At 51.6% G+C, this 57,671-nt stretch carries 44 protein-coding genes and 1 tRNA gene (1 of these 45 cut by a window edge); 32 read left to right on the top strand and 13 right to left on the bottom strand.

From position 1 onward, the window contains the following. Positions 1-279: 279 nt before the first annotated feature. Together HA43_RS03740 and HA43_RS03735 are read left to right on the top strand one after the other, a co-directional pair. Positions 280-1,755 carry a SulP family inorganic anion transporter gene (locus HA43_RS03740; RefSeq protein WP_094111013.1) on the top strand — a complete coding sequence of 492 codons (1,476 nt, stop codon included), beginning with the start codon at positions 280-282 and terminating at the stop codon, positions 1,753-1,755. 221 nt (positions 1,756-1,976) lie between these two features. Continuing rightward, complete coding sequence (locus HA43_RS03735; RefSeq protein WP_094111012.1) at positions 1,977-3,395, top strand: GGDEF domain-containing protein; 1,419 nt, start codon at positions 1,977-1,979, stop codon at positions 3,393-3,395. A gap of 7 nt (positions 3,396-3,402) precedes the next feature. On the opposite strand, the gene ddlA is transcribed toward HA43_RS03735, so the two are convergent. Then, positions 3,403-4,497 (bottom strand): D-alanine--D-alanine ligase, encoded by a 1,095-nt coding sequence (gene ddlA / locus HA43_RS03730; protein WP_094111011.1) that lies wholly within the window; start codon positions 4,495-4,497, stop codon positions 3,403-3,405. Positions 4,498-4,910: 413 nt separating this feature from the next. Here ddlA and HA43_RS03725 point away from each other — a divergent pair, with 413 nt between their 5' ends. The 26 genes from HA43_RS03725 to HA43_RS03610 all read left to right on the top strand — a co-directional run bounded on the left by HA43_RS03725 (position 4,911) and on the right by HA43_RS03610 (position 35,829). Then, on the top strand, positions 4,911-5,615 hold the full coding sequence (locus HA43_RS03725; RefSeq protein ID WP_039380478.1) for an MgtC/SapB family protein: 705 nt from the start codon (positions 4,911-4,913) through the stop codon (positions 5,613-5,615). A gap of 332 nt (positions 5,616-5,947) precedes the next feature. Continuing rightward, on the top strand, positions 5,948-6,445 hold the full coding sequence (gene tssB / locus HA43_RS03720; RefSeq protein WP_094111010.1) for a type VI secretion system contractile sheath small subunit: 498 nt from the start codon (positions 5,948-5,950) through the stop codon (positions 6,443-6,445). A 32-nt stretch (positions 6,446-6,477) separates the two neighbouring features. After that, the gene (tssC, locus tag HA43_RS03715; protein WP_094111009.1) at positions 6,478-8,025 is read left to right on the top strand and encodes a type VI secretion system contractile sheath large subunit; all 1,548 of its coding nucleotides are present in this window, start codon (positions 6,478-6,480) and stop codon (positions 8,023-8,025) included. A gap of 14 nt (positions 8,026-8,039) precedes the next feature. After that, entirely contained in the window at positions 8,040-9,377 is a 1,338-nt protein-coding gene (gene tssK / locus HA43_RS03710) for a type VI secretion system baseplate subunit TssK (protein WP_094111008.1), read from the top strand. Then, complete coding sequence (gene tssL, locus HA43_RS03705) at positions 9,374-10,024, top strand: type VI secretion system protein TssL, short form (protein WP_094111007.1); 651 nt, start codon at positions 9,374-9,376, stop codon at positions 10,022-10,024. Before tssK ends, tssL begins: the two co-directional genes overlap by 4 nt. After that, the gene (locus tag HA43_RS03700) at positions 10,024-11,724 is read left to right on the top strand and encodes an OmpA family protein (protein WP_190289155.1); all 1,701 of its coding nucleotides are present in this window, start codon (positions 10,024-10,026) and stop codon (positions 11,722-11,724) included. The genes tssL and HA43_RS03700 overlap by 1 nt, the downstream gene beginning before the upstream one ends. Then, entirely contained in the window at positions 11,690-12,181 is a 492-nt protein-coding gene (locus HA43_RS03695) for an Hcp family type VI secretion system effector (RefSeq protein ID WP_094111006.1), read from the top strand. Before HA43_RS03700 ends, HA43_RS03695 begins: the two co-directional genes overlap by 35 nt. 54 nt (positions 12,182-12,235) lie before the next feature. Continuing rightward, positions 12,236-12,376, top strand: a complete 141-nt coding sequence (locus tag HA43_RS18815) for a hypothetical protein (RefSeq protein ID WP_158086428.1) — start codon at positions 12,236-12,238, stop codon at positions 12,374-12,376. 302 nt (positions 12,377-12,678) lie between these two features. Next, positions 12,679-15,282: a type VI secretion system ATPase TssH gene (tssH, locus tag HA43_RS03690; protein ID WP_094111005.1), complete on the top strand. Its 2,604-nt coding sequence runs from the start codon at positions 12,679-12,681 to the stop codon at positions 15,280-15,282. A 6-nt stretch (positions 15,283-15,288) separates the two neighbouring features. Beyond that, entirely contained in the window at positions 15,289-15,936 is a 648-nt protein-coding gene (locus HA43_RS03685) for a hypothetical protein (protein WP_094111004.1), read from the top strand. Positions 15,937-15,969: 33 nt separating this feature from the next. Then, entirely contained in the window at positions 15,970-16,206 is a 237-nt protein-coding gene (locus HA43_RS18630; RefSeq protein ID WP_128083776.1) for a hypothetical protein, read from the top strand. A gap of 116 nt (positions 16,207-16,322) precedes the next feature. Continuing rightward, positions 16,323-18,848 carry a type VI secretion system Vgr family protein gene (locus HA43_RS03680; protein ID WP_094111003.1) on the top strand — a complete coding sequence of 842 codons (2,526 nt, stop codon included), beginning with the start codon at positions 16,323-16,325 and terminating at the stop codon, positions 18,846-18,848. After that, positions 18,848-20,452: an esterase/lipase family protein gene (locus HA43_RS03675; protein ID WP_094111002.1), complete on the top strand. Its 1,605-nt coding sequence runs from the start codon at positions 18,848-18,850 to the stop codon at positions 20,450-20,452. Before HA43_RS03680 ends, HA43_RS03675 begins: the two co-directional genes overlap by 1 nt. Beyond that, complete coding sequence (locus tag HA43_RS03670; RefSeq protein ID WP_094111001.1) at positions 20,449-21,546, top strand: T6SS immunity protein Tli4 family protein; 1,098 nt, start codon at positions 20,449-20,451, stop codon at positions 21,544-21,546. The genes HA43_RS03675 and HA43_RS03670 overlap by 4 nt, the downstream gene beginning before the upstream one ends. Before the next feature lie 416 nt (positions 21,547-21,962). Continuing rightward, a complete protein-coding gene (locus tag HA43_RS03665) occupies positions 21,963-22,217 on the top strand; it encodes a PAAR domain-containing protein (RefSeq protein WP_094111000.1) in 255 nt (84 codons plus the stop codon). Positions 22,218-22,222: 5 nt separating this feature from the next. Next, entirely contained in the window at positions 22,223-23,362 is a 1,140-nt protein-coding gene (locus tag HA43_RS03660; protein ID WP_094110999.1) for a hypothetical protein, read from the top strand. A gap of 13 nt (positions 23,363-23,375) precedes the next feature. After that, on the top strand, positions 23,376-26,747 hold the full coding sequence (locus HA43_RS03655) for an ImcF-related family protein (protein ID WP_128083778.1): 3,372 nt from the start codon (positions 23,376-23,378) through the stop codon (positions 26,745-26,747). Next, positions 26,744-28,327, top strand: a complete 1,584-nt coding sequence (tssA, locus tag HA43_RS03650) for a type VI secretion system protein TssA (protein ID WP_128083775.1) — start codon at positions 26,744-26,746, stop codon at positions 28,325-28,327. The genes HA43_RS03655 and tssA overlap by 4 nt, the downstream gene beginning before the upstream one ends. Positions 28,328-28,374: 47 nt before the next feature. Further along, positions 28,375-28,692 (top strand): hypothetical protein, encoded by a 318-nt coding sequence (locus HA43_RS03645; RefSeq protein ID WP_128083774.1) that lies wholly within the window; start codon positions 28,375-28,377, stop codon positions 28,690-28,692. A 17-nt stretch (positions 28,693-28,709) separates the two neighbouring features. After that, on the top strand, positions 28,710-30,473 hold the full coding sequence (tssF, locus tag HA43_RS03640) for a type VI secretion system baseplate subunit TssF (protein ID WP_094110995.1): 1,764 nt from the start codon (positions 28,710-28,712) through the stop codon (positions 30,471-30,473). After that, positions 30,428-31,525: a type VI secretion system baseplate subunit TssG gene (gene tssG, locus HA43_RS03635; RefSeq protein WP_094110994.1), complete on the top strand. Its 1,098-nt coding sequence runs from the start codon at positions 30,428-30,430 to the stop codon at positions 31,523-31,525. The genes tssF and tssG overlap by 46 nt, the downstream gene beginning before the upstream one ends. Next, a complete protein-coding gene (gene tssJ / locus HA43_RS03630; protein ID WP_094110993.1) occupies positions 31,500-32,039 on the top strand; it encodes a type VI secretion system lipoprotein TssJ in 540 nt (179 codons plus the stop codon). The genes tssG and tssJ overlap by 26 nt, the downstream gene beginning before the upstream one ends. Continuing rightward, positions 32,039-32,464: a type VI secretion system baseplate subunit TssE gene (tssE, locus tag HA43_RS03625; RefSeq protein ID WP_094110992.1), complete on the top strand. Its 426-nt coding sequence runs from the start codon at positions 32,039-32,041 to the stop codon at positions 32,462-32,464. The genes tssJ and tssE overlap by 1 nt, the downstream gene beginning before the upstream one ends. Positions 32,465-32,568: 104 nt before the next feature. Further along, a complete protein-coding gene (locus tag HA43_RS03620) occupies positions 32,569-33,378 on the top strand; it encodes a type VI secretion system ImpA family N-terminal domain-containing protein (RefSeq protein ID WP_094110991.1) in 810 nt (269 codons plus the stop codon). Further along, on the top strand, positions 33,339-33,923 hold the full coding sequence (locus HA43_RS03615) for a VasL domain-containing protein (protein ID WP_158086427.1): 585 nt from the start codon (positions 33,339-33,341) through the stop codon (positions 33,921-33,923). Before HA43_RS03620 ends, HA43_RS03615 begins: the two co-directional genes overlap by 40 nt. 601 nt (positions 33,924-34,524) lie before the next feature. Beyond that, positions 34,525-35,829 (top strand): tyrosine-type recombinase/integrase, encoded by a 1,305-nt coding sequence (locus tag HA43_RS03610; RefSeq protein WP_094110989.1) that lies wholly within the window; start codon positions 34,525-34,527, stop codon positions 35,827-35,829. 239 nt (positions 35,830-36,068) lie between these two features. On the opposite strand, the gene HA43_RS18985 is transcribed toward HA43_RS03610, so the two are convergent. The 5 genes from HA43_RS18985 to hsdR form a co-directional block, all read right to left on the bottom strand. Further along, on the bottom strand, positions 36,069-36,227 hold the full coding sequence (locus HA43_RS18985) for a hypothetical protein (RefSeq protein WP_169713298.1): 159 nt from the start codon (positions 36,225-36,227) through the stop codon (positions 36,069-36,071). A 478-nt stretch (positions 36,228-36,705) separates the two neighbouring features. Then, positions 36,706-37,809, bottom strand: a complete 1,104-nt coding sequence (locus HA43_RS03600) for a PDDEXK family nuclease (RefSeq protein WP_094110987.1) — start codon at positions 37,807-37,809, stop codon at positions 36,706-36,708. Positions 37,810-37,819: 10 nt separating this feature from the next. Beyond that, entirely contained in the window at positions 37,820-39,580 is a 1,761-nt protein-coding gene (locus HA43_RS03595; protein WP_094110986.1) for a restriction endonuclease subunit S, read from the bottom strand. Further along, on the bottom strand, positions 39,580-41,055 hold the full coding sequence (locus HA43_RS03590) for a type I restriction-modification system subunit M (RefSeq protein ID WP_094110985.1): 1,476 nt from the start codon (positions 41,053-41,055) through the stop codon (positions 39,580-39,582). The genes HA43_RS03595 and HA43_RS03590 overlap by 1 nt, the downstream gene beginning before the upstream one ends. A 72-nt stretch (positions 41,056-41,127) precedes the next feature. After that, entirely contained in the window at positions 41,128-43,560 is a 2,433-nt protein-coding gene (hsdR, locus tag HA43_RS03585) for an EcoAI/FtnUII family type I restriction enzme subunit R (RefSeq protein ID WP_094110984.1), read from the bottom strand. 319 nt (positions 43,561-43,879) lie between these two features. On the opposite strand from hsdR, the gene HA43_RS03580 reads away from it, so the two are divergent. The 3 genes from HA43_RS03580 to HA43_RS03575 all read left to right on the top strand — a co-directional run bounded on the left by HA43_RS03580 (position 43,880) and on the right by HA43_RS03575 (position 49,516). Next, positions 43,880-46,219, top strand: a complete 2,340-nt coding sequence (locus HA43_RS03580; protein ID WP_094110983.1) for a KAP family P-loop NTPase fold protein — start codon at positions 43,880-43,882, stop codon at positions 46,217-46,219. A gap of 805 nt (positions 46,220-47,024) precedes the next feature. Beyond that, positions 47,025-47,399, top strand: coding sequence for a hypothetical protein (locus tag HA43_RS19140; protein WP_244555209.1), 375 nt, complete (start codon positions 47,025-47,027; stop codon positions 47,397-47,399). Further along, a complete protein-coding gene (locus tag HA43_RS03575) occupies positions 47,396-49,516 on the top strand; it encodes a hypothetical protein (protein ID WP_244555208.1) in 2,121 nt (706 codons plus the stop codon). The genes HA43_RS19140 and HA43_RS03575 overlap by 4 nt, the downstream gene beginning before the upstream one ends. A gap of 896 nt (positions 49,517-50,412) precedes the next feature. Here the strand turns inward: HA43_RS03575 and HA43_RS03570 are convergent. The 5 genes from HA43_RS03570 to HA43_RS03550 all read right to left on the bottom strand — a co-directional run bounded on the left by HA43_RS03570 (position 50,413) and on the right by HA43_RS03550 (position 53,825). Next, complete coding sequence (locus HA43_RS03570; protein WP_094110982.1) at positions 50,413-51,120, bottom strand: hypothetical protein; 708 nt, start codon at positions 51,118-51,120, stop codon at positions 50,413-50,415. A 22-nt stretch (positions 51,121-51,142) separates the two neighbouring features. Next, on the bottom strand, positions 51,143-52,237 hold the full coding sequence (locus tag HA43_RS03565) for a YagK/YfjJ domain-containing protein (protein ID WP_094110981.1): 1,095 nt from the start codon (positions 52,235-52,237) through the stop codon (positions 51,143-51,145). A 116-nt stretch (positions 52,238-52,353) separates the two neighbouring features. Next, positions 52,354-52,572, bottom strand: coding sequence for a helix-turn-helix transcriptional regulator (locus HA43_RS03560; protein ID WP_094110980.1), 219 nt, complete (start codon positions 52,570-52,572; stop codon positions 52,354-52,356). Between the two features lie 102 nt (positions 52,573-52,674). Continuing rightward, positions 52,675-53,511, bottom strand: coding sequence for a hypothetical protein (locus tag HA43_RS03555; RefSeq protein ID WP_094110979.1), 837 nt, complete (start codon positions 53,509-53,511; stop codon positions 52,675-52,677). Positions 53,512-53,749: 238 nt separating this feature from the next. Continuing rightward, positions 53,750-53,825: transfer RNA gene (locus HA43_RS03550), tRNA-Ile, on the bottom strand. Between the two features lie 293 nt (positions 53,826-54,118). Here HA43_RS03550 and mug point away from each other — a divergent pair. Then, positions 54,119-54,646, top strand: coding sequence for a G/U mismatch-specific DNA glycosylase (gene mug, locus HA43_RS03545; protein WP_039380244.1), 528 nt, complete (start codon positions 54,119-54,121; stop codon positions 54,644-54,646). Positions 54,647-54,687: 41 nt separating this feature from the next. Here mug and rpoD read toward each other — a convergent pair whose 3' ends face one another. Next, positions 54,688-56,535 (bottom strand): RNA polymerase sigma factor RpoD, encoded by a 1,848-nt coding sequence (rpoD, locus tag HA43_RS03540; protein ID WP_039380242.1) that lies wholly within the window; start codon positions 56,533-56,535, stop codon positions 54,688-54,690. A 249-nt stretch (positions 56,536-56,784) separates the two neighbouring features. Continuing rightward, on the bottom strand, positions 56,785-57,671 hold the 3' portion of the coding sequence (gene dnaG / locus HA43_RS03535; protein ID WP_094110978.1) for a DNA primase. 859 nt of this gene lie beyond the right edge of the window; the window shows 887 of its 1,746 coding nt (coding positions 860-1,746); its start codon lies off the right edge, out of view; its stop codon occupies positions 56,785-56,787.

The raw sequence follows: 57,671 nt of genomic DNA, 5'->3' as shown, positions 1-57,671 counted from the left end.
AATAATAAAGATGCAACTTAAATCTTAAGCGGCTATAACCAATTTTTGTGAGGTGAAGCTGCTTTGTTTCCGCTGCGGAGGTTTACGGCCTCCTGCTCAGAGGGCATTTATTATCTGCAAATCAGATACGCAGGCATAAAGAGAAGATGATTGTGATGATACAAAAACCGTTATCAGTGAAATATCGCGGCGCCGTTTTACCCTGTCATGAGCACCGCTCAGGCTATGTTAAATACCCTCTGCGTCATCTGTACCGCAATCAGCTGAGGAGCGTGTGCCATGAACGTTAAAACACTGCGGCAGGATATTCCGGCCGGGCTGGTGGTATTTCTGGTGGCGCTGCCGCTTTGCCTGGGCATTGCTCAGGCCAGCGGTCTGCCGCCTTTCGCCGGTCTGCTTACCGGTGTAATTGGCGGGCTGCTGGTAACCGCGCTGAGTCCGTCGCGCTTTGCGGTCAGCGGCCCGGCAGCAGGGCTGGTAACGATTGTGGTGGCGTCCATCCAGACGCTGGGCAGTTTTTCTGCTTTTCTGACCGCGCTGATTCTGGCGGGTGTCCTGCAGTGCCTGCTGGGCCTGCTGCGCGCCGGGCGGTTTATCGCGCTGGTGCCCGGCAGCGTGATTAAAGGCATGCTGGCCGCAATCGGCATTTTGCTGATTATGCAGCAGATCCCTGTGGCGCTGGGCGCAGCCGGAGAGGGCGGGCTGGGGGCGCTGATGTCAGGCAATGTCGCGTTCTCAGCCAGTGCTATTGGGGTAGCAGCCGCGGGCCTGCTGACGCTCTGGCTCTGGACCACGCCGCTGGTTAAGTCAGTCAGGGTGCTCAGCTGGATCCCCGGTCCACTGGTGGCGGTGCTGATTGGCTGTATGGCAACCTTCGCCGGAGACCGGCTCTTTCCGGCGCTGGGCGACGGGTTACCGCGTATCGTACTGCCTGCGTTTGACAGCCTTAGCGCGCTGGCCGCTGAACTGGAAACGCCGGACTGGCTGGCGTGGCAGAATCCCGCCGTCTGGGTGGTAGCGGTTACGCTGGCGCTGGTCGCCAGCCTGGAGACGCTGCTCAGCCAGGAGGCGCTGAAAAAACTGCGTCCGCAGTATCCGGCTCCTTCGCCTGATAAAGAGATGGTGGCGCAGGGAATAGGTAACTTAACGGCAGGATTACTGGGCGCAATGCCGATTACCGCTGTCATTGTCCGCAGTTCGGTGAACGTCAGCGTCGGTGCACAGAGTAAACTCTCAATTCTGATCCATGGCGTCCTGCTGCTGGTCTGCGGCCTGTGGTTCAGTTCGCTGCTCAACGCGATCCCGCTGGCCAGCCTGGCCGCTGTGCTGCTTTACACCGGCTACAAGCTGGCGACGCCGCGCCTGTTTGCTGAGCAGATCCGGATGGGGTGGGCGCAGTCGGTGCCTTTTCTGGCCACGATTGGCGGCATCATCCTGCTGGGGATGCTGGCCGGTATTTTCCTCGGGATCGCCGTGCAGATCCTCTGCAGCATCTATCAGAGCCACCGCAATGCGCTGCAGCTCACCCGCCATGACGATCACTATGTGCTGCGCTTTCATCAGAACCTGACGTTTATGCATAACCCTAAGCTGCAGGGCGTGCTGGCAGAAATTCCGGAAAACAGCCTGGTGATTGTGGAGCAGGGTAACGCGGAATATCTCGATCCGGATGTGAAAGCGGTTCTGCGCGACTTTGGTGAAAATGCGCCGGAGCGGGGCATACGGCTGAGCCAGTGGCCGGTAGCCGTTAAGTAAATGATTATGCCCGGCAAAAATCGGATATCACGGGTAGACGGTTTTTGTTCGGGCGCGGCATAATCGGCGGCAGAACGTCTGCAGGCCGGATGCCTTAGCCAGCCGAACAGGAGAGTAAACCCGAACCTGTTCGCTGAATTGGCACCGCACGATCTGATGTTCAATAAAAGGGGGGTGCCACTGCAACGCGGCAACGATTTCAGGTTACAGGATGCGGATGAATGCGCGTTTCGCTGTTTGATGAACATAACGATAAGAAAAATGCTCTCACGCTTTTCTTGATTACGCTCTTTTTCTGTTTTCTTGGCAGCCACCTGCGGGTCCCTGAAGAGTTTTCACTGTTCTGGCCTGTTAATGCGCTGATTGCCGGGCTGATTGTCCGTCAGCCTTTTCTGCATACGCCCTCCAGCTATCTTGTTGCTCTGGCCGCGATGATTTTTAACGACACGGTATTTTCAGGCTGGGCCTTTGCTGCTGTCACGATCAATATCGCCAATATTCTGTTTACGCTTGTCGCGGTCTGTATGCTGATCAGACCGCTGCAGACACCAGCTGCCAGCAGTCAGGTCGTCAATGCGATGCGCATTTTTCCCGCCTGTTTACTCGGGGCCGCTGCCTGTGCGACCTGGGGCGCCTGGGCGCAGGGCATCGATTTCAATGCGCGCTTTGTGGTCGCATGGGCTGACTGGTTCAGCGAACAGATCTCGACCTCGCTGATGCTGCTGCCCGTTATGCTGGCCCGCCCGCTGCGCAGCGTCTCTCTGCGTCAGCTGCTGACGCCGGCGACGCTGCTGCCGCTGCTCGCCGTGGTGCTGTCGCTGACAGCGGGCGCGCTGATTGGCGGCGCCGGCAGTCTGACCTTTCCGGTGCCGGCGCTGATCTGGTGTGCGATTGTGCTGCCTATGCCGGTCACCAGCGTGGTGATCCTGCTGACCGGTATTACAGAGATTGTGCTGGTTTCTCACGGCGTGATGAATATTCAGGGTAACGACGCGCTGTTGCCGATTGGCCACCTTACGTCGGCACGCCTCGGGGTGGCGACCGTTGCGCTGAGCCCGCTGCTGGTGGCGGTCAGTATGGACGCTATCCGTCAGCTTAATCAGCGTCTGGCGCTGCGGGCAAACGTCGATGTGCTGACGCAGCAGCTGTCGCGCTCCGGCCTGTATGAACAGCTGAAACAGATGCCGTTTTCTCTGCAGCGCCATACCGGCGTGATCATGCTGGATGTCGATTACTTCAAAACCATTAACGACAACTTCGGACACGACGCCGGTGACAGCGTGCTGGAAGAGATTGGGCGACGTATCCAACAGGTGGCGCAGCAGCAGGGCATGATCTGCCGCTTTGGCGGCGAAGAGTTTGTGATTGTGGTGTTTGATGCCGTGCCGGAACAGCTCTACCGGCTGGCGGAGTCCGTGCGCCAGGCGCTGGCGCGCGAAAAGTTCTGGATCAAAGGAAACAGCGTGACGGTGACGGCCAGTATGGGCCTGGCGTGGGATTGCGCCCGGCACGAGCGGGAGTGGCCGGAGGTAATCAACCGGCTGATTTCCGCAGCAGACAAACATCTCTATAGCGCCAAGCGCAACGGACGTAACCAGGTGGCGCCCGCCGCCGCGCTGAGCGCCAGTCATGTGGCCTGAGCGCCGCTTACATCGTGCTGGCTAAGCGCTGACGCTGCTGATGTCGAGCCTGTGCCAGCTCAATCAGGCGGCTGATCAGATCGCGATAGCTCAGATCCGCCGCCTGCCACAGCTTGGGATACATGCTGATATTGGTAAAGCCGGGCAGGGTATTCACTTCGTTCACCACGATCTCGTCGCGATCCGTCAGAAACACATCGACACGCGCCATGCCAAAACATTCGAGCGCTTTGAAGGCGGCCAGCGCGGTTGCCTGAATAGCCGCGCTGTTTTCCCGGCTGATGTTTGCCGGCACTACCACCTGCGCACCGCTGGCGTTGATATATTTGGTGTCATAGGCGTAGAACGCATCCTGCACCATTACTTCTCCGCACGGGCTCGCTTCCGGCGCGTCGTTACCCAGCACCGCACACTCAATCTCACGCCCGTTAATCCCTGTTTCAATCAGGATTTTGCGGTCAAAACGGAACGCCAGATCGGCAGCAACGTTAAACTCAGCGGCATCGGTAACTTTGCTGACGCCCACCGACGATCCCTGATTAGCCGGTTTGATAAACAGCGGCAGGCCCAGCTGCGCAATGACCGCTGCCGTGTCCAGCGTGTCGCGCTCTGCCTGGGTCACGCTGATCCACGGCGCAACGCGAAGGCCGGCATCACGCAGCAGACGCTTGGTAAAATCTTTATCCATGCTCACTGCGGACCCCAGTACATCCGAGCCGACAAACGGGACATCCGCCATGCGCAGCAGCCCCTGCAGTGAGCCATCTTCCCCCTGCGTACCGTGCACAATCGGAAAAATGACATCCAGATGAGGCAGCGGCTCCGCCTGCTCACAGCCGATAAACTGCGCCCGCTCGCCTCCGGGTATCAGCGCCACGGCTTCTCCCTCCGGGTGCAGCGCAATGCGCGCCGGATCCGTAGCGTTGAGCAGAAAGCGGCCGGCGTCATAGCGCCGCCAGCGGCCCTGTTTATCAATGCCCAGCAGCACCGCGTCATATTTCTGCGGGTCCAGCGAATCCAGAATATTTTTTGCTGATTGTAATGAGACTTCATGCTCAGCAGATTTGCCGCCGAAGACAATCCCTACGCGCTGTTTTGCCATTGTTTCTTATCCGATTGCAGTTAAGCGAGCAGCTAAGATAGCACGCGTATTCCGGGTCAGGGGAGCGCAAATCGCATCAGAACGGCGCGCCTGCTGCCGTGCTCGCGCTGTTGCAAAAAACGGTCAATCATCCCTAAACAGACGGGAAATCAGTTTGATTACGCGACTTCCTGTGCTTAAAATCGCGGCGGTTTACTTAACAGGAGCACTCTCTTGGACAACTGTCCCAAACGATCGCAAAAGGCGTCCGCGCTAAGATAGTGTTCCCGCTGTCTTAACCGCGCGTTGAGATGGCGTATTCCCTCCCGAATGGCCTCTGTTCATCTGCTGCCTCACGTGCAGCACGTCGCCCGCTGCGATCCATTCTTTCATTCTGAGCTGTTGTCAGCGTCTGCTGACATGCGGAGGATAAAATGGACTGGAAAATTTTCCTGCTGCGGGTGACTGCAGCACTGATTCTGGGTGCGCTGATCGGCAGCGAACGCCAGTTGCGGCAGCGCATGACCGGCCTGCGCACCAACGCGCTGGTCAGCACCGGTGCCTGCCTGTTTGTACTGATGACGCAGAGCGTACCTGGTATTGCCCATGACGCATCGCGCATCGCCGCCTACGTGGTCTCTGGCATCGGCTTTCTCGGTGGCGGCGTGATTATGCGTGATGGCCTGAACGTGCGCGGACTCAACACCGCTGCCACGCTCTGGTGCACGGCGGCAGTAGGGGTGCTGTGCAGCATGGGGCTACTGCTGGAGGCGGCTATCGGCACCCTGATCATCCTGTGCGCTAACATTCTGCTGCGCGAACTGACGCGGAGCATCAACCGTCAGACGCTGGTGCCGGCCGCCGAAGCGGTGCAGCACTATACGGTGCAGATCACCTGCCTGGCGCAGGATGAGGTACAGGTACGCAGCCTGATGCTGCACAGTTTAGGCAACAGCGATCTGCGCCTGCAGTCGCTGCAGAGTGAAGATATCGACAGCTCGCAGCGCATGATGGTCAGCGCCGAAGTGCTGGGTAAGCCCAATCTGACCCAGCAGCTGGAAAATCTTGTCAGCCGCATCAGCCTGGAGAAGGGCGTCAGTGCGGTGCGCTGGCAGGTGTGCGGTATGGAGCGCGATTAAAAGCGTCTGGTTTTACCTGCTTGTTAATTACATCGAGGAACTGTTCCATAAAACAACAGTTAAAAGATGCTGATCAAGTTAACTGCGCAGAGGTCTCATAACCTGGCGGAGTGAAAAATACAATCGATTAATTTTCAGATAAATCTGAACAATGTTTTAAAAATCAATTTCAATGACTTAAGTCGAATTTTCGCTTTTTTTCTATATAAATCAATTATAAGAATTTAACCCATGCGGTTGATTTATTAATCCGGCCTATTTTATATTCACGCCATACCCCTAAGGAAGCAGAGGGGTTATCTGTTTTTTTCGCCATTTTTACAGGAGTAAATATGAGCAATTCTTATCAAAACGAGATCCCTAAAGCACGTATTAATCTGCGCCTTGACCTGCATACCGGCGGGACACAGAAGAAAACTGAGCTGCCGCTGAAACTGCTGGTGACAGGCGATTTCAGCAACGGCAGAGATAAGCGTGTAGTTTCTGAACGCGAAAAAATCAGCGTCAACAAAAACAACTTTGACAGCGTGCTGAGCGAGTTTTCACCTGCGGTACATTACGCTGTACCAGACGCCGTCGCCGCTGACGGTAGCGAACAACAGGTCAGCCTGACATTTCGCAGCATGAAGGACTTCGAGCCGGAACAGGTTGCCCGTCAAATCCCGCAGCTCAATGTGATGCTGGCCATGCGCAACCTGCTGCGCGATCTGAAATCCAACCTGCTCGACAATGCGACCTTTCGCAAAGAGTTTGAAACCATTCTCAGAGATCCGGCCCTGAGCCGTGAACTGCGCAGCGAGCTTTCTGCCCTCGCCAGTAACCACGACTGAATTCTCCCCTTAACGGACTAATACGAGAGACAATCCTGATGTCAGTTCAGAATGAAACCCTGTCTGCGGGCAGTGCCGCCGTGCCGCAGCACCCGGCAGCGGAGGGCGTTTACGCCTCGCTGTTTGATAAAATTAATCTCAATCCGGTCTCTGAACTCAGCGATCTGAACGTCTGGCAGGATAGTCAGGCGCTGTCAGACGCCTCGGCCGATGAGCGCGTTACCGCGGCCATACAGGTGCTGCTTACCCGTCTGAAAAGCAGCAACACACAGGTTGAGAAACTCGACAAGCATCTGCTGGATCACCACATTGCTGAGCTTGATGCGCAGATTAGCCGTCAGCTGGATGCAGTGATGCACCATGAGGCGTTTCAGAAGGTTGAGTCGGTGTGGCGCGGCCTTAAATCTCTGGTAGATAAAACCGATTTTCGTCAGAACGTAAAGCTCGACGTGCTGGACATATCGAAAGATGACCTGCGCCAGGACTTTGAAGATGCGCCGGAAATAGTCCAGAGCGGTCTCTATTTGCAGACCTACGTTGCTGAATACGATATGCCAGGCGGTGAGCCGATTGGGGCAGTCATTTCAGCCTATGAGTTTGATGCATCCGCACAGGATATCGCGCTGCTGCGCAACATCTCTAAAGTGGCTGCCTCTGCGCATATGCCGTTTATCGGTTCAGCAGGTCCGGCGTTCTTCCTGAAAGACTCCATGGAAGAGGTCGCGGCCATTAAGGATATCGGCAACTACTTTGATCGCGCTGAGTACATCAGGTGGAAATCTTTCCGCGAAACCGATGATGCCCGCTATATCGGCCTGACCATGCCGCGCGTGCTGGGTCGTCTGCCCTGGGGCCCCGACACCATGCCGGTACGCAGTTTTAACTACGCGGAGGAGGTGAAAGGACCGGACCACGAGAAATATCTGTGGGTAAACGCCGCGTTCGCTTTTGCCGCAAATATGGAGAGAAGTTTCATCAGCAACGGCTGGTGCGTACAAATTCGCGGTCCGCAGGCGGGCGGCGCAGTAGATGACCTGCCTATTCATCTTTATGATCTCGGCACCGGCAGCCAGGTGAAAATCCCGTCAGAGGTGATGATCCCGGAAACCCGCGAGTTTGAGTTTGCGAACCTCGGCTTTATTCCGCTCTCGTACTATAAGAATCGCGACTACGCCTGCTTCTTCTCGGCAAACTCCACGCAGAAACCGGCGCTGTATGACACGGCTGACGCTACGGCAAACAGCCGTATCAATGCCCGCCTGCCCTATATCTTCCTGCTGTCGCGTATTGCGCACTACCTGAAGCTGATTCAGCGCGAGAACATCGGAACCACCAAAGATCGTCGCCTGCTGGAGCTGGAGCTCAATAACTGGATAAAAACGCTGGTGACGGAGATGACAAATCCTGGCGATGCACTGCAGGCTTCGCACCCGCTGCGTGAAGCAAAAGTGGTAGTGGAAGACATTGAGGACAATCCAGGCTTCTTCCGCGTGAAGCTGTTTGCGGTGCCGCACTTTCAGGTGGAAGGCATGGACGTCAACCTGTCACTGGTATCCCGGATGCCAAAAGCGAAAGCGTAAGGCGGCCATCCGGAATGAAAATTTACCGTCCGTTATGGGAAGAGGGCGCGTTTCTGACGCCGCAGCAGTTCCAGCAGCAGGCGATGTGGGACGCGCACGTGGCCGGCACTGTCGCAGGGATGACGCTGGCCCATCCATGGGGGGTGCTGTGTGCAGAGTTCGATGACGGCGCACTGGCACTCTCAAAACTGAATGCGACGCGCATTGCCGTCCGCTTTACCGATGGCACGCTGGTTGATACCCGCCTGGCTGATGCGCTTCCGCCAGTCTGTGACTTAACGAACGTCACAGATCGGGATTGTGTGGAGGTGGTGCTGGCATTACCGCTCATCAACGCAAGCGGCGGTAATCTGGTCAACGATGCCGAAAGCGAGCGTCCGCGCCGCTGGATCGCCGCCCGGGAGCGCGTGCAGGAACTGGCCGGTCATGAGATCACGGAGATTGCGGTGCAGCGTTATGCCCTGCGGCTGCGGCTGGCGCATCAGGAAAACGCCGCGTATCTGACCTGTCCGGTAGCCCGTCTTAAGCGCAATGCGCAGGGAGAGTGGGTGCGCGACGCGGCGTTTATCCCGCCCATGCTGGCACTGACTGCCTGTCCGGCGCTGGTTACGGGGCTGGGTGACCTGCTGCACCGCCTGCAGGCGCGGCGTCAGCATCTGATGCAGCTGCGCCGCGAAAGCAATGAGCGTATGGCGGACTTTGCCGTGTCCGACGTTTCCCTGTTCTGGCTGCTGAATGCGCTAAACAGCGCCGATCCGGTACTGACAGAGCTGCACCACGCGCCGTCACGTCATCCTGAACTGCTTTATCGCGAGCTGGTGCGGCTGGCAGGCAGCCTGCTGACGTTTTCCCTCAGCAATACGCCGGAGGAGATCCCACGCTACCGGCATGAGCTGCCGGAGCAGGTTTTCCCGCCGCTCTTTATGCTACTGGACACGCTGCTGGAGGCGAGTCTGCCTTCCCGCGTTATCGCGATTGAGCTGGATAATCAGGGCGTACTGTGGAAAGGAAAGCTGCACGATGCCCGTTTGCGCGAAGGGGCAGATTTTTATCTCTCTGTTCGATCATCTCTGCCAAATCACGAACTTCAGGCGCGTTTTCCGCTGCTGTGCAAGGCTGGCAGCCACGCTGACGTTTCTGAAGTGGTGAATATTGCCCTGAGCGGTATGACCATCCGGCCGCTACCCCATGTGCCTGCAGCTATTCCGCTGCGCCTTGAGAACCAGTACTTTGCGCTGGATCTTTCAACGGATGCGGCGAAGGCGATGCTTGCCTCCGGCGGCTGTACTTTTTATACCCCGGAGTCGCTGGGTGAGCTGAAGCTGGAACTCTACGCGGTGCTGCGCTCATGAATAATCTTAACAGGCTGACGGAGCAACGCTTTTTTCAGGGCTGGCTGATGGTGAGCCAGCTGCGAGGCGGGCAGCAAATTGAAAACGGGGACGCGCTCTATCGCGAGGCGGTTAACTGGGTAAAGTCAGCCCGTGAAGCGCTGTCAGAGGCCGGAGTCAGCGAGGCCAGCTGCGACCATATGTTATATGCCTTCTGCGTGTTGCTGGATGAGGCGGTACTGAACCGGGGAGTTCAGGATGATGGCTGGGCTCGCTGGAGCCGTGACCCGCTGCAGGTGCGTTTTTTTGGCTCCCTGAACGGCGGGGAAGCGTTATGGGATCGCATCCGTACCGTGCTGCATGAGCCAGCGCCGGAGATCGCTGTTCTGACCTGCTTTTACCGCACGCTGCAGCTGGGTTTCGTCGGGCACTATCGCGCTCAGGATGATGAACGCCGTGAGGATGTGGTGAATGCGCTGGCTGCGCGGGTGCCGCCGTTTACGCTGCCGGAAGATGCACCGCTGGTTATCCGGCCCGCAGGTCTGCGCACCGGACGCCGCGTTTACTGGCTGAGCTGGGGAGTGGCCGTAATGCTGCTCGCCGGACTCTGGTTCGTGCTGGAGTCAGCGCTGGCAGATATGGTCTCGCACATTGCAGGGGCTCAGTAATGTTCCGACCCGATTCACGTCAGGGCCTGGTGCTGCTGGGGAGCGGACTTGCCCTGCTGCTGGTAGTGGAGTACTGGGGTCTGAAGCCGCTGAACAGGGCGATGTTCTGCGGACTGATACTGCTGGTATCTGCGTTTATTCTGTGGCGGTTGCAGCGGTCCACCTCTGACAGTCACTCTGCTGCAGATGCCAGCCTGCCACCTGACACCTGGCGCCGGCCGGTGATCCTCGTGACAGGAGACACCGCGCTGCTGTTTGGCGATCGGGACCACCATGAGAGCGGGCAGGGATGGTATCTGAACGTTCGCCAGCCCGGTGAGCTATCCGCGCTGGCGGAACGGCTGGCTCTTCACTCTCCGTCACTGATGCCGCAGCTGTCAGTAATGCTGGCAATCGTCCCCGGACTGCACACCTCCGCAGAGATATTTACACAGCAGCAGTGCGCGTGGCTGCGGGCATTTCTGCAGTGCCGCCGCGTGCTGAACGGACTGCCGCCGCTCCGGACGGTGATATGGAATTCGTCCGGGGATAGCGGCACATACTGGTTCAGCCTGACGGCCGACCATCCAGAGCTGCAGTTTCATCCGGACAAACGTGCCCGCCTTTCACTGAGTGAATGGGCAGCACAGGATGCGCACTCTGTTCACCACGCGCTCAGGCTGCAAAGCGTGATGCAGTGGTATGCGGGGCAGCTTGCCGCTTCGCACTCAGCGCGCCCCTGCCAGATCGGTCTCTGCCTGACGCCATCGCCGGCGCTGGCGGACAACCTGTGGCAGCAGCATGTTGCCGGGCTGACCACGCTTTCATCTGAAAACAACGAATCCCCGCTTTCACTACCGCTGCCGGATCGCCTTCTGTCCGGCCTGGCGCGGCGGCCGGGTATCAGCCGCTGGCTACGCAAATTGCGCATAGCTGGCCTGATGCTGGGTCTGTTTCTGGCACTCGCCATGCTTTTTTCTTTCATTCACAACCAGCGCCTCATACGCAGCGTGACCGATCACCTTGACCTGTGGCGCAGCCTGCCTGATGACGCCATGGCGGCGAAAACCCTTGCGCGCAATGCGCTTATCCGCGATCGCGCGCTGCTGGATGAGTGGCAGCGCAGCGGTGAGCCGATGCGGTTTGGTATGGGGCTCTATCAGGGCATGCGGCTGACCGCACCGGTGAATGCGGCCATACACCGCTGGGCACCGCCCCCGCCGCCGGCCCCGGTTATCCGGCAGGTCGTACAGGGGCCAGAAACGGTGCGCCTTGACAGCCTGTCGCTATTTGAATCGGGCAGGGCAACGCTAAAAGCGGGTTCCGGCAAGGTGCTGATCAATGCGCTGGTGAATATTAAGGCCCGGCCCGGCTGGCTGATTGTGATAGCCGGTCACACCGACAGCACCGGCAGTGCACAGGGTAATCAGCTGCTTTCACTGAGACGCGCCGAAGCCGTACGCAACTGGATGCGCGATACCGGCGACGTGCCGGAGAGCTGTTTTGCGGTGCAGGGCTACGGTCATGACCGCCCGCTTGCCGCCAACAACACGGCGGCGGGGCGCACGCGTAACCGTCGCGTCGAAATCAGTCTGGTACCGCAGGCTGACGCCTGTCACGTAGCGGACGGACCCACCCGGTCATCGCAGGATGATGGCCATTCTCAATCTGAAAAGGAGCAATACCATGGCAATTCCGGTTTATCTGTGGCTGAAGAATGATGGCGGAGCGGACATCAAAGGGTCTGTAGATGTAAAGAGTCGCGAGGGCAGCATTGAGGTGGTGGCGCAGAAGCATAACCTGTACATCCCTACCGACAACAATACCGGCAAGCTGACCGGCACCCGTATTCATACGCCCTTTCTGCTCACTAAAGAAATCGACGCGTCAAGCCCGTATCTCTATAAAGCGGTAACCACCGGACAAACTCTGAAATCGGCGGAGTTCAAATGGTATCGCATCAACGACGCGGGTCAGGAAGTTGAGTACTTCAACACAAAGCTTGAGAACGTGAAGGTGGTGAAGGTGAATCCGGTGATGCACGACACCAAAGATCCGGCAAAGGAGAAGCACAACCATCTGGAGCACGTTGAGCTGCGCTACGAAAAGATCACCTGGACCTATAAAGAAGGCAACATCATCCACTCCGATTCCTGGAACGAACGCGCTACCGCGTAACTGATTCACTCTGCTCAGGGCGTTGTGCTCTGAGCACCTGCAAATGGAGGCGTTATGTCGCATCTCGCTAACTGGGCAACCAACTGGCAGAAGGATCCGCGTTTCAGCAAGAACTATACGGAACGCCTGATTGAAAAAGCGTGTGCCATCGATTCCCAGCTAATGATGCTTATTGCAGCGGTACGCTCAAGGTGATTGCCGGACCACACCGGAAAGCGGGGCCAAATGGCGGCGGTGATGCCCGCTGGCATATGACACTGCAACCGGATACGGGCAGCTCCTGCTGGCACGTCATTCTGGATAACAGCGTCACCCGGCCAATTGATATCAATAAAAGAGAGCACCCCGGCCACAGTTTTTAACCCCCCTGTGGCGACACCTGTCGCCACGTTCAGTGAGCGTTTTTACACCAGCGCTCAGCCAATCCTGTTTTTAAGCCTTATGGGCCTCGGTGAACGGCCAGGGGCGGTAGCGTGCCTGAAACGGAGAGAAAATATATGGAACATGCGTCTGCAGCGCTGCTGCGCCGGCTTAACCCTTTCTGCGCGCGTGCGCTGGAGGCCGCTGCCTCACTGTGCCAGATCCGCGCACATGCAGAAATATTACCTGAGCACTGGCTGCTTAAACTGCTGGAGCAGGGAGAAGGGGACATCACGGTCATCGCACGTCGCTACGAGTGGGACATGGATGACGTCTGGCAGGATCTGCTGAGCTTTCTCAACGATCGGCCACGTCAGGTGTGTGGCCGGCCAGCGCTGTCGGCCCGCCTGCACCATCTGCTGAAGGAGGCCTGGCTGGCTGCCTCGATGGCCGGGGAGGAGCGTATCCGCAGCCTGCACCTGCTGCTCGCCATGGCCGATCATCACGGGCTGATGTGCTGTGCTGCACTCTGGCCGGTTCTTACCCTGGATCGGCCCCGGATAACGTCGCTGCGCCCGCTGCTGGATGCGCAATCGGATGAAAGCCAGGCGGAGCCTCAGCGTATACCGGATATCACCGTTCAGCCGTCCGATCTTACCGGAGAAAAAAAATCCGCTGTCTCAGAGGCGCTGCTCCGCTTTACCCGCGACATGACTGCTGATGCGCGCGACGGCAAGATCGACCCGGTATACGGGCGCGATAATGAAATCCGCCAGATGGTGGATATTCTCTCCCGCCGTCGCAAGAACAACCCGATTCTGGTGGGCGAGCCGGGCGTGGGCAAAACTGCGCTGGTGGAAGGACTGGCGCTGCGCATTGCCGAAGGCAACGTGCCGGAGAGTCTTAGCAGGGTCAGCGTGCGCACGCTTGACCTCGGTATGCTGCAGGCGGGGGCGGGCGTAAAGGGCGAGTTTGAGCAGCGCCTCAAAACCATCATTACTGAGATACAGCAGACGGAGCAACCGGTGCTGCTATTCATTGACGAAGCGCACACCCTCATCGGTGCCGGTAATCAGGCCGGTGGCGCAGATGCGGCTAACCTGCTCAAACCCGCGCTGGCGCGTGGCGAGCTACGTACCATCGCGGCTACCACCTGGAGCGAGTACAAGCAGTACTTCGAAAAGGACGCCGCGCTGGAACGTCGTTTTCAGAGGGTAAAAGTTGATGAACCGGATGATGAAACCGCCTGCCTGATGCTCAGAGGCCTGAAATCGCGTTACGCAGAGCATCATGACGTACATATTAGCGATGCCGCCGTCCGCGCGGCCGTTACGCTTTCCCGGCGTTACCTGACCGGACGACAGCTGCCTGATAAGGCAGTAGACCTGCTGGATACCGCGAGCGCCCGCGTACGTATGAGTCAGGATACGGTGCCGGAAGCCATCACGCGGTTACGTGCCCGCACGGACGCGCTGAACGTTGAAAAACGCGCCATTCTGGATGATGAAGCGCTGGGCGGTCCCGTCCAGGCAGGGCGCATGCATGACATTCTAAGCGAGCTGGCCCGCGCTGAGGAACGTCTTGAACAGCTGGAGCTGCGTTACCAGGCCGAGCGCGAAATGATGGAGACGCTGCTGGCCTGTCGTCAGGACGCGACGCAGAACGTCAGGCGTGGCACGTTACACTCTGCCCTGCAGACGCTGCAGCAGGGTGAGCCGCTGATCACGCTGGACGTAGACGCGCGTGCGGTAGCGGGCGTCATTGCCGACTGGACCGGCGTACCGATCTCTTCCTTAATGAAGAATGAGCAGACGGCGCTGCTGACACTGGAAAAGACGCTGGAAACCCGCGTGGCAGGCCAGCCGGCAGCGCTGAATGCCATCGCACAGCGACTGCGGGCGTCGAAAACCGGGCTGACCGCTGAGAACGGCCCGCTGGGCGTGTTTCTGCTGGTGGGCACCAGCGGAACTGGTAAGACAGAGACGGCGCTGGCGCTGGCTGACACGCTGTACGGCGGCGAAAAGTCGCTGATCACCATTAATCTCTCCGAGTACCAGGAGGCGCATACGGTGAGCCAGCTCAAGGGCTCACCGCCGGGCTACGTGGGCTATGGTCAGGGCGGCGTACTGACCGAAGCAGTGCGCCAGCACCCGTATAGTGTGATCCTGCTTGATGAGGTGGAGAAAGCGCACCGCGACGTGGTTAACCTGTTTTATCAGGTATTTGACCGGGGCTTTATGCGCGACGGCGAGGGACGGGAAATTGATTTCCGCAATACGGTTATCCTGATGACCTCCAATCTCGGCAGCGACGCGCTAATGCGGTTGCTCAGTGAACAGCCGGACGCCAGCGAGGCGGATCTGCAGCAACTGCTGCGCCCGATTATCCGCGACCATTTCCAGCCGGCACTGCTGGCACGCTTCCAGACGGTAATTTACCGCCCGCTGAGCCGTGACACGATGCGTATCATCGTTGAAACGAAGCTTGAGAAGGTCAGAGAGCGCCTGCAGCGTCACTACGGCCTGCATACGGATATCACAGACGCGCTCTGTGATGCCCTCACCGCCGCCTGCCTGCTGCCGGATACTGGCGCGCGCAACGTTGACAGCCTGCTCAGCCAGCAGATTTTGCCGGTTGTGAGCAGGCAAATCCTCGCCTGGCAGGCGGCGGGCTCTTGTCCGCAGCAGCTATCTATGACGTGGACAGAAGATGAAGGTTTCGTGCTGGTGTTTAGAGAATAGTAACTTATGGACAGTACAAAAAAGATTGCCAGAGATATGCTTGATGCGATTAATCTTGATGACTCAGGACTATTGGTGAATTTCACCAAAGGATTTATTTCTTTTTCGGTAAGCATGGCTTACCTGAGTTATGATTACATAGATACTGAACATCGCAGAAATAACAGTAACGATAAATATCGGATAGCAGAGTTAGTTAAGCGGGGCGTTTTCAGGAAAGAGGTTGTTGAGAAAATCGTCAGCGTTTTTATTGATGATTTTACTTCAAGAATTAATTTTGAAAAGGTAAGGGATGTTGCAGACAAAACTGGCGTTAATATTATGGGCCGATTGTCTCTCTCCCATCTGACAGGTGTCAATCTGGGACGTGCTCTGACAGCTAATGCTACAAATGCTATATTCGCTGGCACGATAATTGGCTCACTATTATACCTTGGTAGCGAAGCATCGAGAGCAATTTATACATCAAGAAATCTTGAGTCAGCTAATCCGGTCATTTACTCCAGACTAAGGCGCATGGGTAATCTGGATTTACTCTATTTTATTGTTAAAGATACTGTTGCTCCCTTTGAAAGAGCCTGCAATATACATAAAGAAAACCCTCCTGAGTTTGACGAGTTATGTGGATGTTTTTTTAATGGTTTAAAAGGTTAATTTTATCTGCCTGAGAGTATGGTAAGAGGAGTCATGAAAAATTCTTTGATAAAACGCATAGGCTTAACTTTGGCATCACTCGCTGTCAGGGCAATAGGCTCAATGCTCATGGCGACAGGTTTGGTTATGTCAATCTGGTATGTTTTCTTTTCAACTAGCGATTATCGCTATGTCATAATTGCTATTTTTTTCTTGCTGGTATATGTAGGTTATAGTTTGATTAAATTTAGCTTTGAAAAAATGCATAATGAATTTGATATTCACTATTAAGTTTTTCTTATGCGGGAATTTAATTATTTAAACACTTTAGCTGACCTGCGTTTTTCCACTGGCTATGAAAGCACACAGGCACCCCCGGTGGGAATTGATCTTATCATGGAGGATAAATGGTCCCTTATAATAATCTCATTAAATCTTCTCCGCTTTCACTCAATCGATTTCATCTGGAAATTCCTGACTGCCTCTTTCAAATGGATGTCGAAGAATTTGATGCTCAGGAGGGGTTGAGTGAAATCTATCGCTATACAATCAGGTTTACCAGTGACAAATCAAATATTCCTTCTCAGAAAGTGCTACGTAAACATATCTGGCTGTATATGTACGACATGCCAGGTGCGCGGGATAAAATGCTGCCTTTGAAAACGCGAAAAACTGTGCATGGCATTGTCACAGGTTTTCGACGCCTGCAAAGCTCCGTCGATCAGGTTTTGTATGAAGTGGAGATAAAACCCTTCATTGCATTACTTGATAAAAATTTTCGCACTCATCGTTTTTTTGTTAATAAATCCGTTACTGAAGTCGTTTCTCAGATATTAGCAGAGCATGGACTGGAGAGCTGGCAATATCAATTCAGCCTGAAGCGGGATTATCCGAGGCGTGAACAAATTAATCAGTATCAGGAAAGCGACCTTGCTTTTATCCAGCGGATATTAGCTGAGGTCGGGATTTTCTACTATTTCCGGTTGCAGGAAGAAGTATGTACTGAGGTTATTCATTTTGGCGATAGTCAGGCAGCATTTGAAGCGGGAAAAGTATTACTGTTCACCACACCCTCAGGCATGGAGGATGGAGGCATCGACTCAGTCTGGGGCTTAAACCAGCAGCATCATATTGTACAAAAAAGCGTGACGACGAAAGATTATAATCATCGCACAGCTCAGTATATTTTGCGTTCTGAAGAAGCAGATATGATGCGGGGGGATGGCGACAAAATAAATTACGGGAAGGCTTATCATTATCGCGCCCGACATCTTCAGGCAGGCGATAAAATGTTTCCCTCCGCAGAAACCGCCAACTTCTATGCGCAACTCGATCACGAACGGTTTCTGGCTGCTCAGTCTGTTATCGTGGGTACAAGCAGCGATCCTGGCCTTGCTGCAGGGCAGGTTATTACTGTAACCGATAATAATATTCCCCCTTCTTTGCCGGAACAGCTTCTCAATCCACTTGTTATGGTCAGACTGGGGTTTGTTGCCAGCAGAAAGTCAGCAATGCGCGTAACGCTTAGCGCCGTTCCCTATAGTGAAACCCTCTGCTGGCGTCCCGATTTACCTGAACGTCCAAAAGTCAGCGGCACCATGACGGCGCGCGTGACCAGCGCGAAAGATAACGATATCTACGCCTGGCAGGATGCAGCGGGATTATACCGCGTGGTATTTGACGCCGACGAGGAGAGCCGGGAGCGCGGTCTGGAGAGCATGCCGGTGCGCCTGGCGAAACCGTACGGCGGCGATATGTACGGCTTCCACTTCCCGCTTATACAGGGCACCGAGGTAGCGATAGCGTTCCGCGAAGGCGATCCGGACCAGCCTTATATCGCGCATGCGTTACACGATTCAAGGCATGTCGATCACGTCACTGAAGAGAACAGCACGCGCAACGTCATCCGTACGGCAGGCTTTAACAAGCTGCGCATGGAGGATAAGCGCGGTGAGGAGCACATCAAGCTCAGCACGGAGTATGGCGGGAAGACGCAGCTGAATCTGGGGCATAACGTTGACGCGAGCAGGGTTCTTCGTGGTGAAGGGGCTGAACTGCGGACGGATAAGTGGGTGAGTATCCGCGGTGGCAAAGGGGTGTTTATCAGCGCGGATGCGCAGCCTCAGGCGCAGGGAAAAATGCTGGCGATGCAAGATGCCGTGAATGAACTGAGCAAGGCACAGCAATTAACCGCGTCCTTACGCAGCGCAGCGGAGATAGCGACAGCTGAGCTGGCAGATTTACAAACCCAAAAGTCGCTGTTAAGCGATGCACTTACCGAACTAAAACAAGCCGCGCTATTACTCTCAGCGCCCGGTGGCATTGCGCAGGCTACAGCAAAAAGCCTGCAGTTGACCGCTGGCGAAAACCTGATCGCCACCAGCGGTAAAAACACTGATTTCAGCATTTTAAAAAATTTCACAGTAGCAGCAGGCGAAGCAATCAGCCTGTTCGCTCAGAAGCTGGGAATTAAATTTTTTGCCGCGAAAGGAAAAGTGGAGATTCAGGCTCAGTCTGATGGAATGACGCTGGATGCGCTAAAGGATGTGCTCATTAGCAGCAGTGAAGGTAACGTCACCATTCGCGCTAAACAGGATATTTTGCTGGTGGGCAGCGGCGGGGCTTATTTGCGTATAGGAAATGGTGAGGTAGAGAGCGGTGCTCCGGATAAAATTATTCAGCGTGCGGCTGTGTGGCAAAAATTTGGTGGTCAGAGTGCCGGCGAAATGTTTAATACCTGGCAACAGGGTAATTATGAACTTAACTCCCAGATAATTCGGGCAGGCAGCGAGGAGGCGGTAAAAAGCTGCCCAGGAGAGATCAGTAGCGACCTTGGAAAAACCACTTCAGACTCTGACAGCGCAGGAAAACTGACGCCGCAGGATTTTCCTGATATTGCCAGAGTTAACATAACATTAAACAAGGAACGTTAATGATATCTGAGAAAAAAAAGACATTAAAAATTCAGCCAACGTTTGATGACAATGGCAACCCCTGTTATCAGCTTTTCAGCACTCCGAAAGGAGAAAACATCGTTCAGCAATGTGTACTTTATCCTGAGCGTATTATACCAATTATATTTATCCCGGGCGTTATGGGCAGTAACTTAAAAAATAAAAACGGAGAAGAAATATGGCGACTGGACGATGAGATCCGATTTTTCTGGGACTGGAAAAATGCGAATGCAGAAACCAGGAAAAGAAAACTGCATCCAGACAGGACAAAGGTAGATGATGGTGGCGAAATTATTGAGAAGACAGAACCTTATTTGTTGAAAAATCGCCGGCAACGCGGCTGGGGAAGTGTCGCATATACCAGCTATGCCGCATTTCTTGACTGGCTGCAAAACGCACTTAACGACTTTGATAATGGCCCCTCTGGCGAACGTACAAATCTGCTGCAATCCATTCTGAAAACAGAATCAGGTGATGTTTCACTGACCCGGGAAGAAGTAGACCTGACCTACCGTTACCTCTTTCCGGTATTTGCCATGGGATACAACTGGCTGCAATCGAATAGTGAGTCTGCGATGGCCCTGGGTGATTACATTGATGAACAAATCCGGTTTTATCGTCAGAAAGGCCGATTGTGCGAGAAAGTAATCCTTATTACCCATTCAATGGGGGGGCTCGTCGCCCGGCACTATACACAATGCTGTGGTGGAGCGGACAAAGTACTGGGCGTAATACATGGCGTGATGCCAGCTGCGGGAGCTGCCGCCACTTATCGCAGAATGAAAGCCGGAAATGAAAACGGCACCGATAATTTTACCGGCGCAATGGCTGCACATGCTTTAGGAGCAAACGCCAAATTTATGACTGTGGTGCTCTCACAATCTCCTGGCCCCCTGCAGCTATTGCCAGGCAAAGCTTACGGGCAGCGCTGGCTGAAGATTATCGATGATCAAACTACCTATGCTTTTCCGGAAACCGATCCTTACAAAGAAATCTATCTGCAGCGGGATAAGTGGTGGGGGCTATGCGAGGATCATTTTATTAACCCGGGTAAAAGTCATACTGCAGCAGACCGCGACAGAGACTGGCAAATTTTTTCAATTCTCTTAAATGAAAAAGTTCAGCCTTTTATTGAGGGAATTTCAGGGAAATATCATCCTCATAGCTGGGCATTCTACAGCGCCGAAATAACGTATCGTTCTTATGGCGATGTTTGCTGGCGGGCTAACACACGTCGCGCTGACGCATGGCTGAACCGTAACCGCCAGCGTGACAGCCTTGCAGGACGCGCGGTAGATAAAACCGAGATGTTTGATAAGCGAAGCGTTTCTTCTCCCCTTTCAGGTAGCGGCTGGGCAAAGGGTATTCACCAGACTTACCAGATTTTGCCAGCTGAAGAGTCAGGGGATGGCACGGTTCCGGTACGTTCGGGAAGGATTGCTGAGCATCATTTACAGGCGAGTTTTCAGGTTTCAGTTTCTCATGAGGCAGCGTTCAAACACCGACTTGCACAGCAGTTTACCCTGCGGGCGCTGGTAAAAATTGTGCAGCAGATACGGCAGACCGCGCTGGGGTATGAATGAGTATAAAAAAAGCAATTGCAGCGATAATATTGCTGGCTGGTATTTTTGCCGGCTGGTATGGCTTTAGCTGGCTGCAGCCGGAAATAAAGCTGACCGAAGAGGAGCATAAAAACGTGAAGCATTTTACGCAGAAAATGACCACCCGCTGCATCGGTCGTTATCTGATTGACCTGCCGGAAACATTCACTGCAACCCAGAATAGTGTTATGGCGTTTATTGAGAAATCACCGATAGAGTACAAACGTATCTACCGCCCGGCGTTTGAACAAAAAATCCGCTTAAGAGAGGCTGAGTTACGCGCTGAGAAAACATTAAGGCCTGCAGATATGCCTTATCTTAAGGGTGTTTATTCTCTGCCAGACGGTATGGAAGGAGTAATATTTGAGCGAAATGAGAGTACTCAGGTTTACGATTCTGCGCGAATTATTGAGGCACATATGTATACAAATGGTATGGCAATAGAAACAACAATGGAAGCCAGAAACGGAGTATCGCAGCGCTATGATGAAGATCGCAAAGATTTCCCGGAAATATATGGAAATAATGTTCCACAAAAAATTGCTGAATTGACAGATTTACTGAAGCGGATCTCTGCCAGGCAGGAGAGTGAAATACCTGTGGCTCCCGGGTTTTGCCTGCCTGAATTGTTCATTAAAGATGGCATAAAGCCAGTAAATGAAGATGTTAATGTTCATTATCTCTCTTCAGAGTACCCCCACATGAAGTTTTATTTTGACAGTGATAATTATACTGCTTCTGATGATTCTCTGTTAGAAAGACGCTCCATAATGGAGCCATACATTAAACAGGCCCAGGGTTTTACTATTCACAGCGGGCGACGCCATATTAGTGGATTATATGCTGAGCAGTGGCTGGCTGAAGGGATGCTCAGCAATACCCGCGGTCAGAAAGCGCTGCGTTTCCTGCTTCGTATCAATGAGAAAACGGCCTCCCCTCTGCACCCTGTGCTGTCTGTTAATTTTCTGCAAGAAGGAACGGAGGGTGAAGGCCGGCTTACACAGGCTGAGGCGGTTACCCTCTGGCAGCAGATCACTGATACTATCCGTGTTCGTCCCAATGCAATTAGAAAATAAGGTTTCTAACTGAGTAGTAATATATGATTTATACGCTTAAAAACATAAAACCAACCTCATAAATAAATCAATATATAAATTACCATCATTGATTTTTTATGTCATGCTCCAAATATAACTCTGATAATAATTCTGCAATATACATTTGCACTGTTTTTTGCACATTAACAGTCAAAATGACATTTTTAATAGTCAGTGCAGTAGAAAATTTCTTTGCAAAAAGCAGAAGATATTTAACCCTGGTCAGTGCTGAGTATCAGTATACCAAACCATCTAATCTGCTGAGCAATTTATAAATTAAATATCGTGAATTGCACCCGGGAGGTATATGTCTTGCTACTCTTCATAATCAAGAGCAAAATATTTTAGGTTTTCTTTTTAAGTATAAATATTATATAAAATCAAAGGATTAATATATGCCAGCTTTGACTTGTCTGGGCGATGCTACAACGCATGGTGGTAGCGTCATATCAGCTTCCTCGATGATGTATATAAATGGCGTGCGTGTTGCGTTAGTAGGCGATACGGTATCATGCCCACTGCATGGGACTAACCGTATTCAGCAAGGTAGCCCGAAGATATTCGATAACGGCATTCAGGTAGTTGTTCATGGCTGCGTCTGTGAATGCGGTTGCAACGTTATTAGTTTCCGCAATGAGGGGGTAGCATAGATAAGATGAACTGGCCTATTCCGGATTTTAAAAAAAAAGAGATGCTAAAGTTACCCTCAGGTAAATTATGGGGCAGCATTCTTTTGATCCTTTCTTCATCTGGGGCGCTAATTGCTATTTTTCTACTGAATGCTGTTAATTACAGAGATATATTCTTCAATGGATTGCTACCTGCAGTGGTTGTAGGGCTGTTTTTTTTGGGAATAGTATGGTTGCGATATGAGCACTCATCTCATGCTGTAATTTTATGGGATATTGAGACGCAAAAAAATAAACTTCGCTGGCAGCACTGGGCTATGTGGCAAAGGCCGATTATTGCAAGCATAACCCTGTGCCCGGAGGAGGATGGAGTAAAGATGCTAACAGGTCATGTTATTGATATTCCTGCATACCCTCTTAAATGCCGGCGTCTGCACCATAATTTGCCAGATCTGTACTCAAAACTCAGCTTCCTGGATATAAATCTGGAGCAGCAGCTACCGGGATACAGGAATAACCTTTATGAGATCATCGTGCTTCAGACCGATAGCCATGATGCATCTATTGTTACGCAGGCCATATTCAGCCAATGGGATATGATGCCAGTTATTCAGAGTAGTGCCGACAAATACTTTTCCGGGTCGGAATCCTGCGCTATTAAAGGAATGACGTTACTGGTCACTTTACAGGATTGGCCTGGCGCGGCTGAAGGTCAATACAGTGAATTTATTAACGCAAAGCTTATTTGTGACGCAGAAAACGTTGATAACTATTCGCCGTATCCAAAAGCAGGTGTAGGAAGGATTCTGCATTCAGATAACCTGATGAAATCACTTGATGTACTGACAGAGTATAACAAGCTTAAATCCTGCGACATCAGGTATGTGTGGTTATCAGCGGTTGAAGAGAAAGATATGATTGAACTCGTGAAGTACGCTGATAAGCACCAGTGGAAAATACCTCCTTACCACCCATTTTTAAGTATCAATCATTCATTTGGCCCCTCAGGCCCGCTGGCTTTTCCGGTTGCGATTTCATTACTTACTGATGCTGCCATCCAGACGGGAGAGATGCAGTTATTGATCTCAGGGAGTAAAGAGGGAACGTATTCACTGTGTCTGGTTACAGGGAGGTTATTCTATGATGGCAGAGGAGCAGCCAGTTAATCGCCGTTTTATCATGCCTGGATATGCAATAGTCGTTATAGCCTTTGCATGTTTGAGTGCATTGTTTATCTACTATTATAAAAACAACATTGAAACTTCGGAGGCAAATAGCAAGTATATCTGGGCTATCTGGATAATATGCGTTTCTTTCCTGGCGCTTATAGTATATTTATCTGATTTTCTACAAAGGAAAAATTCTAAAAAAGTACAGCAGAAGTATTCACCTCAGCAGATAGTGAATAACGAAAATTTGTTGCAGAAGCAAAAAAAAACCGTTCCAGAGCATAGTGATACCCTTCAGCATATTCGGCATGTTCTTCGCCATCGCTATGGCCGCTTCTGGAAAAAAAGACTCACTATTCTGATTATCGCCGGAAACATCAGAAACGTGGAAAACCTTGCGCCTGGCCTCTCGTCGCAATTGTGGCAGGAAAACAGCGGAACACTGTTATTGTGGGGAGGCGATCCGTTTTCAGCCCTGCAGCAGGAGTGGCTTCAGGCTATCTGCCAGCTAAGAGGTAAACCTGCAGATGCATTGATTCTGGTGACCTCCACGGCTGACGATATGCGTGATAACAACGCTCTGTTATCAGAGATTCAATTATCCGATAAACACCCGGACGCTACCGCGCAATCACTGGTGTCAGTGTATAAAACGCTGGGCTGGCGACTGCCGCTTTTCATCTGGGCCCTGCATTCCGGGGCAGACAATCAGCCAGGGCGTATTACACAGGCTGTTGGCTGTCAGTTGCCGGCAGCCAGCACCATTCATCTGGCACTGGCGGAACTTACCGGGCAGCTTATCCTGCAGGGTATTCAGCAGGTGGCAAGTCGCCCGAAGCATCACTTTCTTCTGAGCCTGGCCGATCGACTTAGCCGAAACCATGCATTTGTCATTGCGCAAGTGTCTGCTCTCCTCAGTCCGCGCCGCTCGCTTCCGCTGGCAGGTCTGGTATTTAGTGCTCCTTCTGCAAAAGCTGAGAGCGATATACCGAACTACTGGATACGCGACAACCGCTGGGATGCGCTGCCGCCTTCTTTTTCCTCGCTTCCCGCGCATCTGCGCCCTTTGCGTTATGGCGCGCCATGGCGCGGCTTTCTTACCTCCGCTACCTGTGCGCTGGTACTGCTATGGGGAGCAGGAATGCTGGTGTCATTTGCCAGTAACCGCAGCAGCATCGTGGGGGCGGTTCGGGTAACAGAACATGCTGCTGACAGCAATCAATCTCTGGATCAGCGCCTGGCAGCTTTGGGCACACTGCAGAATATGATTGGACAGCTGCAGTATCGGGACGAACATGGTGCACCCTGGTATAGCCGTCTCGGGCTGAATCAGAACAGGGTATTGCTTTACGCCTTATGGCCCCACTATCGCACGGCAGCTCAGCCCCTCCTGCGCGACGCTGCCGCAGCCTGGCTCACCGGTGCATTGCAGACTTATGCCGCACTCCCGCCTGACAGCCCGCTGCGTGAAACGCAGTCAAAGCAGGCCTATGTGCATCTCAGACTCTATCTGATGCTGACGCGTCCTGAACGTATGGACGCCAGCTGGTTCAGCCAGACGCTGATGCAGAACCGGACACAGCGGCAGGGGCTGGATGAGGCTTACTGGCAGGGAGCCGGGGAGACGCTGCTGGCCTTCTATGCAGAGCATCTGATCACTCACCCCGAATGGGCGCTGAAAGCAGACCCGGATCTGGTCGGGCAGGTACGCACCCTGCTGGTGCGTCAGATGGGGGTAACCAACAGTGAATCGCGGCAGTATCAGCGGGTGATCTCCAAAGTAAAACGCCAGTACGCCGATATGCGGCTGGCCGATATGACCGGCGATACGGATGCCGCTCGCCTCTTTATTACTGATGAAATTGTGCCCGGCATGTTCACCCGTCAGGCGTGGGAAGAGGGCGTTAAACCTGCCATTGAAAAAGTGGCGCGTGAGCGGCGTGAAGAGATGGACTGGGTACTGAGTGATGCACCGCCGCCTGCAGGTGAGGCGGCTTCGCCTGAGGCGCTGGAAGCGAGGCTCGCCAGCCGCTACTTTGCCGATTACAGTGCGGCCTGGCTGCACTTCCTTAATAGTCTGCGCCTGCAGCCCGCGCCGACGCTCTCCGATGCGATTGACCAGCTCACGCTGATAGCGGACGTCAGGCAGTCGCCGCTGGTGGCGTTAATGAACACGCTCAATGTGCAGGGGCGTACCGCACAGAGCGGCGGCGCGATGAGCGACTCGCTGGTGAAATCTGCACAAAGCCTCTTTAACCGGGAGAAGCGCCCGGTGATTGATCAGCGCAGCGGCCCGCAGGGGCCGCTTGATGCCACGTTCGGCCCGCTGCTGGCGCTGACCGATAATCAGAGCAGCAGCACGATGAACCTGCGCACCTTCCTGACGCGCGTAACGCAGGTGCGCCTGCGCCTGCAGCAGGTCACCAGCGCGGCAGATCCGCAGGCGATGACGCAGGCGCTGGCCCGGACGGTATTTCAGGGAAAGAGCGTTGACCTGACGGAGACACGCGACTACGGCAGCCTGGTCGCCGCCGGACTGGGGCAGGAGTGGAGCGGGTTCGGGCAGACGGTGTTTGTGCGCCCGATAGAACAGGCGTGGCAGCAGGTGCTGATGCCGGCTGCAGGCAGCTTCAACGCACAGTGGCAGCAGGCCGTAGTGAATGAGTGGAACCGCGCATTCGGCGGCCGCTACCCGTTCAAAAATGTCAGCAGCGAGGTATCACTGCCGCTGCTGGCGAAATATCTGAATGCGGACACCGGACGCCTTACCCGCTTTCTGCATGCTCGTCTGAGTGGCGTACTCCATCGCGAAGGGACCCGCTGGGTACCGGACCGCATTAACGCCCGCGGACTGACATTTAATCCCGCTTTTCTGCAGGCGCTTAATCAGCTCAGTCAGATTGCTGACGTGGTATTTGCCAGCGGTCATGCCGGCCTGCATTTTGAGCTGCGTCCGGGAACGGCAGCAGACGTGATGCAGACTGACCTGATAATCGACAGCCAGAAGCTGACCTATATGAATCAGCAGCCGGTCTGGCGGCGCTTTACCTGGCCTGCTGACACCGACGCGCCAGGCGCATCGCTGAGCTGGATCAGCACCAAAGCAGGCACTCGTCTGTATGGTGAGATGCCGGGCAGCTGGGGGTTGATCCGCCTGCTGGAAAAGGCGCACGTCAGCGCCAGACCAGGGCTGGGCAGCAGCTGGCAGCTGACCTGGCATGCCCCCGACGGGCGGCCGTTAAACTACATCCTGCGTACCGAAGCCGGCGAGGGGCCGCTGGCGCTGCTGAAGCTGCGCAACTTTACGCTCCCGTCCGATATTTTTCTCACCAGCAGCACCCAGAACCCGCCTGGTAACGCTGAATTCATTGAGGAGGAGTGATGCCTCTGCAATCTCTGATTAGCGCCTGCGGCATGGATGCGGAACCGCTCCGCGCGCAGGCTGCTGAGCATATTCTCTTATGGGAGCACTGGTTGCAGCCTGTAAGCACCAGCCATCCTGCCGGTGAAGACCCGACCTATACCGATACGTTTCAGCGGATGCAGGAGGAGATGAACCGCCTGTCTGGCACGGATATGGCACTGATCTGTTCGCTGGCGGAGCAGATACTGACTTCGGAAGCGAAAGATATCCGCGTAGCGGTCTGGTACTGCGTGGCCCGCCTGCAGCAGGATGGCGAAGAGGGGTTTGCTGAGGGACTTGCCTTACTGGCGGGCCTGCTGCAGCGCTTTGGTGACAACCTGCATCCGCAGCGGACGCGCAGTCGCGAGGCGGCGCTGAATTTTATATCCAGCGCGCGCGTGCTGGATACGCTGACGCTCTATCCGGAGGTGACGACCGCCACGGCGCAGCGCACCGTGGCGGCGCTGCTGGCTATTGATGACATCTGCAGGGCGCAGGGCGGCACCCATTCCGCAGGGCTTTACAGCGCGCTGGAGTCCCGGCTGCTTAACGCCGGTGGTCCTGATGCGATAGTGCCGCTGACGGCAGCAGACAGCCTGCAACCAGACGCGTCTTCAGCCTCAGCTGCGCCAGCGCTGGCTGCCATCAGCTCCGGGCGGGAGCTGATGGAACAGGCGCGAACGCTGGCAGCTTATCTGCGCGAGCAGCCAAATGGCGCGCTGGCCGCACACCGGCTGATGAAAACCCTCCGCTATGACACGCTCAGTCAGCTGCCGCTGCTGTCAGGTAACGGCAACAGTTGTGTGACGCCACCAAAATCTGACCAGCGCGCGCTGCTTAAACGCCTCTGGCTTCAGCAGAGCTGGGCCGAGCTGGCTGAGCAGGCGGACAGTCTGTTCAGTCGGGGAACAAACCATTTCTGGCTTGACCTGCAGTGGTATCAGCACCAGGCGCAGCTGCGATCGGGGCATGCGGAGTTTGCGGCTATTGTTCAGGACGATCTGAAAGGGCTGCTCTCCCGCCTGCGCGGACTGGAAACGCTGGCCTTCAGCGACGGCATGCCGTTTGCGGATGAGGTGACGCTGAGCTGGATCCAGCAGCAGGTCATGATAACGGAGAGTGCGTTCGGACCCGATCCCGCCGCTGCGGCGAGCGTGCCGGAAGATGAGGTGCTGTTGCTGGAGAGCGAGGCGACTGAGCTGGCAGACAGAGAGGGCATTGCCGCTGCGCTGACCTGGCTGCAGCAGCGACCCGGTATCCACTCTCCGCGCCAGCAGTGGCTCCTTCGCCTGCTGATGGCACGGATTGCTGAGCAGTCTGGTCGGCAGGAACTGGCACTGCAGCTGCTGGGCGCGCTCGATGCTGGCGCAGAGAGTATGACGCTGGCGGAGTGGGAGCCAGCGCTGTTATTTGAAGTCAAGTCCCGCCGGCTGAAGTTACTGCGTGCCCGCGCGAGCCGGAGTGAAACGGATAAAGCCCGTCTGCAGTCTGACATGGAACAGCTGCTGGCCGGGCTGGTGACTATCGATGCGGCGCGAGCGTCAGTACTCTTTTCTTAATGCGGTCTGACCTCTTTCTTTAATTTAAATATAAATGGTTCAAAGGAATGATGACATTAACAGAAATACAGAATATGCAGCCGACAGGCTTTCATTATTTTGATAATACGTTTGTCAGCAGGGAAGAAATAAAAGGCGTCATCAATCACGCAGAGCTCGTCAATTTAAAAAGCGCTCAGCTGAGTAAAACTGCCAGTCAGTACGAAATTGAATTGTGGACCGATAAACAGGTCATCAATATTCATGCCGGTAATATTCTGACTAATGTGGTTCTTACCCCGGTTGCGGCTGCAGCGGACATTATTTTCTTTCCGATATCGCTGACGTTTCTCCGGTTTATGACTGGTCTGGGTGCGTTCAAATAAGAGAGGCTCGTCAGAATATGAAAGACTTAACGCTGCGCTATTACGATATTGAAATGCGCTATCTGCGCGACGCCGCAAAAGAGTTTGCCGAAACGCACCCTGACCGCGCCGCGATGCTCAACCTGGATCGTGCCGGAACGCCGGATCCGTTTGTGGAGCGCCTGCTGGAGGGCTTTGCCTTCTCGGTAGGACGGCTGCGTCAGAAGATCGATGATGACCTGCCGGAGCTGACCGAAGGCCTGGTCAGCATGCTCTGGCCGCACTATCTGCGCACCATTCCATCGCTCGCAGTAGTGGCGCTGACGCCGGACCTGCCGAAAATGAAGATGGCAGAGACGGCGCCTGCAGGACTGGAGATCTTTTCCCGTCCCGTGGGGCCTAAAAATACCGTGTGCCGCTATCGCACCACGAAGCCGGTCACGCTTAACCCGCTGGCGGTCACCGGGGTTGCTATGGGCACTGAGCCGGATGGGCGCTCTGTGCTGCGCCTGCGCCTGACCAGCAGCGGGCAGGCGGACTGGAGCCAGTGTGACCTGCGCCAGCTGAGCCTGTGGCTGGGAGAAGATCTGCCCGTGGCGACGGCACTGCATCAGAGGCTGACCCGCTGCCAGGCGGCGCTGTACATTCGCGAGGCGGGGCAGCCGGAGCGCAGGGCCTTTGACGGCTGGTTCAGCCCCGGCGGATTTGACGAGGATGACCGGCTCTGGCCAAAGGGGGAGAGCGCTTTCAGCGGCTATCAGCTGCTGCTGGAGTACTTCACCTTTCCTGAGAAATTCCGTTTTGTAAATCTGAATGGGCTGGAGACGCTCGCGCTTCCGCCCGGGCTGGCATACGTCGATATCGAGGTGGTCTTCAGCGAGCCGTGGCAGAGTGATCTACCGGTCAAAGAGAGCTCTCTGCGCCTGCACTGCGTGCCGGTGATTAACCTGTTTGCACTGGAAGCCGATCCGCTGATTGTGAACGGACTGGAGAGCGAGTATCTGCTGCGCGCAAAGCGCCTGCAGGATGGGCACACGGAAATTTACTCGGTGGATACGGTCAGCGGTTCAGGACTGACCGGTGCGGCTGAGTATGTTCCGTTCACCAGCTTCCGGCACCGGGGCGGTATGATGCGTCGTCTTGCTCCGGAACGTTACTTTCATACCCGCGTGCGCCGGGGCGTCACCGGCCTGCATGACACCTGGCTGATCCTCGGCGGTCAGCAGTGGGAGAAAGACGATCTGCTTTCCCGCGACACGCTCTCGCTGCGCATTACCGGTACCAACGGCCAGCTTCCGCGTCGCGCGCTGCAGAGCACGCTGCTGGATCGCTGCGAACAGATGCTGCAGACGCCGGTGACGGTGCGCAATCTTACCCGCCCGACGCTGCCTGCTTATCCACCCGCTGAGGACCGCTTTCACTGGCGGGTGCTCAGCCATCTCGGCTCTGGCTTTATCAACATGATGAACAGCGCAGAGGTGCTGCGCGGCACGCTGGCGCTCTATAACTGGCAGGATGATGAACGCTGTAACCGCAGGCTGGAGGCGATCCTTGACGTGCAGCAGCATCGTCTGCAGCGGTTTGAGTCGGGTTATCTGCTGCGCGGTCTCGATGTTGAAGTGACGCTCGACAGCAGCGGTTTTACCGGTGACGGCGATGTCCACCTGTTTGGTGAAATGCTTAACCGCTTTCTGTCACTGTATGCGGACATGAATCAGTTCATTCAGCTTTCGCTGATAGTCCGGCCTGAAGGAAAATGTATCCGATGGAAAGAGAATCACAGTCAGCGTCTGCCCGGCTGATCGCACGGCTGGGCGACCAGCTTTCCCATATAAATTTTTACCGTTTTTGCCAGCTGCTGGAGAGGTGCGATCCTGAAGCGCCGGTTCCGGGCAGCGTCTGGCAGGTGCGACACGAGCCGGTACGGTTCAGGCCGCACCCTGGCATGGGATTTCCGGCTGGCGAAATTCGCGCGGCTGAAACCGCCGGGTATCCGCACCTTCCTCCAACCGTACGCATCAATTTTATGGGGCTGTATGGCACGGCATCTCCGCTGCCGACGCACTATCTCGACGATATCGCCCGGCAGCGTGAAGGGCATGAGGCGCTGCAGGATTTCCTGGATATCTTCAGTCACCGGCTGACTACGCAGTTTTATCGTATCTGGCGCAAATATACCTATCCGGCCACGTTCGCCGCCGGCGGCACCGATGAAACCTCTCAGTACCTGCTGGGGCTGGCTGGCCTGGGAATAGACGGCTGCGCGCAAAACATCGCCACACCGGTTTCGCGCTTTCTGGCGCTGCTGCCGGTCATGATGTTGCCTGGCCGGACCGCAGAGGGGCTCTCCTCGCTGGTGGCGCTGCTGGCACCGGATACGCGCGCGCAGATAGTGCCGTGGGATCCGCGTCGTATTCCCCAGTCCTGCCGTTTACGTCTGAGCACGCAACAGCCGGTCAGCCTGATGCGTCGTCCGGTCATGGGAACGCATGCCACCGACGTTAACGGACAGGTACTACTGCGACTGCTCACCGATAACCCGGAGGAGATGCGCGGCTGGCTGCCCGGCGGACAGTTACACGGCGATCTGATGGCGCTGCTCCACGTCTATCTGGGGGCAAAGCTGGATGCACGGCTGGAGCTGTGCGTCGACCGCGCCCTGCTGCCTGATGCGCAGCTGAGCTGCCGGAGGGAGGCGGCACAGCAGCTGGGCCGCACCGCGGTGCTGCCTCTGCGGAACCTTAACGCCTCGCATAAACCCGATTTACTCACTATACCGCTCGGGCGTTATCAGCGCGTCCGGGAACAACCTTCAGGGACTAAAACAGATGAACAGGGCGACTACCGCTGGTAAAATAGTTATTCCTCTGATGCTGGCGCTGAGTGCCAGCGGCTGCGGCCTGACGCAGAAAGTATCCGAAGGCACCGCGTCCGTCACAAAATCTCTTTTTTACAAACAAATACGCACCCTGCACCTCGACTTCCGCGCCCGCGAAGGCGCCAACCGCAACGCGCAGGGCGCTGCGCTCTCAACCGTGGTGCGCATCTGGCAACTCAGCGACCGTCAGGCCTTTGACGCCTCCGACTACCCTTCACTGTTAGCGGCTGGCAGTCAGGTTCTGAAAGCGGATCTGCTGGCGCAAAAGGCTATCCGGGTGCGTCCCGGCGAATCGGTCAGTATTGATGTACCCATGGAGGAGAGAACCGGGTTTGTGGCGGTGGCCGGAATGTTTCTGTCGCCAGATACTCAGGATGAGACGTGGCGAATACTGCTGACCCGCGCAGACCTCCACCCGGACAAAGCCAGGGTGATTGAGCTGGGTGACGGCACGCTAACGCTGGTAGCGGAAAAAGGGGAAAGACTCTGATGCAGCCTTCACTTTACGACATGCTTTACGGCAATTTCAGCGGCGGCCTGGATCTGGATGCGGTGAGCGAACGGGAACAGGTGATTTTGTCGGTGCTGGATAACCTGCAGCGCATTCTGAACACCCGCGCCGGCGCCCTGGCTCATCTGCCCGATTATGGCCTGCCGGATATGACGCTCATCCTGCAGGGGCTGCCCGGCACCGCACATCAGCTGGTACATATTCTTTCTGACGTATTACTGAAGTATGAGCCCCGGCTGAAACAGGTTGATGTGGTGATGCTGGAACAGACGCAGCCCGGTGAGCTGCGTTATGCCATTGATGCCGGGCTGGACGTCGTAGGTAGGGTGCGCTATGGCACTGACTTTATGCCGGGAGGAAAGGTACTGCTGCGGCATCTGCGCCAGCAGAACGTGATGCGTTAAGCCATAGCCACCAGCCAGATAAGATCGCCGGCCTGGCGCTTCGCCTTTACCTTCCCGCTAACACTCTGATAACGGACCTGCTTCCGGCAGGTCTGCGGATAACTATGACCTTTTCATCTCAGAAACCGCACGTGCTGATGACCGGCGGAGACCCTCGCCTGCATCCCGAATTTATTTGTCTGCAAAACGAAATCAGGAAGCTCAGCCATCCCGCCCGGCCCGATATTAACTGGCTGCAGGTGATGGAGAGCTGCACCCGGCTTTTCGGACAGGCTGGAGCAGATCTGCAGTCTGTTTGCTGGTTTACGCTGGCGCTTTCTCATCTTGACGGCGCTAAGGGGATGCAGGAGGGGCTCAGGGTCACGGAGGCACTGATGCGCTCACGCTGGCAGACGCTCTGGCCCCACCAGCCTGCAGACCGGATAGCGATCCTGAGGATGCACTTTCAGCGCCTGCAGTTTCTGTTACGCACCTGGCCGGCGGAGAAGCCTGATACGCAGATCGCGCTGAAGGCGTGTGCAACATATCTGGATCTGATTGAGCAGCATCTGGCGCAGGCGGGCCTCAACGCCGCGAGCGGTATCCGCCAGCTGTGCGATAAAGTCAGAACAGCAGCCGAAAACGCGGAGACGTCACCGGGCCAAAGCGACATGGCGACCGCACGCAGAAGCCGCCCGCGCGAGCCGCTTTCCGACCCGGCTCCGGTAACGGCAACGCCTCCGACCTTTATTATTCATCCCGAATCAGCGCCTGAACAGACATCATCAGCCGTTATATCAGGCCTTTTATCGCCGGCATGGCCGCTATGCTGGTGGTTGTCGCAACAGGCGCAGGCGGCTGGCTTTATGCCCGCCAGCCCGGTGAAAATACGCGTATGCTCTCTGCTGCCGTACCTGCGCTTCCTCATCCGCTGACGGAAGAGCAGCGGGCAGGCATCCGGCAGGATCGGCGTATCAACGCCGCAGAGTGGATCAATACGATCAAAACACAGGCTGAACGGCTTGATGCCGCCGGTATCGGCAGGGCGGGGAGCTACAGCGCCGACGTTGCGCTGCTGGCAGGCTCGATCTGGCCGGCTGAAGAGTTAACGCGCCGGCTGCTGACAGACGCGCTCGCCAGGAGAGAGGCGATGACAGCCTCGCCGGAAGCGGCAGGTGCCTGGCAGCAGGGGATGGAAAAACTCAGCCTGCTCAGTGAAAAGCTCAATGCGCTTGATGAGAAGCGGGGGCGTTACCTGACCGTCAGCGAGCTGAAGTCAGCAATATTTTCCACACAACAGGCATTCAGCCTGCATATCCCCGCTGAAGAGTGGCTGCGCCGCTATGAAGATTCTGCTTCTCCGGCCGGGGAAGCGCAGTTTAAACGGGCAATCAGTGAACTGCAGGCGCGATACGACATGATTCGCCTTCGCAGGGCAGCCGCATTGAGAGGCTCAGCGGCACAGGAGAGCGGATCTTAAATAAAACCGACGATCTGCTTATTATCAGCGAGTGAATGACAGTGATCCCGAATGATCTACTCCGGCATGCTGCACTGGCAGTGAGCGCTGCGCTCATCGTTATTTTTATCGATTTCGTCCGGTGCTTCTCCGGGTGATGTGATAAATCTGACTGGTACAGAGAGCCTGGGTGAGAACAATCTTTACAGCATGCCATAAAGATTTTCACAACAGTAATTCAATCGCTGGATCGGCTTTTCTCGCATTAAGTGGGGAAGTTCTGATATGGCATTGATCTCTGCCATCGCCATTTTGCCGCCACTCTAAAATCAGGAAACAAAAAAGCCACTCTGAAAGGTGGCTTAAATGTATGATTTTCATCATTAAATTTGGTGGCCCCTGCTGGGTTTGAACCAGCGACCAGGCGATTATGAGTCATATGAATAGCATGTTTCATCATTTTCCATCTTCAACCATGTTTGTATATTAAATTCTATAAAACAGTAAGTTATATCTATCCTTTCGTTTCATGTTGTTCCGGGTTTTTGCTTTCAGTATCATCCTTACATCACCTGCTACATCACCCAGAAAACGGTAATAAAATTCTAGTAAGGACTCTCTCTTGGCAGACAATCTAACGGACTCAATGGTGCGCGGACTGAAAGCGCGCGACTCGGCTTATCAGGTATGGGACAAGAGTGGTGAGCGCGGAGCAGGGCGTCTGGGCGTTAAAGTTGAGCCATCCGGGCAGCGGGTTTTCTACTATCGCTACTACTGGGATGCTAAGCGCCATTTCATTCAGTTGGGTCGTTACCCTGAAATGTCGTTAGCTCTGGCTCGCCAGCTTGCGAAAGGTTATGCCGGTACGCTGAAGGAAGGGAAGAACCCTAAGGTCGAAAAAGCTGAACAGGCAATCGCGTTGGAAAAGCAAAAGCGTGCTGAACAGTTAAAGGGCAGTGTTGAGCAGCTTATTCAGGGCTACACCAACAAAATGCGGGAAGATGGAAAACGGACATGGCAGCAGGTGCTATACCGTCTTGAGAAGGAAACCTATTCCTTTATCGCTAAAGGTACCAAAGCTAATGAAGTCACCCCACTACATATCAAACAGATTTTGTCTGCCATCATTCAGCGTGGGGCGAGCGTTGAAGCGAACCGCGTGCGCTCTTATCTGATGGCAGCGTTCAACTACGGGCTTAAAGCAGATAACGATCCGGCCAACCACCAGCAAAACGTGATGTTTGGGCTTGAAATGAACCCGGTGAGTGTCATCCCTAAACAGTCAGCGGCTGAAAAAGCGGGAACCAACTGGTTGAAGTTGAAGGATCTGCAACAGTTAATCGGTGACTTTCCTAAAACGCCAAGCGTCGGCAGCACAGTGAGTTTGCTGCTTAATTTATGTGTATACGCTGGTGGCCAGCGCCCGCATGAACTGGCTTCCAGTCTGTGGGATGCCGTGAACTGGGAAGAGAAAACACTGTTGATAGTTGCTGACGTCTCAAAGAACAAGCGCGACCATTTGGTGCCATTAACGGATTCAGCTATAGAAATTCTGGAAAGGCTGAAGGTGGAAAACGTTAACGATAGTCCGTTTATCTTCCCGCAGCGACTGGATCCGGCCAAGCATCTACGAACTGACAGCTTTGCTCAAGCCATCATCTATTATCGCGAGCATTTTCCTGACAACCCCGTGTTTGTCGCGAGGGATTTACGGCGGACCTGTAAAACGCTGATGGGCGAAATCGGTGTCTCGAAAGAGCTGCGCGACCGCATTCAAAACCATGCTTTACAGGATGTCAGTTCAAAACACTATGACCGCTATGATTATCTTTTAGAGAAAAGAAGGGCATTAGAACAGTGGGAAAACAGGGTTAATCATGTTGAGCAGGCCACCAGCAATGTCGTGAATTTATTTCAGAGAGGATGAGAATTGGCCAAAGATAGTCTCAATTCTTTGAAGAGCATACGCCAGTCTGCTTCATCGGACAGCGTATTATTGAATAGACTGGGCATTATCGATGAAGTAAATTTTGATGTGTTATCAGTTCAGGCAGATGCTGGGTTACAGTCTTTTTGGCAAGCATAAAGCGTTTTGAAGGCTATTCAGGCCGAAATCGCTGACAGCTATATGCCGATGATACAGCTTGTTGACGATATTTTGCCGAATTAGCGAGCTAAGCCGATAGCTTTTGCTTTATCTTGATACTGCTTAAGATTTTGCTCAATTTTCTGCACAGCTTCACCCGCTTCAATAGCCGTTGAGCTAGCAACGGAGCGGCAAATTTGTTGCTTAGTGATTTTGGCGCTGGTGGCTCGACTTTGCATTGTGAGGTCCTCATTGTGCTTATCGGGTTTGTAGTGGGTGGGAGATGAGCTTACAAGATGGTTTATTAGGGGATGTATGCCGGGAGGTAGCCCACCATTGAGGTGGGCTTAGTTGCTTAATCCTGATACCTGGCTCTTGCTCTCACTTCCTGCATGTTCATTCCGTGATGAAAACGCTGATGTCCACACATCCAGCATGAACAGAGGCATGGCGTATGATAAGCCTTACCGATATTGACGATAGTCGCGCCTTCAGGCCAGCTGTAAGCCGCATTATTATAGCGACCGCGTTTAGTTTTGAGCCTTTTCATATGATGGCGACGAAACGATCGATTTCTTGTATGCATGGGTAATTCCCGAATATACCGTCGGGGCAGCCACACCTTCGTGTGACCGCCGGAACGTGTATTCGGATTGGAGGATTTTACGCATTGTTATGATCCTTATTAAAATCCATTCACCTTAATTCCGAAAAATTCTACTCGTTAGTATTCCAGTTTATGAAGTGATTTTTCAACCTTTCAACAGTGTGTCGCCATTTTGGCGTTGTCGGTTTACAAACGGTATTTTGATTACCGAAGAATCCAAGTTCATTTACTGCATCCTGTTCACTACGGGTTTCAAGCCACTTCACTGAAACAAAATACTCAGATACATCGGGATCACCTGAGTTATCGCGATATAGGTTTCCATGTTTAAGCACGTCCATCGCGAGTTTTTCACCAGCCTCAGTATTGATTGTAAAGCTGCTGGCTGGCTCAACGGCACTTTGCACAATACCGACGCCAACATAACCTGTTTTTGGGATGTTAACCCAGACGCGTTTACCGGGCTGAAGCTGTTTTAAGGTCTGGCTGTACCAGCTTCCGCCACCGGCACTGATAAAGCCGTAACGGCGCGCCTCTTCCCAGTTACGACTATTTGAGTCACCGAACGAGACATAGAACTCTCCGTTCCAGGGTTCTTTTGATTGAGCACTCGTACCTGCGGTGGCTTGAGCAGCGTTAGTTTGCGTCTCGCTGGGATCAAGAAGCCAGGCGCGACTTAAAAGCTGCTCGTCCCCGTGCTGAAAGACTTTGAAGAACAGCACGTTAATAGAGATACCATTTTTGCTTAGATAGTCGACAATGCGTTCGGTGGACGGATCCAGTTCCGCCGCTACGATAATGATTTGATGCGACTGGTTAATAGACTCTTCTTCTAACTCAGTATTGAAACGTTGCTTAAAGGCGTCACCCAGATTACCGCCGCCAGAGAATTTTTCATAAATTTGTGACAGGCGGTCTGCGGTTAAATCATCTACCCATGAAGCGTAATCCAGCGCCTGAGCGACTACCTCGCGCGGTGTGCGGTCGCGTTTCAGCTCTATCAGGATTAGCGAGGCATCAGGCGCTATCGCCAGCAGATCAATACGCCCCTTATCGAGCGTATTTTCCTGATGCCCGATAATCATCCACTGATCTGAAAGAATGGTTGGGTTGTTCAAGATCATTCTTTCCAGCAAACTCTCGCTGGCCAGTTTGCTGATAGTCAGTGGCTGGGGGGTATCACTTACCCGCCAGATAGCATGATGAACCGGCATCGTCTGTTCCTTAGTTTAAGGCTGCATCAGTGAGTGCATCCGCTAGGTGAAGCTGAGTTTGCTGGGCGGATTGCAGACGGGATTTAAGAGCATCGCAAATCCTCAACATTTCATTTACTTTATTAGTGATGCGAAATTGCTCCTCTAAAGGAGGAAGCATAAAAGGATGGGAAGCAAACTCATCAAATAATAGGCTTTCAACAGTAGTTCCAACCTTGGTAAGGTTGTTAAGTATATACTTTTCAAATCCTTGCATCATTAGAATAATATAGCTGTTGATATTTAAAATAAAAGGATTTAAAACCTTCATGTCTTGATTAACAGTACATTCAATAGCTGTTATTGCAACAGGAAAAGTCCTTCTCAGTATTCCACTTCTTGCTACAAATAACAAACTACCTTGAGATACTTTCCCCAATCCATCCTCAATTGCTAAGCTAGTAACAAAATCCTCTGAGGTCGTTATTAGTCGCGTTTTCATATCTTTTGGTGTCACCCAAGGGATATCGCCGTCCCAATAGTCGCCTCTCATCTTACTCGGGGTTTTACCACCTGAAAAACTACCTAAATGTGAAAGGGTTATCCATTCCCACCCCACCGGTAACTCAAATGGCTTTTCATCGTCACTCACTGGTGGCAAAAGTTTCTGTTTTTTAATTTTACCTTCTTTCACCAGTTGCACTTTTTCCCGCTCAATACGTTTAAGCAGTTCAGATGCAGGTTCATCGTTCGGATCCTGCGGCACCAGTTTACCCATTACCGCCAGTTGCAAAATAATTTGTTTAAGTGCGTCGATACTGGCTTCGGTGGTAAACAGCGTGTCGAAATGCTGGCTGATTCGCGCCCAGTTTTCGGCTAACTCTTCGGCATTTTGGCTATTGGTGAGTGTTGCCAGCAACGTTTCAACCAGCTGGGAATGTGCGTCCAGACTGGTCAGAGATTGCTGTTCCAGTTGGTCGCAGAGGGACATGAGATCTTTAAGTTTGTCTACGATGCGAATTTGTTCAGCTATGGATGGAAAAGGAATTAGTAAGTTTGGAATGTCGCTTAGATTTAGTTTGTTTGTATGACTCCCACCAACTTTAATATTCTCTAATTGTGAAAGCATGCACGGGCTGTAAAATAACCTATGTAAATAAGTTGTGTTTACTAAAGTTGATACAGGTTTTATCAGGCCGACACTTACAAAAAGACTAAAAGGCCTGTTTGTATTTACAAGGGTTACTCTTCCTAATGTGCCAATTCTGCATATTAATAAATCCCTTTCCTCAGGGTTACATCTTGCATTTATTTCATCGTGTTGTTCTTGAGAGATATATTTACAATTATCGAAGGATATACTATCCCCATTGATATCTTTGACTGAAATAAATGCAACGCCATTATCAATATATTTTGGCGTATGATGAACTCCATCTGTGATTTTACTAGATAAGTCGCCTAATCTTACCCACTCCCAACCCACCGGTAATCCAAACGGCTTATCATCCTCATCGATTTCCGGCAAAGGCTTCTGCTTCTTAATCTTCCCCTGCTTCACCAGCTCGGCTTTTTCATCGGCAATCCGTTTCAGCAACTCAGATGCCGGTTCATCATTCGGATCCTGCGGCACCAGTTTGCCGCGCACCGCCAGCTCCAGAATCAACTCACGCAGCTTTTTAATGCCATAAAGGTCAATCTTGCCGTTGCTGCCGCGTCCCGCCGTTGAACGTGTCTGCAAGGCAGAAGTCCAGGTATCGATATGTTGGGTGATCAGTTGTTCAAAAGACATCAGTTGACCTCCTTGCCCGCAAGCGCGGCACCGAGGATATCGCGTAGCTGGTGGCGCAGCTGGTTGATTTCGGTTTGCTGCTGCCGATACTGCGCCAGCAGCTTATCGGGATCATGGATGACTGCTTCTGCCTGATGTGGATTCTTAATATCAAGGTTGAAGTTACGTGCAATAACATCATCAATGCTGACTTTCCAGGCGTGTTCGTTTTCAACACGGCTGGCAAAGCCGTCCGCTTCATCGCCCCACCAGTCAATTTCTGCCTGAAACTCTTCAAACTTCATCGGACGAGTTTTGCTGTAGTTTTTCACGCCTTCAGGATAGGGATGTTCATAGAACCAGATATCCTGAGTCGGCTGGCCTTTGGTGAAAAACAGCAGGTTAGTTTTGATGCCGGTATAGGGATTAAACACGCCATTCGGCAGACGTACGATGGTGTGCAGGTTGCACTCTTCTGTCAGCAGCTTTTTGATTTTGGTTTTAACACCTTCACCAAATAGCGTGCCATCCGGAAGGACGACAGCGGCGCGTCCTTTATCCGCCAGCACTTCAACAATCAACTGCAGGAAGAGGTCTGCAGTTTCACGCGTTTGCGTTTCAGAGGGAAAGTTTTTCTCGATGCCATCTTCTTCGGTGCCGCCAAATGGCGGGTTGGTAACAATCACATCGAACTGCTCATCCCATGAAGAGAGTGGTTTGCTTAACGTATTGTCATGGCGAATCTGTACCGGAACTTCAATACCGTGCAGCAGCATATTGGTAGTACAAAGCAGGTGCGGGAGCTGCTTTTTCTCTACACCGTGAATCTGCTTCTGTAGCGTTTGATGATCATCGGTGCTGTGAACGTAGTTGGCTTTAATATGGTCAACCGTGCAAGCCAGAAATCCGCCAGTGCCGCAGGCAGGGTCAATCACGCGCTCGCCCAGTCTGGGGTCGATACGGTTAACCATAAAGCGGGTAACGGCGCGTGGTGTATAAAACTCACCAGCGTTACCGGCGCTTTGCAGATCGCGCAGAATTTGTTCGTAGATATCGCCAAACAGATGGCGTTCGTTGCTGTCGCCGAAATTGATCTCATTCAGTTTGTTGATCACCTGACGCAGCAGCGTGCCGTTTTTCATATAGTTATAGGCATCGCTGAAAGCTTCCCGCACCACAAATCCACGAGGATTTTTATCACGAGGTGCAGGCAGGTTTTTCAGGGCAGGGAAGAGATCGTCATTGACGAACTCAAGCAGCGCGTCGCCCGTTATGCCTTCTGCATCAGCCGCCCAGTTGCGCCACAGATAACGTGCGGGAATCGGCAGACGATATTCTTCCGCATCCATTATGGCTTCCAGCTCTTCTTCCTGAGTGTCGAAAATTTTTAAAAACAACAGCCATGAAAGCTGACCCAGACGTTGCGCATCGCCGTCCACACCGGCGTCTTTACGCATAATGTCCTGTAAGGATTTGATAACTGAACTGATAGACATGTTTGTTGCAATTTCCGTAATAAAAAAGTCTGCCACCGAGCGGTCGCTACGGTGACAGACATTAAAAGGGAATCAGGCCGAGCGAGGAGGTAGTTCGTAGATTTCGTTTTCCAGTTCACTCACGGCACTCATGTAGCTTTCCTTGTCACCAAAGTTCTTTTTGATGATCTCCAAAGGGCGGCCCATGGTATCAAAAGGTCGCAGCTTCAGTACCTGAATATCTTCGATTTCCTTTACGCCCGCATCGGCGTATTTATCGAGCAGGTTGCTCAAGACGGTCTGAGCCGACTCAGAGTATTTGGTGAAGTAGTTGCGCTTACGCACGTTATCGGCGCGTTCACGGCGGGTGAGCGGCGGCTGGCCGTACACGACATGGCAGAGCATATCGAAGGGATCCAGCTCTTTGCCGACCTCTTCCGTCAGCACATCCCAGATAATGCCCTGCTGTTCCAGCTCTTCGATAATGGCCTGTTTACGTTCAGCACTCTGCCAGCGCTGAACAAAATCATTTAAAGATGCGTACTCTTTCATCAGCGTACGGCGGGTGTAATCCTGAAAAGATTCGGTGACCAGCTTACCGTCAGCGTCATAATACTGAACGCGTTTAGATAGCACGTTGACAGCAACGCCTTTAACGTAAAACTTCCTGCGTCGTTCTTCGTCTGTTTCGGGTAGTGCGCCATCAGGTTCGGGTTCTGTTGGAGCACCCGAGGGATAATCCGGCGATGGTTCTTCTGCATGGCCTGTTTGGCCATCTTCACCCGATGCATTATCTTCCAGTTGCTCATCAAAATCTGACTCTGGATCGGCGACCTCATCTTTTGTGGTGTTTATGACTTTCACCGGCAATCCATCAAAGCGTTCATCTGCAAACAGTTCGGTGGCTTTTCGGAAATCCAGAATGGTGAACCACAGCTTGTTGTAGCGTTCATCAATACGTGTACCACGTCCGATGATCTGCTTAAATTTGGTCATCGACTGGATATTTTGTTCAAGCACAACCAGCTTACAGGTTTTGGCATCTACACCCGTTGTCATCAGTTCTGATGTTACGGTGATAACCGGGTAGGGCTTCTTCGGATTGATGAAGTTATCGAGCTGGTTTTTTCCCTCAGTCTCATCGCCTGTAATACGCATAATGTATTTATCATTTTCTTTCATTTGCGCTGCGTTGAGATTGACCAGGGCGCGCCGCATCCGCTCTGCATGAGGGATGTCATTGCAGAAGACGATGGTTTTATCCATGGGGTTGGTGCGTTTAAGGTAATCCGTAATGGTTTCCGCCACCAGCTGAGTGCGTTCATCAATGACTAAGTTGCGATCAAAATCTTTTTGGTTGTAGATGCGATCTTCGATCAGCTCACCATTTTTATCGACTTCCCCTTTCGCTGGACGCCACCCTTGCAGGTCAACATTGATATCAACGCGTACCACTTTATAAGGCGCCAGGAAGCCATCCTCAATGCCTTGTTTAAGGGAATAGGTATAAACCGGCTCACCGAAATAGTCTGTATTTGAGACCTCATGGGTTTCTTTCGGCGTCGCCGTTAAACCGACCTGAGTCGCACTACTAAAATATTCTAAAATCTCGCGCCAGGCACTGTCTTCAGCGGCGCTGCCGCGATGGCACTCGTCAATGATGATCAGGTCGAAGAAGTCACGCGCAACCTGCTTATACGCTTTTTCATGCTCGTCGGTTCCTGTCATCGCCTGATACAGTGCCAGATGGATTTCGTAAGCGGGATCGACGGTGCGGCCAGTGATTTTAGTCATTGCCTGCCCAAAAGGCTGGAAATCATTGGTGCGGGTTTGATCAACAAGAATGTTGCGATCGGCAAGGAACAGGATGCGTTTCTTGTGCCTGCCTTTCCATAACCGCCAGATAATCTGGAAGGCGGTGTAGGTTTTGCCGGTCCCGGTTGCCATCACTAATAAAATGCGGTTCTGGCCTGCTGAGATAGCCTCAAGCGTTTTATTGATTGCCTGAAGCTGATAATAACGCGGCGATTTACCGGAGCCGTCATCATAGTAGCCCTGCGTAATAACAGGCAGCTGTGCGGCGGTATAGCCTTTCCAGAGACAGAACTTCCCCCATAACTCAGCAGGCGTTGGGAACTCTTCGAGTGTAATTTCTCGTTCCAGCTGATCAGGGTTCGTTTTGTCGTGAAATATGAAGCCATCGCCATTAGAGGCAAAGACGAAAGGAACCTCTAACAAGGTGGCATAACCCAGTCCCTGCTGCATTCCTTTTCCAATTTCATGCTTGTTTGCTTTCGCTTCAATGACTGCCAGCGGTAAACCTGGCTTATGGTAGAGCACTATATCTGCTGATTTCACTTTCTGACGGGATGCCAGTTTACCCCGCACAACTACCTTGCCATCACGTAACTTCACCTCCTGGCGAATCTGCGTCATGTCATCCCATCCGGCCTTCTTGACCGCAGGCAGAATAAATTTAGTTACGATGTCGGTTTCAGTCAGTTGAGCTTTGTTCACGCCAGCCATAGCATTTCCGGTCAGATAAAAGTGAAGGGAGATGGACCAATTCTTGCACAAATAAAGTGCTTCGTTAATGGCTTTAGCCAACAAAATCAGCGCAGTGAGATCTTTAACCTTGCTAAGTCAAATATGTAGCTTGGTGCTTTTTGTTAAACCTTACTTATTGATTATCCTCTTGTGTTCATCAATGCTTAAGGTCACCGCTATACTGGCTTGTAATTGCAGCAGAGAGTTCTTTGCAGTTAGCGGGCTTAGGAAAAATTCAATCAGTAACGCATTTAACGATAGGACGCTTGTTATATGTATCCTTGGGAGAAAGTGTTCGATGAGTAAACGGTTGTTCCGTCTGGCAACATGGCGCGTTCATCGTCGTAAGAAGCCTAATACTGAAGTGGTAAGGAACGAACGGCCGGACGAAGGGATCGGGGCGGAGGCTCCTATTCAAAAAGCATCCGAAGATCGTCTCAGAAGGGCTGAATTTGCGGCTCGTATAGCCGACGTGCTTTCGGAGCTTAGTTTGCGCGAAGGCCGTGTATTTGCTATTCGCGGAGGGTGGGGCTTTGGGAAATCATCTCTTAAAAACCTTATTACTGAAAAACTCGATGATAAGAGAAGCGGAGCGGACTGGCTCGATTTCAACCCCTGGCAATGGGGGGACGGCGATGCAATTGCCAGCGCGCTATTTGGCCAGATAGCAAATAGCTTGGGAGGCGAGCATTCGAAGGCTGCACATGACCGTGCCGAAGCACTACGACGCTACGGCGCGATCCTGACTGGGGTCGGTAAGCCTCTTAAAGAGGCTGGAGGCTCAGGCCATCTAATCTCGATGGTGCTAACAAATGCCTCAGTTTTAGCAATCGCATCGGCTATTGGATATGGCCTTCCGACGGTCACAAAGGTTGCGGCTGTTCTTGCCTTTCTCTCAGTCGGAACACCTATTGTTGGACGCGTGCTATCGTATCTCGGGCGAGACCATACTGGCGAGTCTCTCGACAAGATACGCAGTTCGCTTGAGGCTCGCCTTCGCGAACTTGACCGGCCACTGGTTGTCTTTGTCGATGATATTGACAGGCTTGAGCCAGAACAGATCAGGATGTTACTTCGGCAGGTAAAGGCAAATGCTAACCTCCCTAACATTGTTTTTGTACTCCTGTTTCAACCCAGTATCGTAGAAAGGGCACTCGATCCGGTCGCTGCCAACGACGGGCGAGCCTTCCTTGAAAAGATCGTGCAGGTTAGCTTTGATTTACCGGCCGTTCCAGCATCGTTCGTGCATCGTATGTTCAAGGAAGAACTCTCTGAAATAGCGGGCTCCTACGCGACTGAGGCCAACGGGTTTTCTCAAAGACGCTGGGGTAATGCTTGCATCGGCTGCATCCAGCCCCTGCTTCGCAACATGCGCGATGCACGTCGTCTCATCTCGTCCATTGCTGTACACATACCATTGCATGTGGTCGGCAACGTATTCGAGGTAAATATTGTAGATTTCCTGCTTCTTGAGACTCTCCGAGTCTTCGAACCAGATCTCCACGATGCACTGTTTCGTGAGCGAGATTTGGTTCTTCAAGAAATGCGCTTTTCCAGTGATGGACGCCGAGAGGTAGACCAGGCAGCGGCTAAGAAGCTTCTTGAGACAGTCTCAGAGCAACGCCGCGATATCATTATTAATGCGCTCAAAGACTTATTTCCACCTCTCGAATGGGCATTTGGAGGAACAAGATATGCGGACGGCTTCAATCGCCAGTGGTTGACTGAAAAACGAGTATGCACATTGCGCTACTTCCCACGTTATTTTGAACTCCAGACGACGTTCGGAGAAATGTCTGAACGCCGTTTTGTTGATTTTCTTGATGCGACAGCGACAGAGGATGAGCTCTTAGCTGTAATCACTGCCCTCGAAGCTGATGGGTTGCTAGGTTCGCTCGTTGCGAGGCTCGACGAATCCGTTGAGCGATTACCCTTCGAACACGCAGCTGTTCTACTTCCATGTATGTACCTACTCGCTGAAAAACTCGCAGGGACTAACAGCGGCTCTTTTGATTCGTCATATGTGGCAGCATGGCGAGCGACAAATTGGTACCTGAAGCGCATTCCTGAGGATGTGCGAGGCGCTTTGGCTTTAGAAGCACTCCGTAAAACTGAAGCTCTATCCGTTGCCTCGCTCCTGATCCATCTCAGTGACCCCACTGATCGAAATGAGGGCGAGAGGGGAGTCTTCGATCCAGTCTTAGATTACAATACCGTTGTGGCAATGAAGACTGAATGGCTGCGGCTGATAAGGTTACGAGCCGCAGATGGCGATGCGCTGATTGCTGAACCAGATCTCATATCCTTGCTCTATCGCTGGGAAAAATATACCGATTCAATGGATGAACCACGCGAGTGGATGATGAAAGCTATTCAAACTGATCAGGGCTTCGCAACGATGGTTACACGCTTGATGATTCGTGGCACAAGCCACACATACGGGGATTGGGTATCCACAAAGCATAACAGTTTTAACAAAGAGACAATTAACGACTTTATTGGCATTGACGTGGCGAAAGCCAAATGTGATGCCATTAATCCTGCACAGTTCCCGGAGCACGAAGAGTCTCTGCGAACGCTGCTTTGGCATCTACAAGGATGGCTTGGGTTGAGAGAAAACGACGCTTTCGATTTTTAGAGCGCCGGAACAGCAAAAGCTCAAGCCAGAAGTTATGCTATGGATCTTTGACCTATGTGGTTCATGCGCTTTTAGATATTTGGCCTAACGTACCATAACGTCCGCGATGCTCGCTTCTGGTACAAAGCGGACGTTGTGCAGGCCAATATCCGCTATGAGCGAAGAGTGGACGTTCTATTCCAGGCTTAATACCTACAGAATTGAGAGTAGGGCAGTGGCGCTGTTGAAAAAGTGGCGATTTATCAATATATTGACATTACCCTTAGGCAAGTCGAACTGGGTACAACAGGCCGGTAGCCTGCCATATGTGGGTGTTACCGAGGCCAAATTTTCTACATAACAATAAAGTTGGCGGGGTTTTGCGCTCTAAGCTTTGTGAGATCAGCCTATTAGGGAAGAAAACCTTTATGTCCGGAATGCGATTTTAATCCACTTGAAAAACCGGGAATGCTACTATTTTGCAACCGAACCAGTTGCTGGCGAGTAAGATGGATATTGGGCTCGTCATCTTAAGAGTAAAAGAAGTTACATGTTCCAAACAGTTAATTAGTCTGTCATGGTATTCATTTCGCTGCGTGGGATAGACAAAAAAAACCATGGCGTATTATCGATATTATTGTTCTCCGTGCTGAAGTGAAATCTGTCAGTATCGAGTAGGTGATTAGTCGACCTATGCGGAATTAGGGATATAGATTCATTAATCCTGCTTGCAAATAGGATGTTCATAACAAGTTGGTTACCTAACACACAATGATAGTTTCTCATAAATAAGCTCATGGCCCATCTATTTTAACGAGGTAACATAATGCAAGAAAAGATAGAACTTTTAATAGAAAAAATGAAATTTGGGGATCCAGTTCTATTTACTGGAGCTGGGTTTTCTTATGGCATGATTAATTTAAAAAATGCACAACCGAAAGGAGTTGCTGATTTATCAGCAGCTTTATTGAAAGATGCAGGATCTATAGATAGTAATGAAATACCGCTTAAAGACATCGTTGATTTCTACATAAATGAAAACAAAGTAAATGATTTAATAAATATTTTAGAAGATGAATTTATAATTAGTGATGTACGTAATTATCACAGGGAACTGGCAGGGATAAATTGGCGAAGATGTTATACTACTAACTATGATTTTGGTTTTGAATTGGCTTGTAGTAACATACAAAAAAAATGAGAACAATAAATCCACTCACTGGATCTGAATATCTTCGTGATGGTAATGTTTGCATTCATATTAACGGTGATATGAATATACTAAGCAAAGAGTCGCTTTCAAATGAATTTGCACTTGGTGACATATCTTATGTCCTCAATAATTTTGATGAAACATATTGGTTTAAGCTTTTAAGAAAAGACTTTGAAAGTGCGCCAGCAATTGTGTTTATAGGTTACTCTCTTTACGACGAGATGATAAAGAAGATTCTTAAATCAAATGATAGGTTCAAAGAAAAAACATTTATTATAACATCTCCATATGCTAGCCCATCAGATTTATTTAAGCTAGGGATTTACGGCCACGTGTTAAATATTGGCACCGAATCTTTCGCGGAAATGATAAAAACAAAATACAATGAAATAATATTGCCAATTAAAAAAGATTCTCTAAGAAACTTTATAAAGCACGAGGATAGCGAAGACAAAAAAGAAATAACAATGCTTGACATTAATAACTTCTTATTGTTTGGAAAAATTGACAGAAAAAAAATACATAGTGATTATAAAAGCTTTCTGAATAATGAGAAAAATCATTTTATTCCGAGGGTTAGTCATATTTTTGAGTGTGTTGAAAAAATAAAAAGAAACAAGAATATACTCATAAAAAGTGAAATAGGCAATGGAAAAAGTGTTCTCTTGGAGCAATTGATAAAACATTTGTCAGAGACTGAAAATGTCAATATATATACTCCAACTGAGATAGATGTATCGAGCCCTCCTTCATATTCTGATGATTTAGAAAAATTGAAAGACTCAAATGTCTTATCAGTGATAGTATGTGATGATCTGAACCAGAACCAATATTTAATATCTGATTTTTCGATGTTAAAAAATGCAAATAATGTTATCTTGGTCTCAAGCATACGGAATATAGAGTACGACAAGATTGATTTCATGGATATTGATTTTGACACTATCAATATAGATGAATTATCTACAAAATCTATCGATGAAAACCAAAGAAGTGAAGTTGATTATTTAATTGAACTTATAGATATTCTTAACTTCTGGGGTGAAGAAAAAGTAACATTGCCAATAAACACGAAAAGAAAAATATTAGCAGATGATTATAAAAATCAGATAAGTGAAACATTATTAGACCTTTTGTCATCTGAAAATATCATAAATAAAATCAGCGAATACCTTGATTCAATAGTAAAAGACTCTAAGACCAGAGATATATCCTTTTTAATACTATTGTTTAAATATCTTAACATCCGTATTGATAATTACATAATAAGAGGGTTACTAGGCAACGATTATATCGACTCAATTTCATTCAAGAAAAATGAATACATATCCTTATTCTACTCCGATGATAGAGACTCCGGATTTACAAATAAATCTAGCATTTTTTGTAGAATAACATTAAAAAATCTTTTTACAAACAAATACAAGACTGAAACCTTTCTAAATTTAGTAGGTTTAATTGAGACTGAAAAAAGCAGGAGAAACAGTGAAAAAGATAGCAATATAATCCATCTAAAAGATAGTCTTATCAAGGAGATTATGAGGTTTAGTAATATTGATAATTTACTGAAAGAGATGGATGGTAAAAAATCATATCTTTTCAGTTATTATAGCGATTTGATATTAAAAGCTAAGTGGTTAAGCAGTGAGTCTCATTACTGGCTTCAGCTAGCAATGGCTAAAATAGCCAATGACAGACTCGATGATGCTCAATCCAATCTAAAGACCGCCTATAAGTGGGCTAATCAAAAACAAGCTATAAGAAACTATTCAACATCGAGTATAGATACTCAACAAGCAAGGCTTAATATTAAAAAATCGATAAAAGAACAGCATGACAAAGCTATATGGGATTATTTTATAAGTGCACACGTTTTATTGTCTAAGTGTGAGAATGATAAGTATCGATACAGGCAAGTAAAAGAGTATGAAAAATTCTTTAATCTTAAATATAATATTCTCTCCGTGAAAAACAAGAATGGTTTTAAATCATGTTGTGAGTACATGCTTTCTCAAATAAAAGGCCTAAGTAATATAGATGCAGGTGAGTATTCGATAAGATCCTGCGAGCTGGCTTTAATTAAAATATTAGATAAATTAAAATAAATTTTATTAAAAGGCGGGTATGCATTGGCGACAATGTATACCGCTATAAAAATCGCTATAAATCAGGTTGATACATTTAGACTCAGGTTACATATAATATGCTATTTCCCGCTTAATAATAGCCATCCAACTGGAGTACGCAACTCCAGAATCAGAGCAAGTTAACCAGTACCGGTTTCCATTAATGTTGAAATTTTAGGGTGATGGACATTGCTTTCCAGACCAGCGATGCACTGAGCAAGATATCTGCATCACTATTTACGCAATTCAGAGCGAGAAATATCACAGTGATGAAATACGGACTCTGCAACATCATACATTGCATTGTACTAGTTATAGCCGTTGCTGAATCTCTCTGTTCATAGCAAGACATTATAGTAAACGATGTCGATTAAACTCACATGCTAGTGTATGAAAAGTCTGATGATTTATACCTTCTAATAAACATAGCGAGAAATTAGTAACTTCCGCTCTTGGCACAAAGCGGACTTGCAACAGGGTACACCTTCTGAGAGCGCATAGTGGAGATTTGCAAGGAATCCCTGACATCATAAAGTTTTAATCAACGTGAAGCTGCCCAGTGATCTTCGTCTCGGATTTTTCAAATACCAGCAGCTTACTGCCTTATGCAGACGCACAGTCACGTGCAAAGCCGGGCATTTCATCATCAAGCGCATGTAGTGCTAACTGCCGCTGATTTCCAGTGCTGTTCACTAAGTTAAAAATACAAAATGTGTGTCTTCCTCACACCAGTCAAGACATGCTTGTTTTATATACAAAGGCTGATGGAAGGGTTTTCAAATTCTGATCATTGCGTTGTTTACCGTTTGACGATTTTGATCATTATCCAGTGACTAGAATTCATGATCATATCCTTCAGGGACCGTTATAAAAAATCACATCCAGGGCTTAATTAACATTGGGTCAAAAAGCCCTTTGGGAAAGTTGAACAGATACTGTCGGACGGTAGTAACATTTAAACTATAGAAATCTGCATATTCTCTGACGTTACAATGCCTCAGCCATGCATCACCGTAGTAGTTATCAAAATGCTGAGCCCAGATATTACTCATTGGCTGTCGCGACAACTGGCGATACGCTGTGCGTTGAGGAAGCTGATGCTCAGAAATGTATTCCTGAACCGTAAGCCGCTGCTGCTGGTGGAACTGCCGACGATGATAAACCCAAAACAGCACACGGATTGCTGCACCTCCACAATTATGCAGATTGTTGTACATCAAGCGTTTAGGAAGCTTATGCGCTTGTGCATATTGTTGCTGCGTTATGCCACTTAAAATTGCTTCACGACGATAATTTTGTTTGTGGTAAGCCCACTGGATGCGCCACGTATCGCTCCAGAAGTTGTAGTCCTTGTAATGCACGTCGCACTCTATGGCAGGCAGCAGGAAACGCTCAAACAACTCATCCAGCGTTGCAGGCAGAGCATGCAGGTGCTGCTTTCTTTGCAGACGCTGTTCATCAGTCAGCGGCACAATTTCATAACCGGTTAGCCAGTCAATGCCGCCTACATAAGTCTTCATCTTACGATTAAGAGAGTAGGGCATCGCAATTTTTGCATTGTACTCCTCTTCTATCTTTTCCATCTTTACCAGTCTTCATAGGTGCTTATAGCCAGCGTGCTAAAAGCCACGGATTAATTAAATTAGCCGGGTAGTTACACAAATAGCAGCTTGCAGTAGACGGATTTAGGTAATACCAGCGGCAATACTGTGAAACGCTTATATTGCATGGCCAGTAATAGCGGTAGTAGCGCTCAAAATGACGGTGCCAGTGAGGGTTCAGTTTAGTGCCAGCCACGACGCTATTATCGTCAGGCAGGCGGCCCCTGAGTGTACTAAAACGCTGCAGCGCTCGTCTGAGCGCCTTCATTGGCAGTAAGGCAGCCTTATCTAATTGTTGGCTATCTGACAAAGTTAATGCCGTAGGCTTACCAGCAGAGTGCTCTACGGGAGTGAAAAGCGAATCCAGCTTTCCGGGAAGGGGACAATGCGCTTGTGCCCGATCAAAATCAGCAATCTGAGTACGTAATTGCGCAGTTTTAGTGTGTTTGGCTTTGTTTAAAAACGGGTAATGCCGGGTTCCGGAACGCGCAATGTCTTTAGCAATTCCTTCCTTAGAGTGCTGCTTAGCAAAGTAACTCACCCGCAGTAGCAATGCGGCCATAGCCTCAGTGTCGTTCTTTCGAATTAAGTAGTAACCATGCTTTGGAAACCAGACCGTTCCGCCCGTTGCTATTTTCCAGCAGCTCTCCACCAGCTTATTAATTTTAAGAGGATGACGCACGCAGTTACCATCAACCATCAACAGGTAATGATAATGCTGTGCTGGTGCCTGATTCTGTTCTCTGACCCAAAACACCCGAGCAAAGCTTTTGGGATACTCCTTCCTTAGAGCAGGAATCAATAGCTGATGAAAGCGGGTAATAACGCGGTTGTCAGCCGTGTACTGATGCAGATGAAAATCATAACGGATTGCCAGAAAGCGAGAGCAACTGGCATAAGTTCTATCAACTGCCTTGAACAAAGAATTCATGATCTTCACATCCTGCTGACACTCTTCAGGCATGACTGGCCAGAGAACATCGTCATACAGAAACTCGCCTTTAGCCCGGATATCCGGATAAACCGTACCGCGCGTAATATTATTAATTACCGGTTCCTGATGGGTTGAATCCAGACTGCCAGTTTTACTGTTTATCATAGGGTTACGGATGTATCAGAATGACAGATTGATAACGATTTGATGCGCTGATTGTTTCAAATGGTTGCATCAGCAGATAAAAAGAAAGGCTGGAAATCCCAGCCCCTCTTACAGATTTAGTAGCAGTTATCGAGCCACTGTTCATATTGCGTGACTGTCCAGCCCATGGTTCTTCCGGCGCGTTTTTTTGGCGCAGGGAATTCACCACTGTTTGCCCAGCGGTAAAGAGTAGTACGACTGCAATTCAAAAGAGCCATCATTTCATGAATGCGTATTAGGCGTTGGGGCCCGGGAAGATGGCTGACAGTTGCAGATAAAGAATTGATGTGTTTCATGTTAGGTCTCTCGGTAAAGAATTAAGATGAAACGTATCTTAAAAACCGAGAGAGTTTATGTCGTGGATACCTTAGAAAGATACCTTGGTGACCTTTGTTATCCTACTGATTAAGAAGATTTAATTTTCTTGTTTTTTGCATCTGTCTCTTTTCAACCCGCAACTGATGAAGATCAGTCACATCGCGTTCAAGCAGGCTAATCGCTTCCCGAAGAATTTTCAGGCATTGCTCTTCACTCATTGGAAAACACCTTTCCGCTGGCCAGAATAGCGGGATCTTATTTTCGACCAACCTCAAAAGCTCCGGTGCTTTTGGCAGTAAATCCTTTGTATAGGTGAGTCTGTTTTTGTCGTACAAACTGGCTATAACAGCGATGAAAAACTCTTCCCGTTTAGCTGCATAAGTTTCGGCTTTCTCTATAGGGGCAGCCAGACGTTTTTCCAGCGCCTCAATTTTTTCTTTAAGTGACAGATTTTCAGCTTTCAAGTCCAGGGTATCTTGTTCAAACATCGGTGCTTCTGGCCTTGCAGTATCAAGCGGAAATCCAAGCGCGTCAGCAATTTCTGTCCGCAGAAAACCACAATCAGCCAGCTTATCACTATTCATGACCTCATCACTTACCGCCCGCAGTGCCGCCTCGGCATTAGGATAATAGTCAGGAGCTCCTATGTTTGGCGCGCCATGTTTATCCAAAAGCTGGTATGGGGCAACGGGTGAAGTGCCATACCAGCTTTCATATCTGAACCAGTACAGCGAAGGCTGATGCTCTGAACGTCGATACTTTTTCAACGCTAAAAGACACAGGGCGTTGTAGCTCTGATCGGGATAACGCTGTTTGAGCTGTTCAAAAAGAGTCTTAACACTGATGAAGCGTTCTGTATCGGACCGGCGCGCGAGTTGCTCATTACGCAGTTGCTGAATGGAATCGTCGAAACTCATGGCTTGTTTTTGTCCTGCAATCCTGGGGGGCAGATAAGGCTGTCTTAATGATTGAATGTGGATGGCTGTCAGGCTTTTCAAAAAAGGAAATCAGGTTTCTGGCAACTGTCCAGCCAGACATTTAAACCCACACTGCTTACGTCACCCAGCCATTCACTTACGTCACCCACTACATCACCTGATTCGCGCCCAAAGAAAAAGGAGTCAGACGATTTCTCATCTAACTCCTTGTTTTATTTGGTGGCCCCTGCTGGGTTTGAACCAGCGACCAAGCGATTATGAGTCGCCTGCTCTAACCACTGAGCTAAGGGGCCAGTAGTGCGGGGATTATAAAGTATCTGGCAGAGGCGATCCAGCGTTCACCGATCGGTTGGTGAAAATTAGCACAATGGTGAGTGATTGATATTAATGAAAAAATCCGCATGCTGCTGTGACAGGAGTGATTGCCACAGCAGTTTGAGCGCTTTTTTGCTGCACAGGCGGTAAAAGAAATCGTTAACTGGCCGGGCGGCGGGTGCTGGGTTTTCACTTATCGCAATCGCCACGCTTTCCCCATCCCGCTGAATACTCTACGCTTTAAGCACGTTTACCAGGCATTCAGAGGCGTATGCAACCCGACCACGACATTCGCGATATTCTCTCGCACGATCTGCAGGTGCTGTTCTGCGGCATCAATCCCGGCAAGTCATCTGCGCATACCGGTTACCATTTTGCGCATCCCGGCAACCGCTTCTGGAAAGTGATCTATCTGGCCGGCTTTACGCGCGAGCTGCTGAAGCCGGAGCAGGAGCGGCGGCTGCTGGAGACCGGCTGCGGCATCACCGCGCTGGTTGAGCGTCCCACCACGCAGGCGAGCGAGCTGAGCGGCGATGAGCTGCGCGACGGCGGGCTGCGGCTGCAGGATAAAATTTTACGGTATCAGCCGCGGGCGCTGGCGGTGCTGGGCAAGGATGCGTATCAGCGTGCGTTCCGGCAGCGTAAAGTGGAGTGGGGCGAGCAGCCGCAGCCGCTGATGGAGACGCGCATCTGGGTGCTGCCAAATCCCAGCGGCCTTAACCGCGCTTCACTGGAAGAGATGGTGGCAGCGTATCGCCAGCTGGCGGATGCGCTGGGTCTGCCGGAGCGCGGGCAATAAAAAACCCCGGCGTGCCGGGGTTTTTGTTTTCCTGCAGACGATTAATCGTCGAGGAAGCTGCGCAGCACTTCCGAGCGGCTCGGGTGACGCAGTTTGCGCAGCGCTTTGGCTTCAATCTGACGAATACGCTCACGCGTTACGTCAAACTGCTTGCCCACTTCTTCCAGCGTGTGGTCGGTGTTCATATCGATACCAAAACGCATACGCAGGACTTTCGCCTCGCGCGCGGTCAGGCCCGCCAGCACGTCGTGGGTCGCAGAACGCAGGCTCTCAGAGGTAGCAGAGTCCAGCGGCAGCTCCAGCGTGGTATCTTCGATGAAATCGCCCAGATGTGAATCTTCGTCATCACCAATCGGCGTCTCCATGGAGATAGGCTCTTTGGCGATCTTCAGCACCTTGCGGATCTTATCTTCCGGCATCAGCATGCGCTCAGCCAGCTCTTCCGGCGTCGGCTCGCGGCCCATCTCCTGCAGCATCTGGCGCGAGATACGGTTGAGCTTGTTGATGGTCTCAATCATATGCACCGGAATACGGATGGTACGCGCCTGATCGGCAATAGAGCGGGTGATCGCCTGACGGATCCACCAGGTGGCGTAGGTTGAGAACTTATAGCCACGGCGATATTCAAACTTATCAACCGCTTTCATCAGGCCGATGTTGCCTTCCTGAATCAGGTCAAGGAACTGCAGGCCGCGGTTGGTATACTTTTTCGCGATAGAGATAACCAGACGCAGGTTAGCTTCAACCATCTCTTTTTTCGCGCGGCGCGCTTTCGCTTCGCCGATCGACATGCGACGGTTGATGTCTTTAACCTGTTCGATGGTCAGGCCGGTCTCTTCCTCAATCTGCAGCAGCTTCTGCAGCGAGCGCATGACATCTTCTTCAACATCTTTCAGCTTTTCAGACCACGGCTTGTTCATCGCCAGGGCTGCTTTAAACCAGCTCTCACTGGTTTCATTACCGGTGAACAGCGTAATAAAGTTCTTCTTCGGCATTTTGCACAGTTCGACACACAGCTTCATGATCAGGCGCTCTTGCGTACGCACGCGCTCCATCATTTCACGCATGTTGTTTACCAGGTAGTCGAACTGCTTCGGCACCAGGCGGAACTGCTTGAAGACTTCAGAAAGGTTATTGATTTCTGCAACGGCATCAGCGTGGCTGCGGCCTTTCGCCTTAATAACGGTGCGGGCTGCTTCATACTGGGTGCGCAGCTCAAGGAACTTCTCGCGCGCCAGTTCCGGATCGATAGAGTTGTCGTCGTCGCTGCTGTCGTCGTCGTCGCTCTCTTCATCTTCCTCTTCGTCGTCATTGCGATCTTCTTCAGACAGCTCAGAACCAACGTGGGTGGCAGTGGGGGCGAGATCTTCTTCAGCGTTAGGATCGACAAAGCCGGTGATGAGATCGGACAGGCGTGATTCGCCCGCTTCCACACGATCGTACTGATCGAGCAGGTAGGTAATAGCTTCCGGATATTCGGCAACAGAGCACTGCACCTGGTTGATACCGTCTTCGATACGCTTGGCGATGTCGATTTCGCCTTCGCGCGTCAGCAGCTCTACGGTACCCATTTCACGCATATACATGCGCACCGGATCGGTTGTGCGCCCGATTTCAGATTCAACGCTGGATAAGACCTGCGCGGCCGCTTCTGCAGCATCTTCATCTGTATCGGAGCTGTTCTCATTCAGCATCAGATCATCGGCATCAGGGGCTTCTTCCACCACCTGGATACCCATATCGTTGATCATCTGGATGATGTCTTCGATCTGATCGGAGTCGACGATATCTTCCGGCAGATGGTCATTGACCTCAGCATAGGTCAGATAGCCCTGCTCCTTACCACGGGTGACAAGCAGCTTAAGCTGTGACTGCGGGTTTTGCTCCATAAGACGGTATCCACACTTCTGTTAATTAGATTGGTGTCGGTCGGCAGCGAGCCAACTATAACAGTGAAGGCATTATGTTTTTGCCGCTGCCTTCAACGCGGCCAGGGCTGCAGCCCCTTTTAGTTCGGCACTTAAGCCGCTTGATATTCGGTCTGAAATCGTTGTGCTCCGGTTCCGCTTATATGGCGTGTAAACCGAAAGCCGCAGGCCAGAACGGGGAATACTCCGCCATTCTGGCCTGGCTGAATCTTATTTTTTCGCTAATGCCTGGCTTAATGCCCAGAATTCGCGCCGCTCAGCGGCACTGAGCCCTTCGGTACGCTCACGCGCAATCAGCGCTTCCAGGCGCTGCTCCAGCGCAGCATCATATATACTTGCCAGCGAGTCCTGAAACACCGCTTCGGCTTCCTCATCCACTATCATGTGGTTCCAGGTGGCCAGTGTTTCAAGGGGCTGGCTAAAATTTGTCCCGCGATATAACTCTAGTAGCTGTCCGGTCGTCAGGCCAGGATTCTCTGTGCAGCGGCTGACCAGGTCAACAAACAGCGACAGGCCGGCAAGTTTTGACTGCGCCAGCCCGTCAAGCGTGGGCACAATCGTCGCAAACTGCGGATTCTGCACCAGCAGCGCAATCAGTACGCGCATCGTGGTGCGCTTCAGCGGCGGCGCGACGGGCGGCATCGCGTTTTCTGCCGCCTTTGGCATCAGCTTGTCTAACTGGTTATCGTCCAGAATGCCGAGCTTATTACCCAGCGTCTGGCGCATATAGATCCGCAGCGTTTCGCCCGGGATCTGACTAATCAGCGGCAGAGCGAGCGTCGCCAGCTTGGTGCGACCATCGCGGGTGCTCAAATCCACCTGTGGCATCAGGCTGTCAAACAGAAACACCGAGAGCGGCATCGCCTGCTCCATGCGTGCTTCAAACGCTTCTTTTCCCTCTTTACGCACCAGCGTATCGGGATCTTCGCCATCAGGCAGAAACATAAAGCGTAGCTGACGCCCGTCATTCATGTAGGGCAGGGCGGTTTCCAGCGCGCGCCAGGCGGCTTCGCGACCGGCCCGGTCGCCGTCATAACAGCAGATAACCGTGTCAGTCGAGCGGAACAGCAGCTGAATATGTTCAGCCGTGGTGGAGG

The organism is Pantoea eucrina (genome assembly GCF_002095385.1).
Lineage (GTDB): Bacteria > Pseudomonadota > Gammaproteobacteria > Enterobacterales > Enterobacteriaceae > Pantoea > Pantoea eucrina.
Note: the sequence above shows the minus strand (reverse complement) of the source record. Positions and strands in the feature narration are given on the sequence as shown.

Coding starts and splice junctions, on each gene's coding strand:
- HA43_RS03740 (WP_094111013.1), top strand. CDS start 280: ATGAACGTTAAAACACTGCGGCAGGATATTCCGGCCGGGCTGGTGGTA.
- HA43_RS03735 (WP_094111012.1), top strand. CDS start 1,977: ATGCGCGTTTCGCTGTTTGATGAACATAACGATAAGAAAAATGCTCTC.
- ddlA (WP_094111011.1), bottom strand. CDS start 4,497: ATGGCAAAACAGCGCGTAGGGATTGTCTTCGGCGGCAAATCTGCTGAG.
- HA43_RS03725 (WP_039380478.1), top strand. CDS start 4,911: ATGGACTGGAAAATTTTCCTGCTGCGGGTGACTGCAGCACTGATTCTG.
- tssB (WP_094111010.1), top strand. CDS start 5,948: ATGAGCAATTCTTATCAAAACGAGATCCCTAAAGCACGTATTAATCTG.
- tssK (WP_094111008.1), top strand. CDS start 8,040: ATGAAAATTTACCGTCCGTTATGGGAAGAGGGCGCGTTTCTGACGCCG.
- tssL (WP_094111007.1), top strand. CDS start 9,374: ATGAATAATCTTAACAGGCTGACGGAGCAACGCTTTTTTCAGGGCTGG.
- HA43_RS03700 (WP_190289155.1), top strand. CDS start 10,024: ATGTTCCGACCCGATTCACGTCAGGGCCTGGTGCTGCTGGGGAGCGGA.
- HA43_RS03695 (WP_094111006.1), top strand. CDS start 11,690: ATGGCAATTCCGGTTTATCTGTGGCTGAAGAATGATGGCGGAGCGGAC.
- HA43_RS18815 (WP_158086428.1), top strand. CDS start 12,236: ATGTCGCATCTCGCTAACTGGGCAACCAACTGGCAGAAGGATCCGCGT.
- tssH (WP_094111005.1), top strand. CDS start 12,679: ATGGAACATGCGTCTGCAGCGCTGCTGCGCCGGCTTAACCCTTTCTGC.
- HA43_RS03685 (WP_094111004.1), top strand. CDS start 15,289: ATGGACAGTACAAAAAAGATTGCCAGAGATATGCTTGATGCGATTAAT.
- HA43_RS18630 (WP_128083776.1), top strand. CDS start 15,970: ATGAAAAATTCTTTGATAAAACGCATAGGCTTAACTTTGGCATCACTC.
- HA43_RS03680 (WP_094111003.1), top strand. CDS start 16,323: ATGGTCCCTTATAATAATCTCATTAAATCTTCTCCGCTTTCACTCAAT.
- HA43_RS03675 (WP_094111002.1), top strand. CDS start 18,848: ATGATATCTGAGAAAAAAAAGACATTAAAAATTCAGCCAACGTTTGAT.
- HA43_RS03670 (WP_094111001.1), top strand. CDS start 20,449: ATGAGTATAAAAAAAGCAATTGCAGCGATAATATTGCTGGCTGGTATT.
- HA43_RS03665 (WP_094111000.1), top strand. CDS start 21,963: ATGCCAGCTTTGACTTGTCTGGGCGATGCTACAACGCATGGTGGTAGC.
- HA43_RS03660 (WP_094110999.1), top strand. CDS start 22,223: ATGAACTGGCCTATTCCGGATTTTAAAAAAAAAGAGATGCTAAAGTTA.
- HA43_RS03655 (WP_128083778.1), top strand. CDS start 23,376: ATGCCTGGATATGCAATAGTCGTTATAGCCTTTGCATGTTTGAGTGCA.
- HA43_RS03645 (WP_128083774.1), top strand. CDS start 28,375: ATGATGACATTAACAGAAATACAGAATATGCAGCCGACAGGCTTTCAT.
- tssF (WP_094110995.1), top strand. CDS start 28,710: ATGAAAGACTTAACGCTGCGCTATTACGATATTGAAATGCGCTATCTG.
- tssG (WP_094110994.1), top strand. CDS start 30,428: ATGTATCCGATGGAAAGAGAATCACAGTCAGCGTCTGCCCGGCTGATC.
- tssJ (WP_094110993.1), top strand. CDS start 31,500: ATGAACAGGGCGACTACCGCTGGTAAAATAGTTATTCCTCTGATGCTG.
- tssE (WP_094110992.1), top strand. CDS start 32,039: ATGCAGCCTTCACTTTACGACATGCTTTACGGCAATTTCAGCGGCGGC.
- HA43_RS03620 (WP_094110991.1), top strand. CDS start 32,569: ATGACCTTTTCATCTCAGAAACCGCACGTGCTGATGACCGGCGGAGAC.
- HA43_RS03615 (WP_158086427.1), top strand. CDS start 33,339: ATGCTCTCTGCTGCCGTACCTGCGCTTCCTCATCCGCTGACGGAAGAG.
- HA43_RS18985 (WP_169713298.1), bottom strand. CDS start 36,227: ATGCAAAGTCGAGCCACCAGCGCCAAAATCACTAAGCAACAAATTTGC.
- HA43_RS03600 (WP_094110987.1), bottom strand. CDS start 37,809: ATGCCGGTTCATCATGCTATCTGGCGGGTAAGTGATACCCCCCAGCCA.
- HA43_RS03595 (WP_094110986.1), bottom strand. CDS start 39,580: ATGTCTTTTGAACAACTGATCACCCAACATATCGATACCTGGACTTCT.
- HA43_RS03590 (WP_094110985.1), bottom strand. CDS start 41,055: ATGTCTATCAGTTCAGTTATCAAATCCTTACAGGACATTATGCGTAAA.
- hsdR (WP_094110984.1), bottom strand. CDS start 43,560: ATGGCTGGCGTGAACAAAGCTCAACTGACTGAAACCGACATCGTAACT.
- HA43_RS03580 (WP_094110983.1), top strand. CDS start 43,880: ATGAGTAAACGGTTGTTCCGTCTGGCAACATGGCGCGTTCATCGTCGT.
- HA43_RS19140 (WP_244555209.1), top strand. CDS start 47,025: ATGCAAGAAAAGATAGAACTTTTAATAGAAAAAATGAAATTTGGGGAT.
- HA43_RS03575 (WP_244555208.1), top strand. CDS start 47,396: ATGAGAACAATAAATCCACTCACTGGATCTGAATATCTTCGTGATGGT.
- HA43_RS03570 (WP_094110982.1), bottom strand. CDS start 51,120: ATGGAAAAGATAGAAGAGGAGTACAATGCAAAAATTGCGATGCCCTAC.
- HA43_RS03565 (WP_094110981.1), bottom strand. CDS start 52,237: ATGATAAACAGTAAAACTGGCAGTCTGGATTCAACCCATCAGGAACCG.
- HA43_RS03560 (WP_094110980.1), bottom strand. CDS start 52,572: ATGAAACACATCAATTCTTTATCTGCAACTGTCAGCCATCTTCCCGGG.
- HA43_RS03555 (WP_094110979.1), bottom strand. CDS start 53,511: ATGAGTTTCGACGATTCCATTCAGCAACTGCGTAATGAGCAACTCGCG.
- mug (WP_039380244.1), top strand. CDS start 54,119: ATGCAACCCGACCACGACATTCGCGATATTCTCTCGCACGATCTGCAG.
- rpoD (WP_039380242.1), bottom strand. CDS start 56,535: ATGGAGCAAAACCCGCAGTCACAGCTTAAGCTGCTTGTCACCCGTGGT.